This window comes from Enterococcus sp. AZ141, assembly GCF_051714385.1.
GTDB lineage: Bacteria > Bacillota > Bacilli > Lactobacillales > Enterococcaceae > Enterococcus_D > Enterococcus_D entomosocium.
The window spans coordinates 2,480,013-2,536,451 of the sequence record NZ_JBIORT010000001.1; the positions used below are offsets into that span (position 1 = coordinate 2,480,013).

At 43.8% G+C, this 56,439-nt stretch carries 57 protein-coding genes, 1 tRNA gene and 3 other annotated features (2 of these 61 running past the window's edge); of the genes, 37 read left to right on the forward strand and 21 right to left on the reverse strand.

The features are described from left to right. A protein-coding gene (locus tag IGI89_RS11385) for a MurR/RpiR family transcriptional regulator (protein WP_086373076.1) crosses the window boundary here: on the forward strand, positions 1 to 240 show its end. The gene continues 498 nt to the left of window position 1, outside the view; the window shows 240 of its 738 coding nt (coding positions 499–738); its start codon lies beyond the left edge, outside the window; it ends in the stop codon at positions 238 to 240. A gap of 23 nt (positions 241 to 263) precedes the next feature. On the opposite strand, the gene IGI89_RS11390 is transcribed toward IGI89_RS11385, so the two are convergent. Further along, positions 264 to 1,034: a MurR/RpiR family transcriptional regulator gene (locus tag IGI89_RS11390; protein WP_438735676.1), complete on the reverse strand. Its 771-nt coding sequence runs from the start codon at positions 1,032 to 1,034 to the stop codon at positions 264 to 266. 170 nt (positions 1,035 to 1,204) lie between these two features. Between IGI89_RS11390 and IGI89_RS11395 the strand changes: the two genes are divergently transcribed. From IGI89_RS11395 to tnpA, 10 genes are all read left to right on the forward strand, one after another. Beyond that, positions 1,205 to 2,596, forward strand: coding sequence for a glycoside hydrolase family 1 protein (locus tag IGI89_RS11395; protein ID WP_438735677.1), 1,392 nt, complete (start codon positions 1,205 to 1,207; stop codon positions 2,594 to 2,596). 12 nt (positions 2,597 to 2,608) lie between these two features. Beyond that, positions 2,609 to 3,913 carry a PTS sugar transporter subunit IIC gene (locus IGI89_RS11400; RefSeq protein ID WP_008378600.1) on the forward strand — a complete coding sequence of 435 codons (1,305 nt, stop codon included), beginning with the start codon at positions 2,609 to 2,611 and terminating at the stop codon, positions 3,911 to 3,913. A gap of 387 nt (positions 3,914 to 4,300) precedes the next feature. Next, complete coding sequence (locus IGI89_RS11405; RefSeq protein ID WP_005225702.1) at positions 4,301 to 5,599, forward strand: PTS sugar transporter subunit IIC; 1,299 nt, start codon at positions 4,301 to 4,303, stop codon at positions 5,597 to 5,599. Between the two features lie 28 nt (positions 5,600 to 5,627). Then, positions 5,628 to 5,879: a hypothetical protein gene (locus tag IGI89_RS11410; protein ID WP_087663962.1), complete on the forward strand. Its 252-nt coding sequence runs from the start codon at positions 5,628 to 5,630 to the stop codon at positions 5,877 to 5,879. 1 nt (position 5,880) lies between these two features. Further along, complete coding sequence (locus IGI89_RS11415) at positions 5,881 to 6,975, forward strand: DUF871 domain-containing protein (RefSeq protein WP_061054292.1); 1,095 nt, start codon at positions 5,881 to 5,883, stop codon at positions 6,973 to 6,975. A gap of 4 nt (positions 6,976 to 6,979) precedes the next feature. Continuing rightward, the gene (locus IGI89_RS11420; RefSeq protein ID WP_005235227.1) at positions 6,980 to 8,092 is read left to right on the forward strand and encodes an amidohydrolase/deacetylase family metallohydrolase; all 1,113 of its coding nucleotides are present in this window, start codon (positions 6,980 to 6,982) and stop codon (positions 8,090 to 8,092) included. After that, on the forward strand, positions 8,076 to 9,182 hold the full coding sequence (locus IGI89_RS11425; protein ID WP_438735678.1) for a DgaE family pyridoxal phosphate-dependent ammonia lyase: 1,107 nt from the start codon (positions 8,076 to 8,078) through the stop codon (positions 9,180 to 9,182). Before IGI89_RS11420 ends, IGI89_RS11425 begins: the two co-directional genes overlap by 17 nt. Further along, positions 9,179 to 9,928: a 2-dehydro-3-deoxy-phosphogluconate aldolase gene (gene dagF / locus IGI89_RS11430; protein ID WP_005235231.1), complete on the forward strand. Its 750-nt coding sequence runs from the start codon at positions 9,179 to 9,181 to the stop codon at positions 9,926 to 9,928. Before IGI89_RS11425 ends, dagF begins: the two co-directional genes overlap by 4 nt. Before the next feature lie 10 nt (positions 9,929 to 9,938). Then, the gene (locus IGI89_RS11435) at positions 9,939 to 10,943 is read left to right on the forward strand and encodes a sugar kinase (protein ID WP_005235232.1); all 1,005 of its coding nucleotides are present in this window, start codon (positions 9,939 to 9,941) and stop codon (positions 10,941 to 10,943) included. Positions 10,944 to 11,043: 100 nt separating this feature from the next. Further along, complete coding sequence (tnpA, locus tag IGI89_RS11440; protein ID WP_438735679.1) at positions 11,044 to 11,577, forward strand: IS200/IS605 family transposase; 534 nt, start codon at positions 11,044 to 11,046, stop codon at positions 11,575 to 11,577. A gap of 119 nt (positions 11,578 to 11,696) precedes the next feature. Here tnpA and IGI89_RS11445 read toward each other — a convergent pair whose 3' ends face one another. The 8 genes from IGI89_RS11445 to IGI89_RS11480 form a co-directional block, all read right to left on the reverse strand. Continuing rightward, entirely contained in the window at positions 11,697 to 12,275 is a 579-nt protein-coding gene (locus IGI89_RS11445) for a TMEM175 family protein (protein ID WP_034872253.1), read from the reverse strand. Between the two features lie 99 nt (positions 12,276 to 12,374). After that, positions 12,375 to 12,935: a TetR/AcrR family transcriptional regulator gene (locus tag IGI89_RS11450; protein WP_008378578.1), complete on the reverse strand. Its 561-nt coding sequence runs from the start codon at positions 12,933 to 12,935 to the stop codon at positions 12,375 to 12,377. A gap of 2 nt (positions 12,936 to 12,937) precedes the next feature. Next, positions 12,938 to 13,861 carry a phytoene/squalene synthase family protein gene (locus IGI89_RS11455; RefSeq protein ID WP_005235237.1) on the reverse strand — a complete coding sequence of 308 codons (924 nt, stop codon included), beginning with the start codon at positions 13,859 to 13,861 and terminating at the stop codon, positions 12,938 to 12,940. Next, a complete protein-coding gene (locus IGI89_RS11460) occupies positions 13,851 to 15,338 on the reverse strand; it encodes a phytoene desaturase family protein (RefSeq protein ID WP_438735680.1) in 1,488 nt (495 codons plus the stop codon). The genes IGI89_RS11455 and IGI89_RS11460 overlap by 11 nt, the downstream gene beginning before the upstream one ends. Continuing rightward, positions 15,335 to 16,051 carry an ABC transporter ATP-binding protein gene (locus IGI89_RS11465; protein ID WP_005235241.1) on the reverse strand — a complete coding sequence of 239 codons (717 nt, stop codon included), beginning with the start codon at positions 16,049 to 16,051 and terminating at the stop codon, positions 15,335 to 15,337. Before IGI89_RS11465 ends, IGI89_RS11460 begins: the two co-directional genes overlap by 4 nt. An 11-nt stretch (positions 16,052 to 16,062) precedes the next feature. Next, a complete protein-coding gene (locus IGI89_RS11470; protein WP_438735681.1) occupies positions 16,063 to 17,127 on the reverse strand; it encodes an ABC transporter permease in 1,065 nt (354 codons plus the stop codon). A 314-nt stretch (positions 17,128 to 17,441) separates the two neighbouring features. Beyond that, on the reverse strand, positions 17,442 to 18,101 hold the full coding sequence (locus tag IGI89_RS11475; RefSeq protein ID WP_194185273.1) for an HD domain-containing protein: 660 nt from the start codon (positions 18,099 to 18,101) through the stop codon (positions 17,442 to 17,444). Further along, the gene (locus IGI89_RS11480) at positions 18,091 to 19,014 is read right to left on the reverse strand and encodes a dihydrodipicolinate synthase family protein (protein ID WP_438735682.1); all 924 of its coding nucleotides are present in this window, start codon (positions 19,012 to 19,014) and stop codon (positions 18,091 to 18,093) included. Before IGI89_RS11480 ends, IGI89_RS11475 begins: the two co-directional genes overlap by 11 nt. A gap of 336 nt (positions 19,015 to 19,350) precedes the next feature. Here IGI89_RS11480 and IGI89_RS11485 point away from each other — a divergent pair, with 336 nt between their 5' ends. From IGI89_RS11485 to IGI89_RS11495, 3 genes are read left to right on the forward strand one after another with little or no spacing between them, the layout of a single operon-like run. Continuing rightward, on the forward strand, positions 19,351 to 21,183 hold the full coding sequence (locus IGI89_RS11485; protein WP_438735683.1) for a beta-glucoside-specific PTS transporter subunit IIABC: 1,833 nt from the start codon (positions 19,351 to 19,353) through the stop codon (positions 21,181 to 21,183). A gap of 46 nt (positions 21,184 to 21,229) precedes the next feature. Further along, positions 21,230 to 22,693: a glycoside hydrolase family 1 protein gene (locus tag IGI89_RS11490; RefSeq protein WP_005235257.1), complete on the forward strand. Its 1,464-nt coding sequence runs from the start codon at positions 21,230 to 21,232 to the stop codon at positions 22,691 to 22,693. A gap of 20 nt (positions 22,694 to 22,713) precedes the next feature. After that, positions 22,714 to 23,562 carry a PRD domain-containing protein gene (locus IGI89_RS11495; RefSeq protein ID WP_008378570.1) on the forward strand — a complete coding sequence of 283 codons (849 nt, stop codon included), beginning with the start codon at positions 22,714 to 22,716 and terminating at the stop codon, positions 23,560 to 23,562. 67 nt (positions 23,563 to 23,629) lie between these two features. Here the strand turns inward: IGI89_RS11495 and IGI89_RS11500 are convergent, their stop codons facing one another. Then, positions 23,630 to 24,031 (reverse strand): HIT family protein, encoded by a 402-nt coding sequence (locus IGI89_RS11500; RefSeq protein WP_254905026.1) that lies wholly within the window; start codon positions 24,029 to 24,031, stop codon positions 23,630 to 23,632. A gap of 173 nt (positions 24,032 to 24,204) precedes the next feature. Between IGI89_RS11500 and IGI89_RS11505 the strand changes: the two genes are divergently transcribed. The 4 genes from IGI89_RS11505 (at position 24,205) to IGI89_RS11520 (ending at position 27,078) form a co-directional block, all read left to right on the forward strand. Further along, entirely contained in the window at positions 24,205 to 25,185 is a 981-nt protein-coding gene (locus IGI89_RS11505; protein ID WP_005235260.1) for an aldo/keto reductase, read from the forward strand. Positions 25,186 to 25,260: 75 nt separating this feature from the next. Further along, positions 25,261 to 25,665, forward strand: coding sequence for a MerR family transcriptional regulator (locus IGI89_RS11510; protein WP_008378568.1), 405 nt, complete (start codon positions 25,261 to 25,263; stop codon positions 25,663 to 25,665). Positions 25,666 to 25,731: 66 nt separating this feature from the next. Then, complete coding sequence (locus IGI89_RS11515) at positions 25,732 to 26,292, forward strand: NAD(P)H-binding protein (protein WP_008378567.1); 561 nt, start codon at positions 25,732 to 25,734, stop codon at positions 26,290 to 26,292. A gap of 168 nt (positions 26,293 to 26,460) precedes the next feature. Further along, the gene (locus IGI89_RS11520; RefSeq protein ID WP_008378566.1) at positions 26,461 to 27,078 is read left to right on the forward strand and encodes a YitT family protein; all 618 of its coding nucleotides are present in this window, start codon (positions 26,461 to 26,463) and stop codon (positions 27,076 to 27,078) included. 52 nt (positions 27,079 to 27,130) lie between these two features. Here the strand turns inward: IGI89_RS11520 and IGI89_RS11525 are convergent, their stop codons facing one another. Genes IGI89_RS11525 through IGI89_RS11540 form a run of 4 tightly spaced genes read right to left on the reverse strand, consistent with a single transcriptional unit; the run spans position 27,131 to position 30,210 of the window. After that, complete coding sequence (locus IGI89_RS11525) at positions 27,131 to 27,895, reverse strand: ABC transporter permease (RefSeq protein ID WP_086332476.1); 765 nt, start codon at positions 27,893 to 27,895, stop codon at positions 27,131 to 27,133. Then, positions 27,892 to 28,803: an ABC transporter ATP-binding protein gene (locus tag IGI89_RS11530; RefSeq protein WP_008378547.1), complete on the reverse strand. Its 912-nt coding sequence runs from the start codon at positions 28,801 to 28,803 to the stop codon at positions 27,892 to 27,894. The genes IGI89_RS11525 and IGI89_RS11530 overlap by 4 nt, the downstream gene beginning before the upstream one ends. Further along, positions 28,800 to 29,027 carry a PLD nuclease N-terminal domain-containing protein gene (locus IGI89_RS11535; protein WP_005235274.1) on the reverse strand — a complete coding sequence of 76 codons (228 nt, stop codon included), beginning with the start codon at positions 29,025 to 29,027 and terminating at the stop codon, positions 28,800 to 28,802. The genes IGI89_RS11530 and IGI89_RS11535 overlap by 4 nt, the downstream gene beginning before the upstream one ends. After that, a complete protein-coding gene (locus tag IGI89_RS11540; protein ID WP_061054280.1) occupies positions 29,020 to 30,210 on the reverse strand; it encodes a helix-turn-helix domain-containing protein in 1,191 nt (396 codons plus the stop codon). Before IGI89_RS11540 ends, IGI89_RS11535 begins: the two co-directional genes overlap by 8 nt. A gap of 167 nt (positions 30,211 to 30,377) precedes the next feature. Between IGI89_RS11540 and IGI89_RS11545 the strand changes: the two genes are divergently transcribed. After that, entirely contained in the window at positions 30,378 to 31,544 is a 1,167-nt protein-coding gene (locus tag IGI89_RS11545) for a glycerate kinase family protein (RefSeq protein ID WP_082741588.1), read from the forward strand. 70 nt (positions 31,545 to 31,614) lie between these two features. Here IGI89_RS11545 and IGI89_RS11550 read toward each other — a convergent pair whose 3' ends face one another. Then, positions 31,615 to 31,953, reverse strand: coding sequence for a RidA family protein (locus IGI89_RS11550; RefSeq protein ID WP_016613408.1), 339 nt, complete (start codon positions 31,951 to 31,953; stop codon positions 31,615 to 31,617). A gap of 269 nt (positions 31,954 to 32,222) precedes the next feature. Here IGI89_RS11550 and IGI89_RS11555 point away from each other — a divergent pair, with 269 nt between their 5' ends. Next, positions 32,223 to 34,787, forward strand: coding sequence for an HAD-IC family P-type ATPase (locus IGI89_RS11555; RefSeq protein ID WP_438735684.1), 2,565 nt, complete (start codon positions 32,223 to 32,225; stop codon positions 34,785 to 34,787). 16 nt (positions 34,788 to 34,803) lie between these two features. Here the strand turns inward: IGI89_RS11555 and IGI89_RS11560 are convergent, their stop codons facing one another. Beyond that, a complete protein-coding gene (locus IGI89_RS11560; protein WP_087665207.1) occupies positions 34,804 to 36,255 on the reverse strand; it encodes a helix-turn-helix domain-containing protein in 1,452 nt (483 codons plus the stop codon). A gap of 812 nt (positions 36,256 to 37,067) precedes the next feature. Beyond that, positions 37,068 to 37,280: a binding site (T-box leader), on the forward strand. A 66-nt stretch (positions 37,281 to 37,346) separates the two neighbouring features. After that, positions 37,347 to 37,592: a binding site (T-box leader), on the forward strand. A 58-nt stretch (positions 37,593 to 37,650) separates the two neighbouring features. Here IGI89_RS11560 and trpE point away from each other — a divergent pair. The 7 genes from trpE to trpA are packed head-to-tail and all read left to right on the forward strand — an operon-like array spanning position 37,651 to position 44,060. Beyond that, entirely contained in the window at positions 37,651 to 39,057 is a 1,407-nt protein-coding gene (trpE, locus tag IGI89_RS11565) for an anthranilate synthase component I (protein ID WP_438735685.1), read from the forward strand. Then, on the forward strand, positions 39,038 to 39,634 hold the full coding sequence (locus IGI89_RS11570) for an aminodeoxychorismate/anthranilate synthase component II (RefSeq protein ID WP_087663971.1): 597 nt from the start codon (positions 39,038 to 39,040) through the stop codon (positions 39,632 to 39,634). Before trpE ends, IGI89_RS11570 begins: the two co-directional genes overlap by 20 nt. After that, on the forward strand, positions 39,634 to 40,668 hold the full coding sequence (gene trpD / locus IGI89_RS11575; RefSeq protein ID WP_194188724.1) for an anthranilate phosphoribosyltransferase: 1,035 nt from the start codon (positions 39,634 to 39,636) through the stop codon (positions 40,666 to 40,668). The genes IGI89_RS11570 and trpD overlap by 1 nt, the downstream gene beginning before the upstream one ends. Before the next feature lie 26 nt (positions 40,669 to 40,694). Beyond that, positions 40,695 to 41,453, forward strand: coding sequence for an indole-3-glycerol phosphate synthase TrpC (trpC, locus tag IGI89_RS11580; RefSeq protein ID WP_008378523.1), 759 nt, complete (start codon positions 40,695 to 40,697; stop codon positions 41,451 to 41,453). Beyond that, the gene (locus tag IGI89_RS11585) at positions 41,450 to 42,097 is read left to right on the forward strand and encodes a phosphoribosylanthranilate isomerase (protein ID WP_008378521.1); all 648 of its coding nucleotides are present in this window, start codon (positions 41,450 to 41,452) and stop codon (positions 42,095 to 42,097) included. The genes trpC and IGI89_RS11585 overlap by 4 nt, the downstream gene beginning before the upstream one ends. Beyond that, the gene (gene trpB, locus IGI89_RS11590) at positions 42,094 to 43,287 is read left to right on the forward strand and encodes a tryptophan synthase subunit beta (protein ID WP_438735686.1); all 1,194 of its coding nucleotides are present in this window, start codon (positions 42,094 to 42,096) and stop codon (positions 43,285 to 43,287) included. Before IGI89_RS11585 ends, trpB begins: the two co-directional genes overlap by 4 nt. After that, positions 43,284 to 44,060 carry a tryptophan synthase subunit alpha gene (gene trpA / locus IGI89_RS11595; protein ID WP_005235298.1) on the forward strand — a complete coding sequence of 259 codons (777 nt, stop codon included), beginning with the start codon at positions 43,284 to 43,286 and terminating at the stop codon, positions 44,058 to 44,060. Before trpB ends, trpA begins: the two co-directional genes overlap by 4 nt. A 153-nt stretch (positions 44,061 to 44,213) precedes the next feature. On the opposite strand, the gene IGI89_RS11600 is transcribed toward trpA, so the two are convergent. Then, on the reverse strand, positions 44,214 to 45,071 hold the full coding sequence (locus tag IGI89_RS11600) for a PhzF family phenazine biosynthesis protein (RefSeq protein ID WP_438735687.1): 858 nt from the start codon (positions 45,069 to 45,071) through the stop codon (positions 44,214 to 44,216). Between the two features lie 114 nt (positions 45,072 to 45,185). On the opposite strand from IGI89_RS11600, the gene IGI89_RS11605 reads away from it, so the two are divergent. Then, a complete protein-coding gene (locus IGI89_RS11605) occupies positions 45,186 to 45,722 on the forward strand; it encodes an AAA family ATPase (protein ID WP_016620458.1) in 537 nt (178 codons plus the stop codon). A 39-nt stretch (positions 45,723 to 45,761) separates the two neighbouring features. Here the strand turns inward: IGI89_RS11605 and IGI89_RS11610 are convergent, their stop codons facing one another. The 3 genes from IGI89_RS11610 to IGI89_RS11620 form a co-directional block, all read right to left on the reverse strand. Then, positions 45,762 to 46,184 carry an HIT family protein gene (locus IGI89_RS11610; RefSeq protein WP_005235304.1) on the reverse strand — a complete coding sequence of 141 codons (423 nt, stop codon included), beginning with the start codon at positions 46,182 to 46,184 and terminating at the stop codon, positions 45,762 to 45,764. 340 nt (positions 46,185 to 46,524) lie between these two features. Next, positions 46,525 to 46,598, reverse strand: a tRNA-Arg gene (locus IGI89_RS11615). A gap of 145 nt (positions 46,599 to 46,743) precedes the next feature. Further along, positions 46,744 to 47,442: an O-methyltransferase gene (locus IGI89_RS11620; protein WP_034872576.1), complete on the reverse strand. Its 699-nt coding sequence runs from the start codon at positions 47,440 to 47,442 to the stop codon at positions 46,744 to 46,746. A 576-nt stretch (positions 47,443 to 48,018) separates the two neighbouring features. Between IGI89_RS11620 and IGI89_RS11625 the strand changes: the two genes are divergently transcribed. From IGI89_RS11625 to leuD, 4 genes are read left to right on the forward strand one after another with little or no spacing between them, the layout of a single operon-like run. Then, positions 48,019 to 49,539 (forward strand): 2-isopropylmalate synthase, encoded by a 1,521-nt coding sequence (locus IGI89_RS11625; RefSeq protein ID WP_438735688.1) that lies wholly within the window; start codon positions 48,019 to 48,021, stop codon positions 49,537 to 49,539. Then, positions 49,536 to 50,600 carry a 3-isopropylmalate dehydrogenase gene (gene leuB / locus IGI89_RS11630; RefSeq protein WP_005235314.1) on the forward strand — a complete coding sequence of 355 codons (1,065 nt, stop codon included), beginning with the start codon at positions 49,536 to 49,538 and terminating at the stop codon, positions 50,598 to 50,600. Before IGI89_RS11625 ends, leuB begins: the two co-directional genes overlap by 4 nt. After that, a complete protein-coding gene (gene leuC, locus IGI89_RS11635; RefSeq protein ID WP_016612253.1) occupies positions 50,581 to 51,963 on the forward strand; it encodes a 3-isopropylmalate dehydratase large subunit in 1,383 nt (460 codons plus the stop codon). The genes leuB and leuC overlap by 20 nt, the downstream gene beginning before the upstream one ends. After that, positions 51,963 to 52,550: a 3-isopropylmalate dehydratase small subunit gene (gene leuD / locus IGI89_RS11640; RefSeq protein WP_016612252.1), complete on the forward strand. Its 588-nt coding sequence runs from the start codon at positions 51,963 to 51,965 to the stop codon at positions 52,548 to 52,550. The genes leuC and leuD overlap by 1 nt, the downstream gene beginning before the upstream one ends. Positions 52,551 to 52,567: 17 nt before the next feature. On the opposite strand, the gene IGI89_RS11645 is transcribed toward leuD, so the two are convergent. After that, positions 52,568 to 53,221 (reverse strand): uracil-DNA glycosylase, encoded by a 654-nt coding sequence (locus IGI89_RS11645; protein ID WP_438735689.1) that lies wholly within the window; start codon positions 53,219 to 53,221, stop codon positions 52,568 to 52,570. A gap of 169 nt (positions 53,222 to 53,390) precedes the next feature. Next, positions 53,391 to 53,461, forward strand: a sequence feature (ribosomal protein L21 leader region). 19 nt (positions 53,462 to 53,480) lie between these two features. On the opposite strand from IGI89_RS11645, the gene rplU reads away from it, so the two are divergent. From rplU to phnD, 5 genes are all read left to right on the forward strand, one after another. Beyond that, positions 53,481 to 53,789 (forward strand): 50S ribosomal protein L21, encoded by a 309-nt coding sequence (gene rplU, locus IGI89_RS11650; RefSeq protein WP_005225751.1) that lies wholly within the window; start codon positions 53,481 to 53,483, stop codon positions 53,787 to 53,789. Positions 53,790 to 53,815: 26 nt separating this feature from the next. Further along, positions 53,816 to 54,160: a ribosomal-processing cysteine protease Prp gene (locus IGI89_RS11655; protein WP_005225752.1), complete on the forward strand. Its 345-nt coding sequence runs from the start codon at positions 53,816 to 53,818 to the stop codon at positions 54,158 to 54,160. Between the two features lie 12 nt (positions 54,161 to 54,172). Then, positions 54,173 to 54,466, forward strand: coding sequence for a 50S ribosomal protein L27 (gene rpmA / locus IGI89_RS11660; protein WP_003126181.1), 294 nt, complete (start codon positions 54,173 to 54,175; stop codon positions 54,464 to 54,466). Between the two features lie 109 nt (positions 54,467 to 54,575). Further along, entirely contained in the window at positions 54,576 to 55,040 is a 465-nt protein-coding gene (locus tag IGI89_RS11665) for a GNAT family N-acetyltransferase (protein WP_005235322.1), read from the forward strand. A 464-nt stretch (positions 55,041 to 55,504) separates the two neighbouring features. After that, on the forward strand, positions 55,505 to 56,439 hold the 5' portion of the coding sequence (phnD, locus tag IGI89_RS11670; protein WP_005235326.1) for a phosphate/phosphite/phosphonate ABC transporter substrate-binding protein. The gene runs 1 nt beyond the window's last position; only the first 935 of its 936 coding nucleotides appear in the window; its start codon is at positions 55,505 to 55,507; its stop codon straddles the right edge of the window (only 2 of its three bases are visible, at positions 56,438 to 56,439).

The window sequence follows — 56,439 nt, forward strand, 5'->3', positions numbered from 1 at the left end:
TTTTCTAATAAAGGCGCCGATCCATTCCTTGAATCTTTGATCACTGAATGTAGCCTCGCTGGAATTTCAACCATTTCACTGACAAATCGTTCAACAACGTCAATTGCTAAACTATCTGAGCGAAATTTTGCTTATTATTATTCCGATAATCAAGAAGCTGATTCATTGTCCTCACAAATTCCAGCCATTTATTTGGTGGAACTTTTATTTGATTTAGTTACTGATTGTGAAGGCCGCTGAATAATTAAAACTACCTACGCCTATCAGAGAAGTTCTTCTGATAGGCGTATTCTTTTGGCAATTTTTTCAATTAAATAGATTGCTGGTAGCTGAGAAGTCAGTTCAATGGTTTTCTCTTTTTTTTGACTAGCTTTAAAAATGGTCTCTCTTTCAATGTAATAGGGCACCGTTAAGTCGGATAACTGGCTGATGGTTGAATCTTCCGTATTCGTGATGGCAATTATCTGACAATCTTTTTGATTTAACTTTTGTAAGTATCGAATCATTTCTTGTGTTTCCCCAGAAATCGACAAAACAATGATACCGGTTTTGCACAATATGTCTTCTGGAAACCAGTCGATAGGATAATTTGAGGGATCGTCAACTTTTAATGCCGTTTTTCCCAAGTCAGTAAAATAGAGTGCGCCATATTCCGCAATCGTTTCAGATAAGCCTGATCCAATAAATAGCACAAAGCTTTTGTTCTTAAGAATCTCTGTTGCTCGATCGATTCTTTCAGATAAAAAGGGTTGGTTTACTCGCTTTAAGAAATCAATTGTTTGGGACTCATCACTATCGGATATTTTGGATTTTACGAGAGAATCTAAGTAAAAGCGCAAATTGATCTTAAATTCGGTAAACGTATCACATTCAAATTTTTTGCAAAAGCGGCTAATACTAGCAGTACTGGTATGGGTCTCTTTGGCAAGTACTTTCATCTTCATTTTAGATACTGAAGCCAAGTTTTTTGATACAAATCGGTAAACCTCGTATTCTAGTGCAGTAAGTTCAGGATTGTAGTCAAGAAAAAGCATGATGCACCTCCGTAACAAAGTGTTTTTTTTGTGGAACAAATGACAAGGGTGAAAACGTTCTCTATTTCAGATTATAACATTATATTGATTTTACTTCATGCTATACTTTCGTTGTTCAACAATGTAAGCGGATGCTTCGCTTAGTAAAAAAGGAATTGTAGGAGGGCGACATGGAGTATAATTTTTCAAAGGATTTTTTCTGGGGTGCAGCAACGAGTGCGACACAATCAGAAGGAACGATAGCTGGAGACAAGAAAGGAGAAAACATTTGGGATTATGCGTCAAAAAACTATAACCATCGGTTTTTTGAAGGAGTTACAACAGAACATACATCAAGGTTTTATCAGGAAATGGAAGCGGATCTGGATCGAATGGCGGCACTTTCTTTTAATTCTTTTCGGACTTCGATCTCTTGGTCACGTCTTATTCCCGAAGGTACAGGGGAAGTCAATCCAGAAGCAGTTGACTTTTATACCAGAATGCTTGATGGATTAAATCAAAGAGGCATCAAACCGTTTATCAATCTTTATCACTTTGACATGCCAATGAAATTACAAGAAATCGGCGGATTTGAAAATCGTGAGGTCATCGAAGCGTATCGGGCGTATGCGAAAATTTGTTTTGATTTATTTCATGAGAAAGTTGCGTACTGGTTTACCTTTAATGAGCCGATGATTCCAGCAGAAGCCGGCTATTTGCATGACCGGCACTATCCTTATGTAGTTGATTTTAAACGAGCGGCACAAGTACTTCACCATATCATCCTTGCTCACTGTGAGGCAGTTAAGGTCTTTCGACAAGGAACTTATCAAGGAAAAATCGGTATCATCATGGATGTGATCCCAGTTTACCCAAGAAGCCAGCATCCTGCCGACTTAAAGGCAGCGGAAATGGCAGACCTCTTCTATACTCGCTCCCTTAATGAAGCGATATTAAAAGGTCGTTACCCTCAAGAGTTAAAGGCTATTTTAACGTGCTACGACCAAATGCCACGAGTGGAAGAACAGGATCTTGCCTTGATTGCTGAAACAACGATTGATCTGTTAGGGATCAATTATTACCGTCCACGGCGAGTGAAAGCCAAAGAATCATTGCCTAATCCCGAGGGAGTTTTTTCGCCAGAATGGTTTTACGATGATTACGAGATGCCCGGCAGAAGGATGAATACTTCAAGGGGGATTGAGATTTATCCTCATGGCTTGTATGATATCGCCAAAAAAATCCAGTTAGAATACGGGAATATTGATTGGTTTGTTTCAGAAAATGGCATCGGGATTCAGGGAGAAGAAACATTTATCGAAGGGGGGCAAGTACAAGACAACTATCGGATTGCTTTTTTAAAAGAGCATTTAATTGAGCTTCACCAAGCAATGACGGAGGGGAGTAACTGTCTGGGGTATCACATGTGGACATTTGTGGACTGTTGGAGTTGGCAAAATGCGTTCAAAAATCGCTATGGCTTTTATCGCTTAGATTTAGAAACAGGAGAAAAAACGGTGAAAAAGTCTGGTCTATGGTTTAAAGAAGTGATTCAAAGAAATGGTTTTTCAAACGAATTTTAGGAGGTTTTTATAATGAAAGTTTTAGACTCGGTTGCAATGAAGTTATTACCGATTGCCAATGCTATTGGACAGCAGCGGCACTTGCAGGCAATTCGAAATGGGTTGATTTCTATTTTGCCGCTCACGATCGTTGGCTCTTTTTTCACCATTATTTTAAATTTGCCGATTCCTGGTTATACCGAATGGGTCGCTCCTTATTTACCGGCACTTGACATTCCTTTTCGATTTACAGTGGGGCTAATGTCTCTCTATGCCTCATTTACGATCGGCTCCAACTTAGGTGCAAGTTACAAACTCGATCGGATAACAAGTGGGTTTTTATCCATGTTAGCGACGATTTTAATGGTCGTTCCAATCAATTTGGCGGAAGGCATCAGCACGACAGGAGATGCCGTACTTGCAGGAAGGTATTTACCCATCGCTTCACTTGGATCACAAGGACTATTCGGTGCGATCATTGCGGCGCTAGTTTCAGTAGAGATTTATCATTTTACGAAAGCAAAAAACTTGGAAATCAAGATGCCAGAAGGCGTACCTCCTGTGGTAGGCGAATCCTTTGCGGCACTCCTACCAACCTTGCTAGTTATCTTAGTCTTTTGGATTCCGCGACACTTTTTTGGTTTTGATTTAAATGGATTGTTGACGATCGCCATCTCTCCTTTAAAAGGGTTCTTAACGGGAAATAATTTGATTGGTGGGATCATCACACAATTTGTAATCTGTGTATTCTGGGTATTGGGTATTCATGGCCATGCCGTTTTAGGTCCCATCATTCGCCCGTTTTGGGATCAGGCAATTTTAGAAAATGCAGAATTGTTCCAAAATGGGATGTCTGCCTTTGATCTACCAAATCTTTTTACCGAGCAATTTTATCAATGGTATGCCCAAATGGGTGGAACAGGATCAACGCTTGCATTGGTTGTTTTGTTTATGTTCTCCCGTTCAAACTATTTAAAACAATTGGGGCGTCTTTCCATTTTACCGGGAATTTTTAATATTAATGAACCAATGATCTTTGGGACACCGATTGTAATGAATCCGCTATTGGCGATTCCCTTTATTCTAGTGCCAATTGCTAATACCATTATAGTTTATATCGTTACCGCTTTAAATTGGATGCCTAAGATGATGGTCAAACCACCATTTTCAATTCCCGCACCTCTTGGCGCATTGATTACCTCAAATTGGAATTGGGTTGCTTGTTTGATGGTCTTCGTCTGTTTCTTCGTTTCGTTAGCGATTTATTATCCATTCTTCAAAGCATTTGAGAAACTTCAAGTGGCGCAAGAGCTAGAAACAGTTAAAGAAGGTGAGTAGAATGGTTCTAGTAGTGAGTTGTTTGCTCTTGATTTTTCTGACCCATCTTCTTTTAGAAAAAAATAATGCTAGAATCACGCTGTCTTTTTGGAAACTATTACTTGTTTCCTTACTTTTCTTACTCAGTTTGTTTTTCCTGTTGATCCGCACTCCTTTGGCGCCAGTTTTCATTTTGTTACTTATCATCAATTGTACCGTCATCCAAAATCGATTTATGTATCAGTATCGACCGAAAGGACAACGATAGGACGCTTGATGGTTACTGTAAGAAATGTTATTGCGAAAAGATTATTCTATCTACTGTTTAAAAAACTATTTACGAACCTTGATCCTATGTGCTATTATCCTTGTATAAACATTATAATGTTATAAACTAAGGAGGCAATTATGAAAGGGTTTGTAGAATTTATTGAACAGAAATTGATGCCGATTGCAAATAAAGTGGGGATGCAACGGCACATGGTAGCGATTCGTAAGGGGATCATCGCTACTTTACCATTAACGATCGTTGGGTCGTTCTTCACGATCTTACTGAATTTTCCCATCGAATCAGTCGCTGCCGTGATCGAACCGTATCGGGAAGTTTTGGATATTCCCTTTCGTTATACAGTCGGGTTATTGGCATTGTATGCAACGTATGGGATTGCTTCATCGCTAGCCAAAAGCTACAAGCTGGATTCATTGACTGCGGGTATTTTAGCAACGATGTCCTTTCTTGTAACCGCTGCACCACCGTTGCGAGTCTTTGATTCTGTGGAAGGTATCATTGATGCGGGACGTTATATCAATGTGGCCAACCTAGGCTCCGGCTCTTTGTTTGGCGCGATCGTCACGGCAATCTTGTCCGTTGAAATCTATCGTTTCTTTATCGTAAAAAACATTACCATCAAAATGCCAGATGGCGTGCCACCAGAAGTGACGAATTCATTCATGGCGTTGATTCCTGGAGGAGCGATCCTGATTTTGTTCTGGGTGATCCGTCATATGTTAGGCTTTGACATCAATGGCTTTTTAAGTAACTTGTTGATGCCGTTAAAAGACGTGCTTGCTGGTAATAGCTTGTTTGGTGGTTTGCTGACTGTCTTCTTGATCTGTTTCTTCTGGGTACTGGGAATTCATGGACCAGCCATCATGGGTCCTGTCATTCGTCCCTTCTGGGATATTTCCATCGCTGAAAATATGGAAGCCTTCCAAGCATCTGGCAATGCGCATGAATTGCCTAATATTTTTACGGAACAATTTTTACAATGGTTCGTATGGATCGGTGGAGCCGGTACGACCTTAGCGTTGGTCGTTTTGTTCTTCTTCTCCAAATCAAAATACTTGAAACAATTGGGCCGTTTGTCCATCTTGCCAGGCCTATTCAATATCAATGAACCAGTGATTTTCGGTGCACCGATCGTAATGAACCCAATCTTAGGTATTCCTTTCTTGGTGGCACCGTTGATTACGACAACGATTTCTTACTTCGCTACCATTACCGGTGTTGTACCGATGATGGCTGCCAGACTTGGGTTTGCCATTCCAGCACCAATCGCCGCCTGGATGAGTACGGACTGGAGTATCGCAGCAGCGATTTTAGTGATCGTCAACTTCTTTATCACACTCGCAATCTATTACCCATTCTTTAAAGTCTTTGAGAAACAGCAGATTGCTCGAGAGCAAGAAGAAGAAACAGCCGCTTAAGCAAAACAAAAAAGAGTGAGGTGCAAACATGGGGATTTATGCCATTTGTTTATTTTTTGGTTGTCAAATTTGGTTAACAAAATCAGCACAAGGGAAAAAAATTCAAGAAGTGCCGTTTTGGCGGATGCTTTTGTTCGGGATTCTTGGCGTTGCTGCAGCGATCCTACTGAGCCGTCAGTTTCCGTGGGGACCATTTTTGACGATGACGGCGACGATTGTTTGCAGTTCGATTTTACTGACACGTTTTACTGCTTTTTATGAAGAAATGAGGATGAGATAAGTTGAAAAGAAAACTAGGAGTATCGGTGTATCCCGATCACAGTGATTTTGAAACAGATAAAGCCTATCTGCAATTAGCCCATGATTATGGCTTTAGCCGCATTTTTATGAGTATGTTGGAAGTGAGTGACGGCAAAGAAAACGTGCAGAAAAAATTTAAAGCGTTGATTGATTTTGCCAAAGGATTAGGCTATGAAACGATTTTAGACGTGGCACCAGCCATCTTTTCTGAACTAGGCATCTCCTATGATGATTTGACCTTTTTCCATGAACTAGGTGCCGATGGAATTCGTTTAGATTTAGGTTTTGACGGCAACAAAGAAGCGATGTTGACCTATAATCCCTTTGGTTTAGCTGTTGAATTGAATATGAGCAATGATGTGGCGTATTTAGACAATATTTTGACCTATCAAGCCAACATTCCTTACTTATACGGCTGCCACAATTTCTATCCGCAAGAAGGGACTGCCTTACCCTATGATTTCTTTGAAAAATGCAGTCGTCGTTTCAAGGAAAAAGGCATTCGAACCGCCGCATTTATCTCTTCTCAAACGGGAACGATCGGACCTTGGGATATCAATGATGGCTTACCGACCTTAGAAATGCACCGAAGAATGCCTGTAGAAACTGCCGCAAAGCATTTGTTTGCCACAGGCTTGATTGATGATGTCATTATCGGCAATGCTTATGCTTCGGAAGCAGAATTGGCGGCACTAGGAGCGATTGATCGCTACCAGACCGCATTTGCGATTGAATTTGTGCCTGAAATCAATGAAGTTGAACGCCAAATCGCCCTGGACGAGCAGCATTACCGTCGAGGCGACATCACCGATCGGATGATCCGTTCCACAGAAGTTCGTAAAAAGTATAAGAACCATGACAATCCTGCTCATGACCACGAAGGAGTCTTTCAACGAGGGGATGTTGTGATCGGCAATGATCGTTTTGGCAAGTACAAAAACGAGCTGCAAGTAGTGCTAGAGCCTCACTCAGACCCACGAAAAAATAAAATCGGTTCGATCGTCGAACAAGAGTTAGTTCTGCTGCCCTTTATCCATCCTTGGTCGAAATTCACTTTCACAGAGAGGAAGGTGTAACGAAATGTTTGATTTGATTATTCGTCAAGCCCGCACGATCGATGAAAAAGTATTTGATATTGGGATTCAAGACGGCAAAATCACTGCTCTGGCACCCATGTTGAAGGAGCAGGCGAAACAAGAGCTGACCTTAGCAGAAGGGGAGTTCTTGTCAGCTGGTTGGATCGATGACCATGTCCATTGTTTCGAGGAAATGACGCTCTATTATGATTATCCAGACGAGATCGGTGTCAAACAAGGCGTCACGACCGTTATCGATGCGGGGACGACTGGCGCCGAAAATATCCATCGGTTTTATGATTTAGCCAAAGAAGCCAAAACCAATGTCTTTGCTTTAGTCAATATTTCCAAATGGGGGATCGTAGAGCAGGATGAACTTGCGGATCTGTCAAAAGTCAAAAAAGAATTGGTCAAAGAAGCGTTGCAGAAGTTTCCTGACTTTATCGTCGGGATCAAAGCCCGAATGAGTAAAACGGTGATCGGCGAAAATGGCATCACGCCGTTGAAATTAGCCAAAGCGATCCAAGCTGAAAATCAACCGTTGCCTCTGATGGTCCATATTGGTTCAGCACCACCGAATTTAGCAGAGATTCTCGCTGAATTGGAAGCAGGTGATGTGGTGACCCATTGCTTTAACGGCAAAGCCAATGGGATTTTGGATCAGACGAACCAAACCATCAAGCCTTTCGTCTTTGCTGCCTATGAAAAAGGCTTGGTCTTCGATATTGGTCATGGGACAGACAGTTTCAATTTTGACGTGGCGGAGACGGCCTTTGCCAATCAGCTAAAGGCTTCTTCCATTAGTACGGATATCTACATCCGCAATCGTACCAATGGACCTGTTTTTGATTTAGCGACGACTATGGAAAAATTAGCGGTCGTAGGGTATGATTGGCGTGAGATCATCGAGAAGGTGACCAGTGCCCCTGCGAAGCAATTTCATTTACAGAACAAAGGCGAGATCGCATTGGGATATGATGCTGATTTTACGATTTTCCGCTTTGAAGAGGGCGAAAAGGAATTGACGGATTCTAACGGCAATCGCCGAATCACGACACAACAGATCGTGCCGCAAAAAGCGGTGATAGGAGGGGAACTTTTTGACACTGAATATTGAAGAACTAGGCTTGAAAGAAGTCATCAATGCTTCCGGCAAAATGACGATTCTAGGTGTCTCGAAAGTCAGCGAAAGCGTGCTTGCAGCCCAGCGCTATGGCGGGGAGCATTTCTTTGAAATGGCAGATCTAGCAGAAAAAACCGGTGCCTATTTAGCAAAATTGTTGAAAACGGAAGATGCGCAAATCGTTTCTTCCGCTTCGGCGGGAATCGCCCAATCAGTGGCGGCACTCATCGGTCAAGGAGACAGCTATCATTTGTACCACCCATACAGTGAGAAAATCAGCAAGCGGGAGATCATTTTGCCCAAAGGCCACAACGTAGATTATGGCACACCGGTGGAAGTGATGGTGGCGCAAGGCGGCGGAAAAGTCGTAGAAGCAGGCTATGCCAATATGTGCACACCCGAGCACATTGAACAGATGATTACGCCCGAAACGGCGGGGATCCTCTACATAAAGAGTCATCATACCGTTCAAAAAAGTATGCTGACGGTAGCAGAAACGGCCCAAGTTGCCAAGGCATACGATCTTCCATTGATCGTTGATGCGGCTGCTGAGGAAGATTTGTTTGCCTATACCCAAGCAGGTGCTGATTTAGTGATCTATTCAGGTGCGAAAGCACTGTCAGGACCAAGTGCTGGCTTAGTGATCGGCAAGCAGCCCTATGTCTCTTGGGTGCGCCTGCAATCCAAAGGTATTGGTCGAGCAATGAAAATCGGTAAAGACAATATTCTCGGATTTACCCAAGCCGTGACGGATTATCTAGCGGAGGGAACAGAATCTGGCGCTTCGATGCAAGAGCGCCTACAACCATTTATTGCGGCAATCAATGAAATCACTGGTTTCGAAGCAAAAATCGTTCAAGATAGCGCTGGCAGAGACATTTATCGAGCGAGTGTCAAAGTGAAAGAACCAAGTGCCAAAGCAGTGATCGACGCGCTAAAAGCGGGAGAACCAGCGATTTATACCCGTGAATACCAAGCCAATAACGGCATTATTGAATTTGATATCCGAGCAGTCAATGAACAAGAAATGGCAGTGATCACCGATCGCTTACAAGAAATTATGTTAGGAGCAACCCAAAAATGAAAACTTCACCCAATTATTTCGCTGACCGTGTCTGTCTGAATGTGTTAGCAAACTCTGTTGAAAATGCGAAAGCTTGTTATGAAGCAGCAGAGGGCAACATCGTCCTAGGTGTTTTATCAAAAAACTATGATAGTGATGAGGCGGCTATCGCTGACATGAAGAACTATCAAGCGGCAACAAATAATGCCCTTTCTGTAGGGCTTGGTGCTGGCGACCCCAACCAAAGTGAAATGGTCTCCCGAATTTCCGCTGTTCTACAGCCACAGCATGTCAACCAAGTATTCACGGGGGCAGGGACCTCACGAGCTTTGTTAGGACAATCTGAAACGATCGTCAATGCCCTTGTTTCACCAACCGGAAAAGTCGGCTATGTCAATATTGCTACTGGACCATTGAGTTCACAAACTCCAGCTGCAGAAGTCCCCGTCGAAACAGCGATCGCTTTATTAAAAGACATGGGGGCTAGTTCTATCAAGTATTTTCCAATGAAAGGGTTGGCTCATAAAGCAGAGTATCAAGCAGTAGCAGAGGCTTGTGCTGCGAATGATTTTTATTTGGAACCGACCGGCGGCATCGATTTAGAAAACTTTGAAGAAATCTTGCAGATCGCTGTTGATGCAGGAGTAAAAAAAATCATTCCACATATTTACAGCTCGATCATCGATGGCGAAACAGGGGACACACGCCCTGAAGATGTACAGACATTAGCAGAAATGACGAAAAAGGTGTTGGCAGCAGCCAAATAGGGAGGGATCAATGATGCGGATCGGTGCTTACGGTGAGGTAATGATGCGATTGACGCCACCAGAATATCGAACACTGGAACAGACCCACTCTTTGCGGATGGATTTTACAGGAACAGGGGTCAATCTGTTAGGCAATTTGGCGCATTTCGGCTTAACGACGTCGATGCTGACACAAGTGCCAGCCAACCGTTTAGGGGATACGGCGAAAGCCAGCTTGCGTTCCTATGGGATTCAAACAGCATTTGTTGGCAAAAAATACAGCCATATCGGCAGTTATTTCGCCGAGATCGGCTACGGCGCTCGTCCGACTTACGTGACTTATCAAAATCGCCATCATAGTTCCTTTGGCGTTTCAGGTCCAGAAGAATATGCCATCGATGGATTTCTAGAAACAGTCGATCTCATTCATATTTGCGGGATCTCTCTTAGTTTGACTGAGAAAACCTGGCAAACTGCATTGGCTTTGGCGAAACAGGCCCATGTAAAGCAGATTCGCGTCTGCTTTGATTTTAACTTCCGCCCAAGCTTGAATGAAGAATTAAATCGTGAGGTACTAAAACAACGGTATGAAACGATTCTACCTTATTGTGATCTAGTTTTCGGCTCTGTCCGTGACTTGGAGGAGCTGCTGGCATATCCCTTAGAGGAAACAGAAGGTGCCGAGCTTGCGTTGATCCAATCCTTTATTGACCAGTATCAACTAGAATGGTTCTGCGGGACACGCCGTCTAGCCGTGGAAGACAAGCAATTTATCAGTGGAAGAATCATTACGGCGCAGGATGCCTATGAAACGGCACCGCAGCTGCTGCAAGTATTGGATCGGATCGGGGCAGGGGATGCCTATGCCGCTGGTGTATTATTAGGCTATGCCGAAAAATGGTCGCTCCAACGCACTGCTGATTTTGCAATCACGAATGCTGTATTGGCTCATACGATGCTGGGAGATGTCCCATTAACCACCAAAGAACAAGTGGAACAAGTCTTACGGGCACCTGGGAAAGACTTGATTCGCTAGAAAAAACACTTGCGTCCTTCTCCTAAAAGCGATGGATGATTGCGCAAAAGCAGCCGATTGTTCTGCTTTTGCGCAGTTATCCATCAAGAGAAGGACGCAAGTGTTTTTATTAATGACTTTAGTCAGTTTCGTTCGCGTAGCGTACGAAACAAAAAAACCGCGCGTTTCTACGCGTGGACGAAATAGCTTTAGCGATAAAAGTTTAGCACATACCAGATGGAATTGTAAGTATCACATAGTCTTCACCCCGAAGTATCGACGAAAAGTGATTTATGGAAAGTTAAGAGTAAGTATTGGTCAGATATTAAGAAAATTGTGTGAGATGAAGGATGTTGAAATCATTGAAGCTCATGCCATGCCTGACCATATTCATATATTAGTAAGAATACCACCAAAGATTAGTATTTCTAGTTTTATGGGCTACTTAAAAGGACGAAGTGCAACCTTAATCCATGAAAAACATGCGAATTTGAAATATAAGTATGGGAATAAAAGCTTTTGGTCCAAAGGATACTACGTGAGTACGGTTGGGTTAAATCAAAAAACAATCGAAAAATATATTCGAGAACAAGAAGCAGATGATCGAATAAGAGATAGTATAAGTAAACAAGAGTATGTAGATCCATTTAAATAGTTAAAGAGAGATAGGGCTGTGAGCGGTTGGTGGTCATTTAAAAAGCCCCTTTTAAGGGGCTAGCGAGTGGTGAGCCCTTCTAGGGCTGTTAAAAAGCCACCCGTTTCACGGGTGGATATTTACTGTTTTAAAAAGGTTTCTACTTTTTTCTCAGGGATCACCCACAACAATAGCACGAGACTATCCAGCGTGATGATAAGTAGTGGATGGACCAGCCAGCCGAGGAGCAATGCCAGCACGTTGATAAACAACGTAAAGTAGAGTTTCTTGTATCCGCGAAACAGTTCTACGATGGCTTGATTGTCAGGGTTGGCACGCACCAAGGACTTTCCTACAAGGAAATAGCTGAAATCCGTCAATAAAATGACAGCTCCGTAAAGCAGTTGAGGGGCAAGAGCGACTGGATAACGACTGACCCATGACGTTACAAAAGGAAAGAGGGTTAGTGCCAGGATCAATAAATGATTCGCCCACAAGGTCCAACCGTCAATTTTAGATACTACTTGAAATAGATGATGGTGATTGTTCCAGTAGATCGCTAACATCACAAAGCTGATCAAATAAATAATAAATTGCTGTTCCACTCCTAAAAAAGAAGCAAAGGTATCGCCTTCGGGCTGGTGCAATTCCAGTACTAATAAGGTCATTACGATCGCAATGACCGCATCCGTAAAGGCTTCGATTCGATTTTTTGACATGTACATCCATCCTTTTAAGTTTCTGTTTACTGGATCAGTGTACGCGATTGTCAGAAATTCGTCGAATGATTATTCTCGGGACAAAAGCCAACGTTCCAGCTATTTCGCAATTGGCCCACTGCCTAGTGCACCGAATAAAAACAAATCGATCGCTTCTGGCATTTTGTCTTCTTTTCCCGGTGAGTCCAAGTGAGCCGCCATCAGCACTAACAACTGGCTGGTAACAAATTCTGGATCGACATCCGAACGAAGATTGGAATCACTGCGACGGAACAAGTCAAGAAACGGTTCTTTGTAATTTTTCCGCCAAAGCAAGTACAGTTTTTTTGAAGTGTCCTCAGAAACGGTATGCTGAATGTCGTGCATCATCATATAAAAATTGATGCGATGCCGACTTCTTAAAAAAAGAAACATGTTTAAGATTTTTTCAGAGATCGTCAAGGAAGTATCTTCAACAGTCTGATTTAGTTTTCCAGAAACCTCTTGTGCCAAAGAGACCATCACTTCATAATAGATGGCTTCTTTGCCTTTAAAGTGATAATAAAGATTGGGTTGGGTGATGCCGACGGCTTCTGCGATCTGTCTAGTAGAAGTTGCTTGATACCCCTGCTGCATAAACAGGTTCTCTGCCACTCGTAATATTTTTTCTCGCAAGTTCAAAGTCAGCCCTCCCAACGTTCCTGACGAAGCATTTTTTTCGCGGTAAACAAAAGTTGGATTTTCCGTTGTTTCGGTACCGCTGTTTTTTCAGCAAATACTTGATAGTTGTTTTTGCGGATCACAGTCAAGATTTCCCGATAGATCAAAGCAGCTGCTAATAGAGCTTCACGGCAATCTTCATCGATTTGCGGCATCATGACAAAAGATTCCTGATAAAGCGTCTCAGCAAGTTGCGCTTCGTGTTCCCACATCTCGATAAACTGCTGGTTTTGATTGCCAGCTGCTAATGCCTCTCGCGAAAGGTTGAATTGCGCCAAGACCGTTTGTGGCAAATAGATGCGGCCTATTCGCAGATCCTCGCCAATATCACGTAAAATATTGGTGCGTTGCATCGCTTCACCCAATTTTATGGCGGGCTCTTGAATCGCAGCGGCTGTTTGTGAGAGAATCGGCAAGAGCATCAGACCCACACTGCCGGCTACGTAGTAACTATAGTCGGAAAGCTCTTTTTCAGAGGTGGGCTGCTGGAAGTCAAGGTCTTGTTTTTGTCCCACCAATAGATCGAAAAAGGGCTGAAACTGTAGGTCAAACTGTTGGAAAGAAAGGGTCAATGCCCGCCAAATGGCTTCATCAGGATCTTCTTCCTTGATGGCTTGCGGCAAGTCGATCGCATCGCCGGTTAATAGTTCTTGTATTTCTTCCAAGCGTTTTTTCATGGCTTCGATCAACAATGGGTCTTGCTTTTCATCGACGGCATCATCGGCACGTCGGCAAAAGGCGTAGACGGCATAGACGGCGCGTGCTTTGTCTTTTGGCAATTGAGAAAAGGCGGTATGAAAGTTTTTCGAATGCTTTTTTATGATGGCCTCACAGTATAAAAAATCGTTGTCGTATTCATCAAAGACGCTTAATGATTTAACGGTCATCTTTTAACAACTCCTCCACAGCTAACTTGGCACTTTGCATCACGATTGGCACACCCGCTCCCGGATGCGTACTGCTGCCGCAGAAGTATAGGCCTTCTGCATAATCAAATTTATTATGGGGACGATAGTAATTGCTTTGCGCCAAGGTTGGTTTCAAGCCAAATGTCGCACCGTTGTAGGCATTGAACCGATCATTGAACGTATCTGGCGTATACATTTTTTCATACGCGATGTGTTCATCGATATCCGTAAAGATCGTTTTTTCTTTTAATAATCCAATGATCTGCTGGCGGTAGCTTTGGATCGTTTCATCCGTCCATTGATCAAATTTAGATAATTCAGGTACTGGGACTAAAACATAAAGACCTTCTTGACCATCAGGTGCTAAGGAAGCATCTTTCAGGGTTGGACGATACAAGTAGAAGGAAGGATCTTCTGGCAGCTTGCCAGCCTCGAAAAGATCGTCTACATTGCGTTTAAAATCATTAGCAAAATAAATGCTATGGAGTGCGCTATCTTCATATTTTTTGTCCAGTCCTAAATAAAGCAAGAAACAAGAACAAGAGTAATCCATCGAAGCGATTTTTTGATTGGTATATTTGCCGCGTTTTGATTCATCAGGAATCAAGCTTTCCATAGCATAAGGAAAATCAGCCGCACAAATCACAGCATCTGCGGTGATCGTTTCTCCATTGACACGAACGCCTTTGGTTTGCTTGTTTTCGATCAATAATTCATCGATTGGGGTATTGTAATGGATCGTTCCGCCTAATTCTTGGAACAAACGTGCCATACCAGTGGCTAATGTATACATGCCGCCTTTGATGAAATAGACCCCATACATCAACTCGATCATAGGGATGATGGTATAAAGGGACGGCCCTTGGTAAGGGGAGACACCGATATACAAGGTTTGAAACGCCAATGATTTTCGCAGGCGATCATCTTTGACAAATTTAGAAATGGAAGAGTAGGCGTCACTAAACGTTCGCAGCTTTAACCCTGCCCATAATGATTTGGGATTGTAAAAGTCTCGCCATGTCCGAAACGACTTGGTGATGAAGGACTCTTTGGCGATCACATAGCGTTTGTAAATATCTGCTAAAAAGGCAAAATAGCCTTGAGCATCTTCTTCCGAGATCGCTTCTAGCGTTTTGGTCAATTCTACTAAGTCGTTTGAGAAGGTCAGCGGTTCGTCTTGAGCAAAATACAGCTGCAGCATCGGATCGACTTTCTCCATAGGAATATAGTCATTCGGATCAACGCCAGCAAATTCAAACACTTCACGATAAATTTCAGGCATCATCACGATGGTGGGTCCCACATCAAAGGTAAAGCCGTTTTCCTTGATCTGATTCATTTTGCCCCCAGGTTGACCTTCTTTTTCGTAGAGGGTGACGTCATAGCCAAGTTTTTGTAAACGGACAGCAGCAGCTAATCCTGACACGCCCGCACCGACAACAATAATTTTTTTCATGCTTGCTCCTTCTGCGAATCACTTGATTCGGCTTCTTTTTTCGTGTGTTCTTTTTCTTCTAAAACGCCATCCTTCATGACGAGGACCCGGTCACAATAATCTGTTAAACGGGTATCATGGGTCACCATAATGGTGGCTTTTTGTTTTTCTTTGGTTTCTTTCGCTAAGATTTTGACGACTTCGACGGCTTTTTTTGAATCAAGACTCGCCGTTGGTTCATCTGCCAAAATGATGGTGGGATCATGATAGAGCGCTCGGGCAATAGCCACACGCTGCCTTTCACCACCAGATAGTTCATCGGGGTATTTGTTCTGCAGCTTTTCAATCCCTAGTTGTTCAAACAATTCAGTAGCTGATTGCTCTTGGGGTTCTTTGCTGACCTTATCCACCAATTGAAGTTGCTTTTTGACCGTCAAAAAAGGGACAAGGTTGGAAGCTTGTAAAATAAAGCCGATTTTTTTGAAACGAGTTTTTGCCCGTTGCTTTTCTTTTTGTTTACTGAAGGGTTCGTCATTGATAAACACTTCGCCTTCAGAGGGGGCTTGCAGACCACCGGCGATCGTTAGAAAGGTACTTTTCCCAGAGCCAGAAGGACCGATGATGGCGACAAATTCGCCTTTTTCTACCGAAAAGTTGGTTTCTTTCAAGGCTTCAATGGTCGCGTCCCCATCTTTAAATGATTTTTTGACTTGTTTGAATTCAATGGCACTCATGTTTTTTCCTCCTATCCGATTGCTTTCAATGGGTCGATTTTTACAATCGTTCGCACCGAGAAGAAAGCACCTAGCATCGCGATCAGAATCATCATGACACTGATACTAGCAAAGAATAATAGATTGATTTGGAATGGCACTGCCGCAGGTAACACGAGGGCGGTACCGATCGTTGCCAAACCACCGATCAAAACACCCGAGGTGGCCAATAAGAACGTTTGGGCGATCACCGAAAAAGCAATGTAGCGGCTAGAAATCCCTTGAGCTTTCATGACACCAAAAATTTCTGATTTTTGCATCGTTAGCACATAGATGAAAATTCCGATAACGATGGCAGCGATCACGATCAAGAACCCGATCATAAAGCCAAAGGTCAGCACTTGTGCGTTGTAACCAGGCAATTCATTAATAAATTTGCTGATATCCGTAGCGACCAAATCATCTGGCACTTCTTTGATTTTGCCACGAGTCACGATCGCGTTGATACGGGCATTTTCAGAATCATCTTCTTTTTCAAAACGAATTTCTTGATAGGCACCGATCGAGGTGTAGAGGACCGGAGCGACACTGAAGCGGGCGTTATCTGTAAAACCGACGATTTTCAATTTTTTGTCACTGCCTGCTAATTTGATGGTGTCACCAATGGAAACCCCGTATTCTTCCTCAATACTGCTGTCGGCGACCGCTTCATCATCTGACGCAAACATCTCGCCATCGGTAATATTGGGTGCTAAAAATTGATCTGGATCAATGCCGAAAAAGGTGACATCGACTTTTTCACCGTTGTCTTCTTTGGTCACAACTCCAGCGGTTTGCGCCAAAACTGCTTTTTCTGGTGCATCGACTTCATCATAAAGACTGCGAGGAAGCATCGACATGTTTAAATTATCATTTGCTTCTTCGGTCAACAAAATTTGATCTGCCTCCCATTTGTCGACCGCCATCCGATTATCTTGAGCCAACCCATAAGCTAACCCAGTTAAAAAAAAGACCAAATAGGCGATTAAAAACATGACCCCTGTGACTAGGGCGTAACGCAATTTGGAATGGCGTATTTCATTGATTGCCAAAAACATAACGATTCCTCCTAATATTTTATCACTTGATAAAATAAAAATACCATTTTTTTTATTTTCAGCAAACTATCTTGCTTACAAAGAGTAAATTCGGTGAAAAAAGGAAGGTTATTTAGAAGGGGCGTCTGTTGATTGAAGAAAACCACTTGCTGCCCTTTGATTTGAATAGGCGCGTAGGAGCAGCGAAGGGGCGGGGGATTTTAGTGGAGAAAGAACGTTTAGAATAACAGTAAAAGCCCTCTGATTCAGTGCAGACACAACTGCGGCGCTGAATCAGAGGGTTCCTATTTGAAGTCTGGTGCTGGATCAAAGTGTCAATCGTCAGTTTCTTTGCTTGTAGCGATAACTAACGGCACGATTTTTTCAAAGGAGTGACGGAAGCTTTCAGGTTGTGCTAATTTTTGATAGATGATCGCCAAACCGTCTTGGTTTTTGCGATAATCCAACCAAACCTTCAGCTCACTTTGAGGACCGTATTTCTTTGAAATGTACTGATACGCTTCATGATGCAATTGTTCTAAATCTGTCAGCTGCTTTTTCTCATAAGCAAAAAGCAAGGTACGCTTGAGGATTCGCTCAAAATTTAAGTCGCGATCGGCTTCGGAAATAATTTTGCCATAAAGCGAGCGAGGCTCATAGGGCAGCGAGGCGCGATGATCTTCTACAGCTTCGCCGATCATTGAAATGACTGGAGGAGAGAAAAAGCGTGGCAACACAGCATCTTGTTCAACGATCTTGCGGGAATTGCTTTCGTGGTTTTTGCGGCCATAGAGCAAGCCGATATCATGGTAGGCAGCTACCGTATAGACGATATTCAGGTCAACGGGCAATGTTTCAGCAATCTCAAAACTATTTTGGATCACTTGGTGGACGTGCGCTGGGGAGTGACTGCTATCCAATTGGTTGTATTGCGGGATGATGGAGCTTTCAATATAGTGCTTTAGTTGTGGATCAATCGGTGCATCAATCTTCACTTGTCTGGTTCTCCTGCCTTTCATGTGCTAGATGAGGGGGAATTGAGCCAGTGCCAAGCCGATCAATTGTTGCTAGACCTAGCGGCTGACGACAAAAGCCAAAGGGCTGTCCATCAATGGTGATTTGCTGCTTGAGCCACGGAAGGTAACTGATGGTATTGGTTGGATCGCCAGCAGCTGCTTGTTCCATTTTCTGCCATTCATTCGACGTAGAAATCGTTGCATCACCTTTCAATAAGCCCTGCCATATCACCTGGATCTCCTTGGGACAAAGGTTTCCTGCCATTGATGATAGCCCGTTAAACCCTAGTGCGACCTTTTCCGCCAAGTCCGCTTCACCACCAGCATAAAAACGAAAATCGGCAGCCGTCTTTGTTTTTAGTTGAGGCACTCGCTCCTTCCTGCCAGCTTCTTTTAAGCCGATCACCCGAGGGTCAGCGATCAAGGTCAAGAGGCTTTCTGCAGATAAATCAAAGCCCGTGCGGCGGGGATTGTTGTATAAAATAACTGGTTTTTCGCAAGTATGGATCAATCCCTGAGCATAGAGCACAGCTTCCTTTTGCGTCAGGCAAAGATAAGGGGGAAAGCCTAAAACCACACCATCGATTCGGGGATTTTTGTTGATTGCTTCTGCCAACGCGAGCGTTTCATGAAATACGATGCCAGCTAAACCGAAGAGGACTTCGAAATCGGCTGCCCAGCTGGTTTCTTGCGCTAAGGCATGTAGAAGCTGTTTTTTTTCTGTTAAGGTCAATGAGTGCTGTTCACCGGTGGAGCCGCACACCAAAACCGATTTGATCCCTTGCTTTTGCAGTTGCAAGATATGAGCGATCGTCCTTTTCGTGTCAAGTCTTTCTGCATGATCAAATGCTGTGGGGACGGCAACATGCAGTGAGTGATTCAATGAAGTCATCCGATTCATCCTTTCTTGTGATACGTTTAGCCAGCGATGTTCTTCTTGCTTCTGGTGCAAGCCAAGGAAGACGAAACAACTGATTATCCACTAAGTGTAGCAAACTTCTCGTTTCAGCAAAAGGCTTAGCAAAATATTTTTAAAACGGTGGTTGCGTTTTCAAATAAAGCATGGTATTATGCAAGTAATAAAACAGGCATGTGACTGGTAATGCAGGCAGGACCTATAAAAAACATGGAAGGGATCGTTGGATTCCGTTCAATGTTTTTGTAGGTGCTGCCTGCTTTTTTCTTTGTTTGGCCAACAAAGGAAAACTAATTAAAGGAGAAGAAAATTATGAATGTAAAAGAAACGGCAACTGCCATCGTTGAGTTGATTGGCGGAAAAAAAAATATCGCGCATTTGGAACATTGCTCCACACGCTTGCGCTTTACCTTAAAAGACAATAGCCTCGTACAAAAAGATGCCTTGGAAAAAGTCGATGGCGTGATTGGGGTGCGACAAAATGTCCAATGCCAAGTCATCATCGGCAATGATGTCGTCGAAGTGTATGATGAGGTTATGAACGTGTTAGGTCATGAGCTAACAGCGGATGGAGGAAGTGAAGGCAAACAAAAACAATCGTGGGGTGCGGTCCTGCTTGATTTTATTATCTCGATTTTTCAACCGTTGATTCCAGCAGTCGCTGGAGGGGGCGTCTTGAAATCCTTACTGTTACTTGCTTCTGTCACTGGATTGATGGACAATACCAGCCAAACGTATCAAATTTTGAATCTGATCGGTGGCGCACCATTGTATTTCTTACCGATTTTAGTGGCGATCACCACGGCAAATAAATTAAAGGTCAACCAATTGGTGGCGGTTTCCGCTGTCGGTGCCTTGATTTTGCCTGAACTAACAACACTATTGACAGATGGCGCAGCTTTCATGGGCTTCGGTTTACAAAATATCGCTTATGCGTCACAAGTATTTCCAGCAATTTTAACGGTTTTATTTTACGCTCAAATTGAAAAACTGTTTACCCGAATCTCACCAAAACCGATCCGTATCTTCTTTGTTCCAATGATGAGCTTAGTTATTACGGTTCCAGTTGCTTTATTGATTTTAGGCCCATTAGGCTTTGAAGTCGGAACGATTTTTTCAGCAGCGATCATTTGGCTGTATGCCCATTTAGGTTGGGTGGCAACAGGGATCTTAGCCGCTGTTTTACCATTGATGGTGGTTACCGGTATGCACAAAGCCATGATTCCCTATGCTGTTTCGTCCATGAGTGAGATGGGGGCAGAGCTGTTATACTTGCCTGCCTCATTGGCACATAACATCGCAGAAGCTGGTGCTTGTTTTGCGGTGAGTGTTCGGACCAAAGACCAAAAACTTCGTTCAACCGCTGTTTCTGCAGGCATCTCCGCCCTTTTTGGCATCACCGAGCCTGCTTTGTATGGGGTGACGATCCTGCATAAACGAGTGCTTTACGGCGTGATGGCTTCCAGCCTAGTTGGTGGTGCGGTGGCTGGTTTGTTTGCCATCAAGGCCTTCGCATTAGTTGGCCCTGGTCTAGCAAGTATCACTATGTTCGTGGATGAAGCCAACCCGATGAATCTTGTGTGGGCATTGGTCACGTTAGGGGTATCCTTTGCTGTTTCTTTTGTCCTTGTCCTTTTCTTATTCAAAGACAAAGTGGTAGAAAATAAGACGACGGTTGCCGATCCCAAAGCCGAAGTATTGAGCAAACCAGTAGATGGGCAAGTGGTAGCTTTATCTGAAGTCAACGATGAAGTCTTTTCAAGCGGCATGATCGGAGAAGGGTTCGGGATCATTCCGACGTCTGGCGAATTGATCGCACCTGAAGATGGCGAGATCACGATGTTGTTTGAAACCAACCATGCGATCGGGTTAAAAACCCGCAATGGCGCAGAATTGCTCTTTCATATCGGCTTGGATACCGTTCAACTAGAAGGCAAACACTTTACCCCTTACGTAAAAGCGGGGGATCAAGTGAAACAAGGGCAACCGCTGATCCAATTCGATCTAGATGCCATCAAAGCAGCTGGGTTTGATCCAATCGTGATCTGTGTGGTCACCAATCAAGAAAACTTTACGGTCAAAACGATCGAATCAACCGATGAGCAAAGCGACCAAGGTGTCCTATCGATCGCACCGCTCGTCTAAACCAATGAGCAATGCAACAAAAACAATGTAAAAGGGGATTGAAAAAATGACTGAAACAACTTTTCCAAAGGACTTCTTATGGGGTGGCGCTATCGCCGCAAATCAAGTAGAAGGAGGTTGGAATCTTGGCGGCAAAGGCTTGTCGGTGGCGGATGTGGCTACTTACAAACCGCATGTCGACGTGAAAAACTTTGCAGCACATATGAGTGTGACTGTTGAAGCCGTCAAAGAAGCAATGGCGGATTCAACGGATACCATCTATCCAAAACGCCGAGGGATCGACTTCTATCATCGCTATCCAGAAGATTTGGCTTTATTTGCGGAGATAGGTTTTAAAGTATTGCGTTTATCGATTGCATGGACCCGCTTGTTCCCAACTGGGGAAGAAACGACACCCAATCCAGAAGGGATCGCTTTTTACCGCAATGTCTTCCAAGAAATGCAGCGTTTGGGAATCAAACCGATCGTAACGTTGTCTCACTATGAAATGCCGCTAGCGCTGAGCTTGAAGTACAATGGCTGGGTGGAACGCAAAGTGATCGATGACTTTGTCCGCTTTGCAACCGTCTGTTTTGAAGAATTTGGGGAGTATGTGGAGTATTGGCTGACATTTAACGAAATCGACAGTATCCATCGTCATCCCTTTACAACAGCAGGTCTCATTCCTGAGCAATCAGAAGCTGGTAAGGAAGAGCAAGACGTATATCAAGCCCTCCATCACCAATTTGTGGCCAGCTCATTAGTGACAAAAATCGCCCATGAAATAAATCCCGACAACAAAGTCGGCTGTATGATCACGAAGTTGATGACGTATCCATTGACTTGTGACCCATTGGATGTTGAATTAACTTTAAAGAAAAACTTGGAAAATGATTTTTATGCGGACGTTCAAGTCAAAGGTGCTTATCCGCGAATGATTGAAAAAGATCTCGAAAAACGGGGCATCAAGATTGAAATGGCACCAGAAGACCGCCAAATCTTAAAAGATCACACCGTTGATTTTCTTTCTTTCAGTTATTATATGTCTATGGCTGAATCAGGCGACCCACATGCGGAACGGACACCGGGCAATACGGTTTTAGGGGTAAAAAATCCCAAGCTGCCGTCAACTGAATGGGGCTGGCAGATCGATCCTAAAGGCTTGAAAATCTCCTTGCTTTCATTGTATGATCGGTATCAAGTGCCATTGATGATCGTTGAAAATGGTATGGGTGCCGTGGATGTCCTTGAAGACGGTCAAGTGCATGATCCGTATCGGGTCGATTATTTCAAGGCACACTTCAAACAAATGAAGGAAGCCATCGATGAAGGAGTCGATTTGATTGGTTATACTTCATGGGCACCGATCGATCTGGTCAGTGCGGGGACGTCACAAGTGACGAAACGCTACGGCTTCATTTATGTGGATGCCGATGATGAAGGAAACGGCAGTTATGACCGTTTGAAAAAAGATTCCTTCGATTGGTACAAAGAAGTGATCGCTACCAATGGCGCAAGTTTGGCAGAATAAACAGTGAGGAGCGAGAGTGCATGATTTACATCAAGAAAGTCTTAAATTCAAGTGTCGTACTTGTTGATAAGGAAGGCCAGGAAATGATTGCACTTGGGAAGGGGATCGGCTATGGAAAGAAAGTCGGCGACAGCATAGCCGATACCCAGATCGATCAAGTTTTTCTGCCAATCGATGAAAAAAAATCGGGTCAGTTTGCCGATTTGGTGGATGAGATTCCGTTGCACTATTTTGAAATGACCAAAGAAATCGTTCAGCTGGCGCAAAAAATGCTGCCGTATCCGCTAAATTCAACGATTTACCTTACCTTATCGGATCACTTGCACTTTGCTGTGGAACGTCAGCAAAAAGGCTTGAGTGTGACGAATCGGCTCTATTGGGAAATCAAGAATTACTATACGGAGGAATTTCGAGCCGCCGAACAGGCACTACGCTTGTTGAAAGAGAAGTATCAAATTGATCTGCCGGAAGAAGAAGCCTCCAATATCGCGTTTCATTTGATCAATGCCCAGTCGAACACCGAGGAAAATCAAGATGGGTTGAAAAAAGCCAAATTGATCGGGTTGATCGTCAATATGGTACGCTACTCGATCCAGCAAGACGTCAACACCAATTCGATCCATTATAATCGCTTTATCACCCACGTGCGTTTCTTCGTTGACCGGTTCTTTTTGGATGGTCTGCTGCAAGAAGAAGACGAAGGACTATACCGTCAAATGTGGGCTCTTTATCCAAATGCTATGGAGATCGCGACAAAAGTCAAAGCCTATATCGATAAAGAATATCAAACGAAGATCCCTGTCAATGAAATCGTCTATCTAGGCGTTCATATCAATCGGTTGATGAACCATTCAGCGATCAATTCCTAAGCGTCCTCATTTTTAACAAACACAAACAAGCCGTTTCCCTTTGCTGGAAGAAACGGCTTGTTTGTATTTAGTAGGCTTGCTTGTCAGGAATCACGCCTCGAACGCCGCCTTTTGGTTCCTCCACGTCGCCTTGGTAGCGTGGGATCAAATGACAATGGCAATGAAAGACCGTCTGTCCGGCAGCCTCCCCGCAATTGAAACCGATGTTGAAGCCGTCTGGTCGATAGGTTTCCAACAAATAGGCTTTGCCTTCCTGCAACAAAGCCTGCAAGTCTTGTAATTCCTCTTGGGTGAGGGCAAAATAATCCCTTCGATGTTCTTTGGGGATCAATAGCAGGTGTCCAGGGGTGACGGGAAACTTATCAAAGATCGCATAAAAGCGTTCGTTTTCAATGATCGCATGTTTTGAGGCAGTACAAAAAATACAAGTCAAAATCTTCCGCTCCTTTTTCTCAGCTAGATAGCGTATCGATACTTATCTTTAGTGTACCAAAAGCTGATTCGAAATGAAACGTACGACAAAAAGCATGTTATTATGAGTCATTTGCGAGTAAAATGAAAAAAAGTTTGCTGATTCGCTTGACTTAGAGTGCACTTCAACCTGTATGCTTAGTGTAACTTAAAAAACAGGAGGACGAGCAAATGAACTATGTAAAATTTGGCAATACGGGACTTGATGTGTCACCATTATGTTTAGGGACAATGGGATTTGGCGATCCCAATAGTGGCTTTCATGAGTGGGTGTTAGAAGAAGCAGATAGTCGCGAAGTCATCAAAAAAGCCTTGGATCTAGGCATCAACTTTTTTGATACAGCAAATGTCTATTCTTATGGAGCGAGCGAAGAAATCGTCGGTCGAGCATTGAATGATTTTGCTCCGCGGGATGAGATCGTGGTTGCCACAAAACTGTATTCAAAAATGAAGCAACGGCCAAACAGTGGAGGGCTGTCTCGAAAAGCGATCTTTTATCAAGTCGAACAAAGCTTAAAACGCCTACAAATGGACTACATTGATTTGTATATCATCCATCGTTGGGATTACCACACGCCAATTGAAGAAACCATGAAGGCCTTACATGATTTGGTGGTTTCTGGAAAAGTGCGCTATATTGGTGCATCCGCGATGTACGCTTGGCAATTTGCCAAAGCACAAGCAGTTGCAGAGAAAAATGGCTGGACCAAATTTGTTTCGATGCAAAATCACTTAAACTTGCTTTATCGAGAAGAAGAGCGAGAAATGATGCCCTTGTGTGCCGATCAAAAAATTGCCGTGACGCCATATAGTCCTTTGGCTGCTGGACGTTTAACAAGAGATTGGGGTGCAGAGACCAAACGGTACTTAACGGATAAAACCGCCAATCAAAAGTACGACAAAACGATGGAACAAGACCGGGAGATCGTGGCACGAGTCGCAAAGATCGCTGACAATCACCAAAGCAAACGGTCGCAAATCGCCTTGGCTTGGTTATTGCAAAAAGAACAAGTGGTCGCACCAATTATTGGCGCAACAAAAGAAAGCCACTTATTGGATGCTTTACCTGCCCTTGACCTAAAGCTGACTGCCGAAGAGATTGCTTATTTGGAAGAGCCTTACTTGCCTCATGCAGTGGTAGGAGCGGAATAACGAGTAACAAAAGGGCTTCTGGCTCGTAGCATACAAAACGATCTAGGAAAAAATGCAAAACAAGGAAGTGAAGCCATGAATATCAAAAAAGTCAGTGAACTGAGCGGTGTCTCAGCTGATACCATCCGTTACTATGAAAAAATTGGGCTGATTCCGCCGGTCAAACGCAATAAAAACGGTGTTCGTGAATTTGATGATGACGACTTAAAATGGATCACCTTTACTAGGCAAATGCGTAATGCTGGACTATCGATTGATGGGTTGAGTCATTACCTGGCTTTATTTGAAGAAGGGCGAGGGACGGTTCCTGAGCGCAAGCAGCTCTTAGCAAAACAAATTGCGGTACTCAGGGAGAAAATCTCAGATATGACGGAAGCTGTTGAACGTTTAGAATACAAACTAGAACATTACGACGAGCATGTTCTGCCGACAGAAGAACGATTGCGTCAACGAAAAGCCAATTTGGTCACTAAGTCTTAATGACTGAATTCGCTACTATGGAAATTGAAACGTTCTGCTCAATGGAATCCAATAGAAAGGAAGCTTATGAAACGACTTGCGATTTTAGGTGCTGCTGGAACGATTGGGCAGCTGACACGCCAAACACTTTTAGAAAGAACCAATTTCTCCCTAGTACTCTATGCCCGCCAGGCAACGGAGCGTTTGCAACAGATTGATGCTGCGCGTGAGACGATCATTGATGGTGACTTTCTCGATTTAGGACGACTCGTTCGGGCATTGCAAGGTTGCCAGTCGGTTTTTTTGACGGATATCCATGATCCGCGGGCAACGCTGCGGGTGATCGAGGCGATGAAATTAGCAGAGGTCAGCCAATTGATCAGTGTCGCACCAGAAAGAAACCTTTGTCATCCAGAGGCATTAAAGCAATTGGTGTCCGCAACTGATCTTTCCCTTTCCCCGAAAAAGCATCAGCTGTTATTGCAGCAAAAAAATCGCTTGATGTCCTATCAATTGATTAAAGGATCAGAATTGTCGGTTTACTTTGTTCATTTGCCGTCAGAGAAGAAACGTATGGCGAATAGAAGAGCATGGCGGGAATCTGTTGTAGAAGAAATCCTTTCCGCTTGTGATTGCTGTGCAGCTTAACAGCAATCTTAAAGGAATGAAAAAATAGCAGAATACTTTCTTGAAGGTCAGAATCAATTTTTTCATGTTTTCATGAAAAAATTGGTTCTTTCTTTTACGATTTTTTTGATAGAATAGACAGAAGCTTTTATACATAAAAATATTTGCCAGATCGAAAGGAGAACGTTGATGGAAACACTTATCAAAAAAAATCTTGCTTTATTGCTTGGGGTGCTATGGATCTGCATCGCATTAAACTTCTTCCTTTTACCTCACAGCATTGCTTCTGCCGGCGTCGGGTCGATTGGCTACCTCATCGAAACTGGCTGGTCGATCAATCGCCATATCGTTGTCTGGGGTATAAATTTATTGATGCTGGCCCTTGCGTTTTTACTTTTGAAACGAGAGGTCTTTGTCAATACGGTTATCGGTAGTTTGGCATTTCCCGTTCTTCTAGCACTTTTACCAGAAATTATGCTGCTGCGCTTTTATTCCATCTCATTGATTTTAGGTAGTTTCTTCTTTAGCTTCGGCATCTTTTCGCTCTACAAAATTGGTGCGTCTAATGGCGGTGTGACGATTCCGCCACTAATTTTGGAAAAATACTATGGCATTCGCAGATCTAGTGGGGTTTTCTTGACCAATTTGATCATCATCTTATTGAACCTTCTGATCTTTTCTTGGCAAGAAGCACTTATTTCTGCCTTTTCAATCTACTTGATTGCCTTCTTCATGCGGCTCTTCATGAGAATCGAACAAAAAATGCAGGCCAAGAAATCTGTGAAAGTCCAAGGAACAGCAAAATAGAGTAACATTTCAGAAGCAAAACATCGGTGCAAAAAATCTGCACCGATGTTTTTTAATATTTTCTTTTTCTTAGAACAGCTATGGAACCAGTCAAACAAGCGATGATCAAAAAGCAAGTTAACAACAGTGCTGGCAGCAGTTCCCCTAGTTTGATTTGGTCGGTTAAGTAGTTAGGAAATTGGCTGGAAAGGGAATATGGATTCCAGTTTGTTACTTGACTCCATAGGTTGCCTAACATGCCCATCAGATAACAGACGCCAATAAACAACAAACCTTGATAGATACTTTTAGCAAAGCTGGAACCTAGCAGCAGGATGCTGATTGCTAGTAAACCGAAAAGCCAATAGCTGACCAAAGCGCTAGGGACTTGAGCAGCGCTGGAATCATCGAAATAAATCATCGTATAAAAAGCACTGACACTGGCACTTAGGAGGTAACTCAAAGACCAAAGAATCATTAAATAGCAAGCTTTTGCTATGACGATCGTGGTTTTTGGTAAGCCTCTGGTGATCAGCTGAATAAAGGTACCCTGATTTATTTCGGCTGAGAGCGTATCGGTAAAAAGAATCACGAATACTAGCAGGCCAATCGTGCCGATGTTGCTGTAAAACTGAAGCCACGCATCGATCGATGTCGGATCAGCAATTGTGATTTCAATCGATTCCGGCATCATACTGGCCATCAGATCTGGCATGATTTTGGCAGTAAAGGGAGAAAGCATACCAATCAGGGCAAACAGGATCAAGCAAATCAGTAGTTTTTTGCTGCGAAGACCGCCGAGAAACTCTTTCTTTAAGAAAACAAGAAACGCATTCATTTGATCACCTCCAAATAAATCGACTCTAACGATGGTTCGATTCTTTGAAAGGATTCTGGGACAATGTGTTGTTCGTTCAGCAATTGTAGCAGCTGTGAACCGATATTGGTTCCAGTTTGTTCATCGATCAGTAATTGATTGTTCTTTCTTTTCGCCGAAATACCGTGGATTGCTAACACTTTGGCAAATTTTAAATGGTCACCTTCGTCGGTAAAGACAATCCCAAAGACGGTTTTTCGATAACGGTTTTTCAAGGAATCCATCGTTTCGAACGCACGGATCTGACCTTTGTGCAAAATCGCAATATAATCTGACAGCTGTTCGACATCTGCGAGAATATGAGAGGAAAAAAGCACTGTCGTTTCTTCTTTGATTTTTTCCAATACATCAAGAAATGCTTTGCGTCCTAGAGGGTCTAGTGCGGATGTTGGTTCATCACAAATCAAGATGGCGGGGCGGTTGATCAGAGCTTGGGCTAACCCTAGACGTTGCTTCATGCCGCGAGAAAAGCCAGCGATTTTTTGTTTCGAAGCTTCCAGGCCTACCAACTCTAAGACTTCCATCACTCGCTGAGGCTGAAAAGATTCTTTATTTGGCTGAATTTTTCCGCAGAAAGTCAAATATTCTACAGCTGTCATAAAAGAGTAAAACTGCGGCACATCTGGCAAATAGCCGATCCAGCGATTGGTCTTGGTTGAGCCAAATTGTACTGGTTCGCCACAGACAGTGATTTCGCCTTCATCAATAGGGAGTAACCCTAAAATCGCTTTCATGGTGGTTGTTTTGCCGGCGCCGTTTTCCCCTACAAATCCCACGACACTCCCTTTGGGGACCGAAAAGGATAGGTCTTGTAGCACTTGTTTGTGCCCAAAACGTTTGGATAAGTGATTGATCTCGATCATCTTCATTGTTGATCCCCTTTTCCAAAAGCAAAATAAAGGATAGGACCGATCAGGCTAACAAAACAGGCGATGAAGAGCCAAAGAATACGAGAGCCAAACTTAAATTGTTCTTGTTTTAAAATATCTCGAACTGCCAAAACGATCAAGATCAATTGCAAAAGAATCAGAGGGATCAGTATGGGCAAATAATCAGATATATTTTCTGGTACGTTTAGTGAAAAACTATTCATGTGAGTCACTCCTTTGCGAATTAGATACTTGTTCAGCCAGATTGCTCAAGCGCTGAAACAACTCTTTAAATGGGGGTTTTTCTTGATACGGTTCAAACAAGGGTGTCAGCTGTGCTATTGCAAGAAATTGTTTTTTGACACTACCTGAGTTACGCGGGATCTGACTCCCTAATTCTAATTCACTGATCCACTCATCGATGCTGTTGAAATAATCATCTCCTTTCAAAACGATTTCCTCTGGAGTAGCTTCTAATGTTTTGACATACAGCGTTAATGCTTGTAACAATAAGCTTTCTTTTCCTAAAGCAGCAAACGAAACCATCCCAGCGGCTAGAAAATTCAGTAAAGAGAGGGGATGCAATTCGGCCAGTTGGAAGCTCTCGCTGAGTGCCAGTCCACGTGCATAGGTTTTTTCCAGTTGCTCCTCGTCTTGTGTGAGCATTGCTAAATAATTCGTTAGCAAACTCATAAAAATAATTAAGTACTGGTAAATCGCACTTTGCGTAACGATCTCAGCTTGTTGCAACTGATTTTTTTGCTGAAATGCTGCGGCAATCAACGGTTCGCTAGGTAAAAAAGAGAGAGTTTTCGTGCCAAGGATCGCCAAGACTTCTTCTGGCTTGTTTCTCATCAGAAGACAATAAGCATCGATCTGTTTCGCTTGTTGTGCCAGCTCACTGTCTCCTTGGTCCATGATCCGTTGGTACAGGGTTTCTGCTTCCTTCAAATAGGTATTTTTCTTTGCTTCCATCAAAGCGTCTTCGTAAGTTTGCCCTTTCGGGACGCCTTCTACGGGGACATCCGGCAACAGATCCCAATGATTCAAGTAAAAGGACCCCATTTGTAATAAGAATGGATAACAAGAGTAATACCGTTTGGTAAAACTTTGAGCAAGAGCGAGAACTTCCGTTGGTGTTTTTGTTTGGAAGGCGTCTTTTAATAATTGGTAGATTCGCTGGATCTCTTTAGGTGATAGCTGCGAATCTAAAATCAATAATTCATCGACGCTGCAATCAAAATACGCCGCTAATAAGGGCAGTGAAGTGATATCTGGATACGTCTGTCCCGTTTCCCATTTTGAAACGGATGCTTTTGACACGTTCATAAATGCTGCTAATTCTTGCTGCGTAACGCCTCTGTGTTTTCTTCTCCGGGCGATTTCCTCGCCAATTGGTAAGTCCATAGTACACCTCCGATAGGTTTGTTTGATATACTTCTATCATAAGAGGAGAGGGGATAACTTACAATGGATTACTAGTTAACTTTTGGTTGATTTGATTAACCGTAGGTTGATTATTAACGTAGGTGCCCCCATCTCTGGCAAAGAGATGATCTAGAAGGAGAGGCAGAATGATGAAAATTGTAGCAGCGATTGATTCCTTCAAAGGAAGCGCCACTTCCGCAGAATTAAATCAAGCGGTCTTAAGCGGGTTTTCAGACCAGTGGGAAAAATGTAGTATTCCCATCGCTGATGGGGGAGAAGGCTCAATGGCAGCAGTCTTTGCTGCGTTTGGAGGCAATTACGAAACGGTTCCAGTGACCGACCCATTAGGTGGTAAGTTGCAAGCCCGTCTGTTGGTCACAAAAATCAATGAAGAAAAAATCGCTTTGATTGAATCTGCGGAAGTGATCGGATTGCAACTCGTGGAACCTAGTGACGAGACCACCCGCAATAGCTCTTCTTTTGGTTTAGGCCAAATGGTCTTAGCAGCTTGCAGACAAGGAGTGAAAAAGATTTACCTGACCCTTGGCGGTAGCGGCACTTCTGATGGGGGCGTAGGCTTTTTACTTGCGTTAGGAGCAACCATTCAAAGAAACGAGCGAATGGAAAACAATCCTTTGCTGCAGGCAGAATCTCTGGAGCTCAGCCAGTTGAACCCTCTGCTTGCACAAATTGACCTGTTTGCTTTAGCCGATGTAACAAATCCTTATTCAGGTGAACAAGGATTTGCGTCAGTTTTTGGTTCACAGAAAGGGGCAACCAAAGAAACGATCCAGCAGTTGGATCAACAAGCAAAGCGTTTGGCTGAACACATCAAGCGGACCACGGGGATCGATTTGGAAGTCCCTGGTTCTGGTGCAGCTGGGGGCCTTGGTGGTGCGGTTTATTTGGCAGGTGGTCAGTTGGTTCCGGGATTTTCGACGATTGCTTCCTTGATTGGATTTGAGGAAAAAATCAAAGGAGCAGACTTATTGATCACCGGTGAAGGTCGTATCGATGGCCAAACAGCTAGGGGGAAAGTACCCTATGGTGTCGCTTTGCTCGCTCAAAAACGCCAACTCCCAATTGTTGCAATCTGTGGCTCCCGAACCGAACGTCTCGGCGAACTGTCGCAATTGCTTCCAACAGTCTTCAGTATCCAACAAGGACCAGTTTCCTTGGCAGAAGCGATGGAAAAAAAGCGAACCTTGATTAATGCTCAACAGACTGCTCAAGCCATCGCCGGCTTTGTGGAGCAGTGGCAAAAAAAGACCGGATCAGTTCCTTCAGAAGGCACTGATTTTCCAACCAAATAAGAAGCAAACACCAAAAAACTTCGTAGGGAAGGCAATCGCCAGTACGAAGTTTTTTGGTGTTGCGCCTTTTTTAAGCCAAGGTGGCTTGTGCTTCAATCTCCACTTTAAATTCAGGGGCAACCAAGCCGGCAACGATGACGAGACTCATGGCCGGTTTGTTTTCTGCCAAAATGGTTGTGAATGCCGTACGGACAGCAGCTAAGTAAGCAGCATCCGTTAAAAAGACGGTCATTTTGACCACTGATGACCAAGACAGTTGATTGGCTGATAAATGCTCTTCGATTTTCTTCAAAACGATGGCTGTTTGCTCTTGCGGGTCCTCAGGTGTGGCTCCGTCTTGTGACGGCGTTTGACCAGAAATGAAAAGAAAAGGTCCTTGCGCGATTTTTGTATCGGTATAGATTGCCATTAATTTGGCTCCTTTCTTCTATCTTACCTTTGGATGATGGGGACAGATAGCAATTGATTGGGTGTGTCTTAGTTTACTTGATTACACCTGCAAAAACAATCAACAAACGTTTTCTGTTGGTTTTGTGAAACCACGGGACGAAGCCGCCCTTCCCCTTTAATAAAAACACTCATTTTTTTCAGGCTCCACTGAAATTATCGCCAGAATTTTATGGTTTTAATGTCTTATACTATGTTCAGATCAAATAAATAAACAAGGAGGAAAAAAATATGAATTGGTACAAAAACACAACAGAAGAACTATTACATACGTTGCAAACAACACGGCAGGGCCTTTCCTCCGAAGAACGCAACCAGCGTTTAGCAAAGCAAGGTGAAAATAAAATTACTGAGGCTGCGCAGATCCCTACATGGAAGAAAGTCGGCAAGCATTTTACAGACTTACTGATGTTGGTCTTAATCGTCGCAGCCGTTTTAAAAGGGGTTTCGGGTGATTATATCGAAAGCGGCATTATTATGGCGGTCGTCGTCATCAATGGATTAGTCGGCTACTGGCAAGAGCGTAAAGCCCAAGAGTCACTGGATGGGTTGAAGCAATTCATGGGGCAAGAAGCAACAATTTATGTTCATGGCCGCAAGAAGAAAATTGCTGTTTCTTCCTTAGTAAACGGAGATTTAGTCGTTTTAGGACCAGGAGATGTCGTACCAGCAGATATGCGCTTGATCGAAACCCATGATCTTGTGATTGAAGAGTCTATCTTAACCGGCGAATCTGAGCCAGTTCAAAAAATGACTGAACCCATTACTCAAGAAAGTACGATTGGTGACCAGCGGAACATGGCGTTTTCTGGTACCCATGTAGAAAGCGGAACTGCCAGCGGGATCGTCGTTGAAACAGGAGACGATACACAAATCGGCCAGATCAATCAAGCAATTCAGTCTGTGAAAGCGCAAGAAACCCCGTTGATCAAAAAAATGAAGCAATTGAATCACCAAATCTTTAAAGGCATTATCGGATTAGTGATTTTCTTGATCTTCTTTACTACCTTCCGCTACGGCTTTGATCTTGATCTCTTGTTCTCATCAGGTATCGCATTAGTTGTAGCAATGATTCCTGAGGGCTTGCCAGCCGTGCTGACCATGATTTTATCGATGGGTGTCAAGGAAATGTCTGAGGAGCAAGCAATCATCAAAACGATGCCATCAGTGGAGACACTAGGTGCCATGACGGTGATTTGTTCAGACAAAACAGGAACCTTGACCAAAAATGAAATGACGGTCGTCGATGTCTTAGTTGAGTCAAACGTGGATAAAGCAACGGTGCTTGATATCATGGCAAATTGTCAAGATTTGAAGCAAGACGAAGGACAAAAGGCGGCTGAACTCGTTGGAAACCCAACCGAAAAAGCCTTGTTACAATACGCAGAATTAGCGCAGCAACCATTGCGTAAAACAGTCGATAAAATTCCTTTTAGTTCCTCTTACAAGTACATGGCAACACGCCATCAAAATCAAGAAGAGCCGAATGACTCGGTAGTGTTTGTCAAGGGTGCGCCCGAAGTGTTGCTTGAGAAAAGCCAACTGACTTCAGATCAAAAGCAATGGTGGTTAGATGAAAGTGCAAAATTAGCAGCGAAAGGGCAGCGACTGATCGGCTTTGCGCATCTGACGCTGTCGGCACAGGAGTCCTTGTCCCACGAAGCACTCATCAATTTAACCTTTGTTGGGATCGCTGGCATCATTGATCCTCCGAAAGACAGTGCCATCAAAGCGGTAAAAGAGTGCTTGCAAGCGGGCATCCAAGTCAAAATGATCACAGGAGATCATGGCAAGACCGCTCAAGCTATCGGCAAGCAAATTGGATTGAAGCACACGAATCACGTGTTGGAAGGGCTGGAAATCAATCTGCTGTCTGAGGAGGAGTTGCAGCAAGCAGTCCAAAAGACAGATATCTTTGCTCGAACGACCCCAGAGCATAAATTACGGATCGTTAGTGCTTTGCAGGCGAATGAAGAGATTGTCGGAATGACCGGCGATGGTGTAAACGATGCACCAGCGCTGAAAAAAGCCGACATTGGGATCGCTATGGGGATCAAAGGCAGTGAAGTAACCAAGCAAGCAGCCGATATGGTTTTGGCAGACGATAATTTTCATACGATCGCCAATGCCGTCCGAGTGGGTCGACGGATCTACGATAATTTGAAGAAAACCATCAACTTCTTCTTACCAACGGCTGTTGCACAAGGATTGATCGTTATTGCGGCACTCTTGTTGAACCGACCACTGCCACTGACACCTGTACAAATTTTATGGGTAAATATGGTGACAACCATCACGCTTTCTTACGCACTCGGTTTTGAGAAGGCAAGTGCGGATGTCATGAATCGACCACCACGGCCAATCAAAGAAGGTATCTTATCTTGGTACAGTCTGTTCCGCATCTTCTATGTCTCGCTGTTAATCATGATTCCTTCCTACGTCTTAGCGATTCAGTTTGAAGGAACGGTCCTTCAACAAAGCATGCTACTGCAAAGTATCGTCTTTGCTCAAGCAGTCTACTTACTGAACTGTCGTGAGCTGGTAAAGCCGGCGTTGAATCGCCAACTCTTTGCCAATAAAGCACTCTTAGTCTCCCTGGCACTACTGATTGTATTGCAGGCAGCGATTTTCCTAACACCTATCGGACACCAGCTTTTAGGGATTGGTTCTTTGACGCTGATGCAGCAGTTGAGTATTGCAGCCAACGGGGCACTTCTTTTCACAGTCGTCGAAGGTGAGAAATTTATTACAAACAAGCTGCAAGGACGTCAAAAAGCTGCCCCAGTGAAACAATAAAGGCAGCTTGATGATTCTAGTGATAACTTAAATAATAGGTTTGAATGAGCTCAGTCACTTGATTGAGCTCATTTTTGGTCGGTACCATCGATAAATAAAAGACTGGGACAGGGGCATCATCTAATGGGAAGTTTGACAAAACAAAATCAACGTCGGTTGCCGATAGCCCTTCTAGTTGACCTGGTTCGATCGCCGATAGTAGAATACGTGCTCCGAGAAAGTCATTCAATTCTTGCATAAGGTAAGCTTTCCATGCTGGCTCCCCTTGAAAGATAAAGTATCCCTTTGCCCGGATAGGGTTGATTTGTAAAATAGCCTGTTGGATCAACAAGGTGGTGGTTGACCATAAAGGAAAACTCGTTTCCCTTTGACTGTTTGTCTGTTCTTCTAAAAAGTCATGGATCGTTGCTTCTATCGGTAGCGAATAGGGCTGATTCAAGCGCTGGATCTCGTGAAATTCTAACCCAAACCATTCTGAGAGTTTGGCAGACTCTTGCGTTTTGATCAAGAGCAGCAACAGATTCTCAATCAGCTGCGTCCCGCTAGCGAGAGGTAGCTGCAACGAGCGGGCTAATTGTTCGACAAAATGGGTCGTTTTATCGTGAATGGTTTGATACGTTTCAAGAGTCGCTTGAATCGTTTGGGACCAATCGTTATTGTAGTTCCAGCTTTCTAAAAAACAGTAGAAGCTAAAGAAGTGTTCGCTGCATTCTAAATATACGCCTTCTTTTTGGTAGAGATAACTTAATGGCTGTTGGAAAAGACCGTAGAGGGGATCATCCCCATTAAATTCGAAGGAATCCATGCGGCAATTGGCCTTGATACGGATTGTATTGATAAAAAACCAGCAAGTACCGAAGATTTGTTCTACGTCGATTTGGAGTTTATCTTTGCCCAGACGCTGTAAAAAATGTTGATAGTGGGACTCATGAATTGTATATTCCTCAAAAAAGTAATTGTTATGGGTATAAGGCAGTAAAAGTCGATGGAAAAAGACCCGAATATTGATCTCACTTCCTTCAAAGCGGATCACGCGATTTGTGATGCGAATCCGTATGGAAAAATCCGTCAAACTTTTATTTAATTTTGTAATATGCCGCCGCAAAGTTTCATAGGAAGTTCCCGCTTGGCCAAGAATTTCTTGCGTGCTAAGTTCGCTGGAAAAAAGCAATGCTTTCATTAAAGAAACACCGATCGATTGAGGGAAAAACGTTTCCCATAGCTGACTCATCAACAATGGCCCATCATGGGTCAAAGCAAAGCCATTACTGGCGGCTTCAATCTGCCAACCTTCGGGTAATTGTTGACGAATATAGGTTATATCAGAAAAAACCGTTCGTTCCGTCGTATCGATCAATTTTGCTAGTTGCTTGGCAGTGATCATTTTGTGATTCGCCAGTTGTTCCAAGAGAAGGATCTGACGTAATAAATCCTTCTCGGTAATGATTTTTTTCATCATCCCATCCATGACAAAAACTTCCTTTCTGAGTCTTTCGTGTTCTTTTTGATTTTATACGAAAAAGGCAAGTTTTGCTATTTCCAATTCACCGAATGATGTTTTTCTATTAAAAAAGATGGAATGGGTATCCTTCTGAGTAACTGTCTAAAGGAATGAGGTTTTTTATGTGTTTTAACGGTTAGAGGTCTATCATATGTTCGTATTTCTTCATTCGCAAATACAAAGAATAACTTTCTTTCGATAATTTTATTTTTGAGGAAAAAAGACTCTTTTTGCGAGAGGCGTAGAGTTTTCGATGGAGAGCAGAGTCGATGATCCATTCAATTTCTGCTTGTTCTTCCTCTGATAAATCGGCATTTTTCTCATTGGATTGAATGAGAGAGTAAGTAAATTCTAAGCAGCTCATTTTATAAATAAAGGTGGAGAAATATAATTTGTCTATGTGCATTTAATCACCCTTTCTTATATCCGGTTCAATCATATAGAATAATATTTTGAATAACAATTCTGTTTTTTCATGATGTCATGAAAATTTTGGGTAAATGTCTATTTTTTGGTAAAAGATAGCGAATATTTCGTAGCTTGATCTTCACGAAAGGGTTATAAAAAAACAAATATTATTTAAATGGATCAGCAACTATAATTAAGTAATCTGAAAGAAGTGAAGGGCATTTTTGGCCTAAAGAATGTGTCGTCATTTTGGTTAAGACAAACCGTTGCAGGATGTTTTCTTGTTTTGTCAAAAGGAGTCAAAAAAATAAAATTCGCTTTTTCCTGTTGACAGATCAACAAAAGCCGCGTAATATAGCTACCAATAACTCATTAAGACTAGACAAAAGAGAAGTATGAGGACGTTCGTCTTGCAGAGAGCTGATGGTGGTGCAAATCAGCAGATTGACGCTTCAGAAATGGACTTTTGTGTCGAAAGGCTGAAATCAGTAGGCTTTTTCCGGGAACTCCCGTTACAGAGAACGATCGTTGATAGACGATCTAGAGAACCAATTGAGGTGGCACCGTGAGTAATCGCCCTCAGGCAGACAAGTTTGTTTGCCTGAGGGCTTTTTTGTTTTTCTTGCCCTTCAACCAATTAAAAAATAAACGTAAAATCAAACTAAGAGAAGTACTTGAGTCTTTTTTGGTTACAGAAAGTCGGCGGTGATGAGAGTCCGGCACCAAGAAATCAAGGAAATGGCCTTAGCCGATCATTTTTTGAACCCTTTTTTGGCAGTAGGAAAATGCGGGAACTCCCGTTATAGAGGAAGACCGTTGTTAGACGGTTGATAGAGAAGAAGTTGTTTATTTGGGCAACTTCAATTGAGGTGGTACCGCGATCATTCGCCCTCAAGCAGACGTTTTTATGGCGTTTGCTTGAGGGCTTTTTGTTTACAAAGAAAGGAGCAGCTTATGTATCGAATGGAACGAATCAACAGCGATTGTTTGACACCTGTCTCAGTTTTTTTACGGATTCAAGGGGCGCATAAATGTTTATTGGAAAGTATTCCCAGAGAAGAAGATACCGGACGCTATTCGATCCTTACCTTTGATCCCGTTCAGAAACTGACCTTTAAGGATGGTGTTTTTCAAGTGGAGGATCTTTTGAAAAAAACGGTCAACAAGTACCCGTGTCAGGATCCTTTAAAAGAAATGGAAGGGTATGTAGTCAAAAAGGAAATTAGCGCTTTACCGAATCTACCGCTGCAAAGTGGGGCTATCGGGTATGCGGGCTATGATATCGCCGCTTGCTATGAAGACATCGGACAACTGCCCGCAGATGAATTGCAAGTGCCTGATATGGCCTTTTGGCTTTTCGAAACTTTTCTCGTTTTTGACCATCAGACGGAAACTTTAACGATCATTCTTGAAAATTGCTATAGCCAAAGAGGAACCGTCGAGATGGAGCAGGTAATGCAAGCAGTGAAGCAGCAGTTAAGGACACCAGTCGCCGCTGAGACCCGTGTATTGTCAAATGAAAAACTGCATTTTACCAGCAATGTCACACAGCAAGCCTATGAAGCGATCGTTCAAGAGGCGAAAGCCCGAATTACGGCGGGAGACATGTTCCAAGTCGTTCCTTCGCAACGTCTGAAAGCGTCATTTAAACAAGAGCCCTTTGACTATTACCGCAAACTACGAGTGACAAATCCTTCCGCGTATCTCTATTATCTTGATTTCGATCACGGATTTAAAGTGATTGGTAGCTCACCTGAAAGCCTGATTTGCGTTCAAGGCGACGAAATCACCACGAATCCGATCGCTGGTACCCGCAAACGAGGTGCAACCAAAGCAGAAGACGAAGCTTTGGCAAATGAACTATTGGCAGATGAAAAAGAACGTGCAGAGCATCAGATGCTGATCGATCTTGGGCGCAATGATTTAGGGCGGATCGCTGAACATGGTACGGTTCATGTTCCTTTATACATGGTGATCGAGAAATACCGCTATGTCATGCACATCGTTTCGGTAGTGGCTGCCAAGCGCAGAGCAGGTGTGACGGCAATGGATGCCTTGAAAGCAACCCTGCCAGCAGGCACGGTCAGCGGGGCACCAAAGATTCGTGCCATGACTCGCATCTATCAGTGGGAAGCTGTTCGAAGAGGGGTCTATGCTGGTGCAGTTGGTTATTTTTCACGAAATGATCAAGCGGATTTTGCCATCGGGATTCGGACATTGGTATTGAAAGACGAGATCGCTTATGTCCAAGCAGGGGCGGGGATCGTTTATGATTCTGATCCCTCATCTGAATACCAAGAGACATTACACAAAGCCAAAGCACTATTGGAGGTGTCAGCCAATGATTTTACTCGTCGATAATTATGATTCCTTTACGTATAACTTAGTCCAGCAATGTCCAGCGGATACGATCGTCTTGCGAAATGACGATCCAGAGCTTTTTATTGTTGCTAAAGAAGCAGATGCCATCATTTTTTCCCCGGGACCAGGCCGTCCCGAAGAGGCAGGATTCATGATTTCTTTGATCAAAACATACCATGATAGCAAGCCGCTTTTAGGCATCTGCTTAGGTCATCAAGCCATTGGTGAAGCGTTTGGTGCCAAAGTGGTCCAAGCACCAGCTATTATGCACGGCAAGCAATCGACCCTTACGTATCAGAAAAAAGGCGTATTCGAAACCTACCTAGGAGACATGACTGTCATGCGCTATCACTCGCTTGTCATTGAGCCAGCGACACTTTCAGCGGAATTTGAGGTGTTGGCTGAAACAGAAGGGATCATCATGGCGATTCAGCATCGCGAAAAACCAATCGTAGGACTCCAATTCCATCCAGAATCAATGGGAACAAACGAGGGGGCATTTTTCATAGAACAGTTTCTTAAACTCGTCTCGGATAATACAGAAAAAACACAAGATGAAAAAAGGAGGAATCTTTAATGCAAGCACTAAAAAAGCAGCCGCCGCAACAAATCACTCAGCAATTATTTAATGGCCGTCATTTAAGTTATCAGGAGATGCGTCACTTTGCTCAAGGAATTTTAAGCGGGGTGTTTTCAGAAAGTCAATTGGGCGCAGCATTAGTTGCGATGAAGATCAACGGCATCACAGCTGCCGAATTGACTGCTTTAGCAGAAATTATGTTAGAGCATGCCGTGACCATTCCTTATGAAGGAGGAGACACCATGGACAATTGCGGCACTGGTGGCGACCACGCCAATAGTTTTAATGTCTCCACTACGGCTGCCTTCGTTTTAGCAGCTGGGGGAATCACGATGGCAAAACACGGCAATCGCAGTATCTCTAGTCGTTCAGGCAGTGCCGATGTCTTAGCATGCTTGGGGGTGGCAATTCAAGCATCACCAGAAAAAATCGCCGATCTATTAGCGACAGTCGGCATCGCTTTTCTCTTCGCCCCGTCGTTGCATCCGGGCATGAAAGCAGTGATGAAAATACGGCAAGAATTAGCGACACCAACGATTTTTAATCTATTAGGCCCTTTGATCAATCCTGTTCCGTTGACTACGCAACTGATCGGTACTTACGCTGGCGAGAGCTTGGTAGACACCGCTCAGGCGTTAGGCAGTCTTGGTCGGCAACGAGCAATGGTGATCCATGGATGTAATGGGATGGATGAAGCCAATTTGGCAGGTGAAACGGCGATCAGTTTTTATCACGAAGGAAAGGTGAGGAATTTTTCTTTGGATCCGCAAGCGTATGGCTTTACGCCAGCACCGATCGAGGCGATCGTCGGCGGAGATGCGGCTCAAAACGCCGCGATCTTAACAGCAGTTTTGAAAAATCACCCTTCCGTTTATCTAGAGACAGTGGTCTTAAATGCAGGGTTAGGCTTTTATACCAACGGCAAAGCCGCCACCCTAGCGGAAGGCTTTGCGATGGCACGAGCGTGTATCGCTTCGGGCGCGGCCTACGACAAACTGCAGATGCTGATTCGTCAGTCAAATAGCCATTAACTACGAGAGCTGTAAGGAGGAGAATCATGGATTTTTTAGAAACGATCATCCAGAAAAAAGTTGAAGAAGTTGCCGCGATGCCACAAGAAATCGAAAAGGTCGTAGCGAAACGTCCATCATTTTATCAGCAAGTCAAGGACCGACCACAAAAAATGCACCTCATTGCTGAAATCAAGCGTGCTTCACCCTCAAAAGGAGACATCAACCAAGGAATCGACCCAGTCACACAAGCGCAAGCTTATGAAGCCGCGGGTGTCAGCGGGATTTCCGTTTTGACCGACCAGCAGTTTTTTAAAGGCTCGCTGGCAGATCTTGAAGCAGTCAGTAATGCCGTTTCGGTGCCTATACTATGCAAAGACTTTATTATCGACAGAAAACAATTGATTCGCGCCAAGAATGCGGGTGCCAGTATTGTTTTATTGATCGTGGCCGCTTTAAAACCAGAACGCTTAGCCATACTTCATCAAGAGGCAATAGCACTAGGGTTGGAAGTACTCGTTGAGACTCATAATGCGGCTGAATTTCAACAAGCCCAAGCCTTAGGGGCCAAAATCATCGGCGTCAACAATCGTGACCTAAAAACCTTTGACGTTTCCTTGGATGTCAGTGTTGCTTTAGCACCTCAGCCGTCAGAGGCGGTTTACATCAGTGAATCTGGTATTCGAACTGCCTCCGATGTGCTGCAGCTTGCACCGTTTTATCATGGAGTCCTCGTTGGAGAAACGTTGATGAGAAGCAATCGAATTGCTGAAACAGCTGCAGATTTGCAGGTGAGCCGCCGATGACCAAAGTGAAAATTTGTGGACTCACCGAACGGCTGCATGTCGAAACTGCCATCAGTGCAGGAGCAGATTACCTTGGCTTTGTTTTTGCCGAAAGCCGTCGGAGAATCGATCCGACACAAGTCCGCAAGATAACGGAGCAAGTACCCCAAAATGTAGGGAAAGTTGGGGTTTTCGTTTCTCCAAGTTTTGAAGAAGTGCAAGCGGCAATTCAAGCCGCCCAGCTGACAGCGATTCAGCTCCATGGAAAGGTTCTGCCATCTTTGCAAACAGCCATCCAGACAGGCATTTTTGCGCATCAAAAGATCGCAGTGATCCAAGCCTTTGATGGAGAAGCAGAGACTTTAGAACAAGATTTCCTAAGCTGCGATGCAGATTTTGGGTTATTGGACGCTCCAGTAAGAGATCACCCTTATGCTGGCGGCAACGGCCAATCCTTTGATTGGCAAAAAGCGGCGAGAAAACCGTTACCGTTGTCTGAGCGATTTTTTATTGCTGGCGGTTTGCACGCGGAAAATGTAGAAGAGGCGATCCAACTTTTTAGGCCTTATGCTGTCGATGTTTCTTCAGGCGTTGAAACCCAGGGGAAGAAAGACAGTCGGAAAATCGAACAATTTATTTACTTAGTAAAGGAGAAGATAAAATGACCCAATACCCCACAGAAGCAGGTTTTTATGGTTCTTTTGGCGGGCAGTTTGTGCCAGAGACATTGATGTATGCAGTCAAGCAATTGGAAACTGTCTATCGTGAAGCACAAGCGGACGCAAGTTTTCAAGCAGAATTACAGGAATATTTGCAAGAGTATGTAGGAAGAGAGACCCCCCTTTATCATGCACAGCGCTTGTCACAACACTTAGGCGGTGCCAAAATTTATCTGAAGCGAGAAGATTTGAATCATACGGGCGCCCATAAAATCAATAATGCGCTAGGGCAAGTGTTATTAGCAAAGCGGATGGGGAAAAAGAAAGTGGTAGCGGAGACAGGTGCTGGACAGCATGGCGTCGCCACAGCGACTGCGGCCGCGTTGTTCGGTATGGAATGCACGATTTTTATGGGTGCGGTAGATGTTCAGCGGCAAGCACTAAACGTCTTTCGAATGGAATTGTTGGGAGCAAAAGTGGTTTCAGTCACTTCAGGCAATCAGACATTGAAAGATGCTGTCAATGAAGCGCTGCGTTACTGGGTCGCAACCGTCGAGGACACCCATTACGTGATGGGTTCCGTACTCGGTCCGCATCCTTTTCCAGAGATCGTTCGAGATTTTCAAAGTGTGATTGGCAGTGAGACACGACGGCAACTATTAGAAAAAGAAGGACGACTACCGACGACAGTCGTTGCTTGTGTTGGCGGCGGCAGCAATGCGATGGGAATGTTTTACCCTTTTATCGATGATCAGACCGTTCGTTTGATTGGCGTTGAAGCAGCTGGGAAAGGTGTGGATACTACTGAGCATGCGGCGACCTTGACGAAAGGCAGTATCGGTATTTTACATGGTACCAAAATGCATCTGCTGCAAGACGATGATGGGCAAGTGATCGAACCTTATTCGATTTCAGCTGGTTTGGATTATCCAGGGGTCGGTCCCGAGCATTCTTACTTGAAGGAGATTGAGCGAGCGGAGTATTTCGCTGTCACTGATGAAGAAGCCGTTGACGCCTTTTATCTCTTGTCTCAAATCGAAGGCATTATTCCTGCTTTGGAAAGTGCTCATGCCGTTGCCTATGCCCTAAAGCTAGCCCCAATCATGACACTCGAAGAACGCTTAGTGATCTGCTTGTCTGGGCGAGGGGACAAAGATGTTCAACAAATCAAAGACCGGAAAGGAGCAGCGAAATGACCAGCAAAACATTGACGATGAAACTAAAGGAGCGCCAAAAACAAGGCAAGCCACTATTTGTTCCTTATATTATGGCGGGTGCCAACGGACTGGAACGCCTGCCAGCAGAAATCGAACTGTTGACGACACATGGCGCAGCGGCCATTGAAATCGGCGTGCCCTTTTCAGACCCAGTCGCAGATGGAGCGGTCATCCAAGCAGCTGGAATGCAGGCATTAGCCAATGGGACCACTTTAAAAAAGATCATTGCTTTGCTGCAAACAATCCATTCCGAGGTTCCACTGGTATTGATGGGGTATGCCAATTCATTCTTTCATTATGGGATTGAACAGTTAGCAAATGAGTTAAAAGCGACAAATGTGAAAGGGTTGATTATTCCAGATTTACCTTTTGAACATCGATCACTAGTAACGCCTACTTTTGATGCGGCGGATCTCGCGCTGATCACACTGGTCTCTTTGACCAGTCCTCCAGACAGAATTCAGACGCTGATCGAAGACGCAGAAGGATTCGTTTATGCTGTGACAGTGAACGGTGTCACTGGAGAAGATCGCCAATACAACGAACAGCTGGATCAGCATTTGCAAGCCATTTCGGAAAAAAGTCCGATTCCAGTATTAGCTGGTTTCGGGGTCTCGACCCATGCAGATGTGCAGCGCTTTGCCAGTGTGTGTGAAGGGGTAGTGATCGGTTCAAAAATCGTAGCAGCGCTACAAAACGAGCCACTGCCTAAAGTCAGTGAGCTGTTAGCAGAACTTGTTGGTAAGCCATAGAAAACAATGTGAAGGAAAGAACCCGAATTGGGTTCTTTTTTTATGAGAAAACTAGTATTCGAGGTACTGATGGGCTGCTATGGAAAAAAGAACGTGATGTGTGAAGAGGAAAAGAAAAAAGGCTGATTGAAGATCAGCCCCAAATTGTCGTGATTATGCCAGTGTATTCGTGTCGATGGTTACTGTCTCGCAAAAATGCCCTCTGCCCCCAACGTAAACATGTTGGATTTCCTTTCGCGAAGTCGTAACGAGTTTGACAAAGATTTCAGAAGGTTCACCTAAATTGCTGCCTTGTTCAAAGCGATACACTTCTTTTTCGAGGGCACACTTTTGATACAAGAAGCAAGCCAAGGCGGCATTGGAAGTGCCTGTGGCAGATTCTTCATTGATGTCAAACAATGGAGCAAAGTTACGACAAACGATTCGTTCTTTTTCCATTGCATATAAGTGCATGCCAACTACTTGTTGAAGCGCACTTACTTTTTTTATTTCCTCAAAATTAGGTGCAACTTGCTGCAACTGGGCCGTTGTTTTGATTGGAATAAGGATATCCTTTAATCCAGTAGAAACGATTTGAATAGGAATTTGATCATTGATAGCATTGGTATCAAAACAGTCAGTTAATTGTTCTAGTGAAAGTACATCTGAAAACAGTGGTTTGTTCTGTTCCATGAAAATGACACCGTCTTTGATGGTGATCGACAAACGTCCGGCGTTGGTGTCGATGCGATACTGTTGCTTGGAAAGTTTGTTTAGATACGATAATAGTGCAAAGGAGGCAATTGTTGCATGTCCGCATAAGTCAACTTCTTCTTTTGGCGTAAAATAGTCAAATCGGAAATCGGCCTGCGGGGATTTCGATAAAAAAGCTGTTTCTGAAAAGCCTAACTCTTTTGCGACGGCTAACTTTTGTTGTGGCGTAAGAGGCTGTTCCAACAAGACGACTCCAGCCTTGTTGCCACCCGTTTGATTTTTACTAAACCCACTTGCGATATGTACCGTTATCTCCATAGGACACCTGCTTTCTTTGTTCTTGTTAAGCATAGCATAATTTTTGCAGGAGGAGGATATGAAAACGGATTGGGTAAGCGTGTTATACTGAAGGTACGACAGAGGAGGGACTTTATGAAGAGAGGGAAAGTAGTTGTAGTGAGTGGCGTTACAGCGTCGGGCAAAACGACATTGGTTCGTGAATTGAGTAGATTGGCAGATGGAATAGTGATCTCCTTTGATGATTATAGTATCGATGCATTGCCCTCAGCACCATCTTTTGATTATTTTTTACAAGATCCCCGCGCAGCGATCAATCAATATGACATCAGTCTGCTACTGAAAGATTTGAAGAGAGCGATGAGCATTCAACCAATCATTTTTGTGGACTTTCCCTTCGGATATGAGCACCAAGATTTGCGTCAGTTGATCGATACGGTGATTTATTTGAAAACACCACTAGATATTGCTTTTGCTCGTCAGATTAAACGGGATTATACGAACGAATCAAAAGAAGCGATTTTGACTTGGGCAGATACTTATCTTTCCTATGCAAGAGAGCTATTTGTTTTACACGAACAGATCATTGCTGAAACAGCCGACTATGTACTGGATGGTGCTCTACCAGCTGATCAGCTAGCAGAACAAGTCAAGTATTATCAAGTATTTTAAGAAGCGCTTTTAAGCAAGATTTAGTCTACTGAGTTTTGTTTAATCTCCCTTACTATCTGTTTCAGAGGTCAAAAATGCCGCTGCTTCCTCTAAAGAGAGCGCTGCTCCATTGAATGTGGGCCACGCATTGATACCGTCACATTTTTTTCTCGGAATCAAATGAAGATGAAAGTGAGGGACTGATTGACCCGCTGCTTGATTTGCTGCGCTTAGCAAATTAATCCCATCAAATCCTAAGCGAGTGACACAATGATCTGCTATTTTTTGAACCGTTTGAATGAGGTGAGCAAGAAGAACGGGGTCGCAATCTAAAATACTGGTGTAATGTTTTTTAGGAATAACCAGCATATGATAATCCACGTCTTTGGCATGATCAAGGAAGGCGCAAACACTGTCATCTTCATGGATTACATGGCTTTTTATTTTTCCAGAGACGATGCGGCAAAAAGGACATTCTTCCATCAAAATTCCTCCTATGGAATAAATTTTGTTAGTTGTGTTCGAGAAGTATAATATCTAAAAATGTGAAGCTACGGGATTATGGGAAACCATAAACGATCTTTGTAATTAAGCCGCTCTTTGAGAGGATAATATCATATTTATTTAGCAGTTAAAACTATATGTGATAATTAATGATGTTTTAGATAATTAGTTAATAGGTTGTTTGCAAAAGAAAAGCACCGTGCTGCTGATTTGTGGTAAAAGTGACGTTTGAAAAAAGTGGTTTTTAAAAATTTATCAAAAAAAATCGTTAGGAATCAAGATTCCTAACGATCTGCTAGTGCAATGCACGATAATATAACGTTCCAGGAGGGATTCGAACCCCCGACCGTTCGCTTAGAAGGCGAATGCTCTATCCGGCTGAGCTACTGGAACAAATAATTTTCAGCGAATGCTCACTTCGCCTAAGCTGTTGAAATCAATCAGCAACAAATAACATTATAGAAAAAGGGCGCAGCAATGTCAATCGCTTTTCGCCCTTTTCTTATTTTTTCTTTGAAAAAAGGAAGCGCAGCTGCCCTCAACCTTTCTCAGGTTCCTCAAGAATTACGCTATCTGCTTCTTTCGTAATGAGAATCACACCATCTCCTAAAGGGACAAGCGTGGAGGTCAGCTGAGGATGGTTCATCACGGTATCCAAGAAAAGATTCAATTTGCGATGGATCGCTCGCTGGTTACGAGGGATTTCTTCGATGGGGTGTAGAATCGTTCCAGCTTGAAATACGTCATCCACCATCAGCACACCGCCTTTGCGTAATAGACGCAGACATTCTGGTAAAAATTCAATGTATTTTGATTTGGCGCTGTCCATGAAGATAAAATCATAAGGGCCACTCAATGTAGGTAGGACGTCTGCCGCTTGTCCTTCTAATAGCGTGATTTTTTCTTCATTTCCTAAGCGAGCGTAGGTTTCTTTGGCTTTGCGGATCATGACGTCAAAGCGATCGATCGTTGTGACATGACCATCTTTCACACATTGCGCCATCAAGCTTGAAGAAAAACCGATCGCTGTGCCGATCTCAAGGATTTCTTTTGGCTGGAGCTGTCCTAATAAAAACTGCAAAAAGACCACTGTTTCATGTGGGATGATTGGCACTTCTTTTTCATGAGCGGCTTGCTCGATTTCACCAAGTTCGCCGGGTAATTGCTTTTGTTTTTCACGCATAAACGCCACTAGTTCTGGTTTGACTACTGGACGATGCATCATTTCGTTGCGCATCTTCATCCTCCTAATTTATCGCTGCCCCTTATTATACGAATAACTCACCTTAAGTTCAATCTTTTCGAGTCTTTGGAACAACAAAAAAACCAGTCATAAGACTGGCAGGATAAAGGGGTGAAAAATATTTTTGGGATATTTCTATCATAACGGTGTTATGTGGAGGTTTGGTTAAAATCCTGTGAAGATCTCGTCAGGTTCTGCTTAAATTTTCATCAAGGAAGAAAAGCAACCCATCAACAGGGCAAAAACGAACTTTTTATCGAAATATTCAGAAAATTCAGGGAAAAGTGTTGACAGAGGAACCTGCTGTTTGGTATCTTCATAACAAGATAAAAAAAGTGATAGGTGACGACGATGGATAAACGATTGAAACAAACAGCTGCATTTTTATTATTATTATCGTAAGGACTCTTTTTCTATGACCCGCCTTTTTTAAGGCATCATTTGAAGAGTCCTATTCGCATTGCATGAAGGAAACCCTTTATGGAGTGCTTTTTTTATACCATTTTTTCAATTGTGTTTGAATGAGGTCGCGCCAAGCGTGCTCCTACCACTGCTAAGGAGGAAATAGTGATGAGAAAAATCCAGTTTTTTGATACGACATTGCGAGACGGTGAACAGACCCCGGGAGTCAACTTTAATACGAAAGAGAAGGTTCAACTGGCGCTGCAATTAGAAAAATGGGGCATTGATACGATCGAAGCAGGTTTTCCGATTGCATCAGAAGGAGATTTTCAAGCAGTCAAAGCGATTGCTGGGGCGGTGACGAAAATGACCGTTGCAGGACTTGCCCGTTGTCAGAAAAAAGACATTGATCGTGCCTATGAAGCTCTTTATCAAGCCGTCGATCCACAGATCCATGTCTTTCTAGCAACGAGTAAGGTGCATCGCCAGTACAAGCTGAATATGACGAAAGCAGAAGTACTCGCTTCCATCAAAGAACATGTGGCTTATGCGCGTGAACGCTTTGAAAAAGTTCAATTCTCGCCAGAAGATGCCACCCGCACCGATAAAGCCTTCTTGCTTGAGGCGGTTCAAACAGCGATTGATGCCGGCGCGACGATCATCAATGTGCCCGATACAGTAGGGTTTACCAATCCTACGGAATATGGAGCGCTTTTTGCCTATTTGATCGCCAATATCAAAAGCGAGCAGCAGATCACTTTTTCTTCCCATTGTCATGATGACTTGGGAATGGCGACAGCCAATGCGCTGGCGGCTATTGAAAATGGTGCTGATCGGGTGGAAGGAACGATCAACGGGATCGGCGAACGAGCTGGCAATACTGCATTAGAAGAAGTGGCCTTGGCGTTGCATATTCGCAATGATTTCTATCAGGCTACCTCCAACACCAAATTAAACGAAACAAAACGAACCAGCGATCTGGTGGCACGTTTGTCAGGAATCACGGTACCGAAAAACAAAGCGATCGTCGGAGGCAATGCTTATGCCCATGAATCAGGGATTCATCAAGATGGCGTCTTGAAAAATCCTGAGACCTACGAAATTATTACCCCACAGTTGGTGGGGGTAGAAACCAACTCGTTGCCTTTAGGCAAACTTTCTGGCCGCCATGCGTTTGTCGATAAAATGCAGCAACTGGGCTACCAGTTTGACCAAGAAGAAACCAACGAATTGTTTAAACGCTTCAAAGAATTGGCAGATAAAAAGAAGCAAGTGACCGAACAAGATTTGCTGGCTTTGGTGGCCGATCAAGGCCGCAGCCAAGAAGGCGGCTGCGAGTTGGACGCCGTTCAGCTACAATACGTGTCCAATGGCCATCAAGGAGCAGTGGTTTCTATCATCAAAGACGAGGAAAAACAAGTGGCATCAGCCATCGGTGCCGGCAGTATCCAAGCTATCTACAACTCGATCGATCAGATTTTCCAGCAGCAGCCGAAGTTGTTGAATTATGAGATCACTGCCTTGACCAGTGGGGAAGATGCGCAAGCGGAAGTGCACGTGGTCATTGAATGCCAGGAAACCAATGAAAAAATCAGCGGGATCGGCTTAGACTTTGATGTCTTGCAGGCGTCAGCCAAAGCATATGTACAGGCTAGCGCAGCTCTAAAGAATCGAGGTGTCCTTGTTTGAAAAAGATCGTGGTTTTAGCAGGAGATGGCATCGGACCAGAAATTATGGACAGTGCCCTTGCGGTATTGAAAGCGGCTTGTCCTGACCATCTCCAGCACTTTCATTTTGACCAGCGGCCATTTGGTGGAGCGGCGCTGGCACTTACTGGAGAGCCATTGCCGCAAGAAACACTACAAGCTTGCCAGCAGGCGGATGCGGTCCTTTTAGGAGCCATTGGTGATCCAGCTTGGGAAAACGCACCGACAACACCCGAGAAAGGACTTTTGAATCTGCGTCAAGCGTTAGGTCTATACGCCAATATTCGACCCATCAAAGTAGTTGATGCGGTGATTGCTTTGTCTCCCATCAAAGAAACGATCCTTCGAGGGACAGATTTTGTCATCGTTCGTGAGTTGACTGGCGGTATCTATTTTGGCGAAAAAGCAGAAAAACCTGAAGAAGCCTACGACATTAATCATTATCACCAAGCAGAGATTCGACGGATTTTGCGTAAAGCCTTTGAGATCGCCCGTACGCGGAAGAAGCGGGTTCTCTCTGTCGATAAAGCAAATGTGTTGGCGACTAGCCGGCTTTGGCGCCGATTAGCGGAAGAAACGGCACAGGAATTCCCGGATTGTCAGTTGACTCATCAATATGTTGATTCCGCCGCTATGAAAATCATCCAAAATCCCAAAGACTTTGATGTAATCGTGACCGAAAATCTCTTTGGCGACATTTTAAGTGATGAAGCCTCGGTTTTGCCGGGGTCATTAGGGGTGCTACCAAGCGCAAGCCATGGCGCAGAAGGGGTTTCTTTATATGAACCGATCCATGGCTCGGCACCGGATATTGCTAGGCAAAATTGTGCCAATCCGGTTTCCATGATTTTGTCTGTCGTGATGATGCTAAGAGAGTCCTTTCAAGAGGAACAGCTGGCAGATACCATCGAAAGTGCGTGTTATGAGGTAATGAATGCGGGGATCTTGACGCGTGATTTAGGTGGGACGGCAACGACAACTGCCTTTACAGAAGCGGTTATTGCACAGTTAGGAGTGAGCAATTATGGGGAAAACGCTGTTTGATAAACTATGGGATCGGCATGTGATCACAGGAGAAGAAGGGCAGGCGCAGCTGCTTTATGTCGATCTGCATATGATCCATGAAGTGACGACGCCGCAAGCCTTCGAAGGCTTGCGGCAAGCGGGACGGACAGTTCGCTGTCCCGAAAAAACCTTCGCAACAATGGATCATAATGTGCCTACCAAAGATATTTTTACCATCACCGATCTGGTTGCAAAAAAGCAAATGGATACGTTACGTAAAAACTGTCATGATTTTGGGATCGAATTGTGTGACAATGGCTCTGCCAACCAAGGAATTGTCCATATGGTTGGCCCAGAAGTAGGCTTGACCCAACCAGGAAAAACGATCGTTTGCGGTGATTCCCATACTGCCACCCATGGTGCTTTCGGCGCGATCGCATTTGGGATCGGTACGAGTGAAGTGGAGCATGTCTTTGCGACACAGACGATTTGGCAGACAAAACCGAAACGCATGGGAGTTGAGATCACCGGTCAGCTGCAGCCGGGGGTGTACGCCAAAGATATTATTTTGGCATTGATCGCGACGCATGGCACAGATTTTGGTGGTGGCTATGCCGTAGAATTCTTTGGCGAAACGATCCGCAACCTGACGATGGAAGAGCGCATGACCATTTGCAATATGTCGATCGAAGGTGGGGCGAAAATGGGCTTGATCGCACCTGATGAAACGACCTTTGCTTATGTGAAGGATCGACGCTTTGCGCCACAAGCGTTTGCCAGTGCGGTGACGGATTGGGAAACCCTGTATACCGATGAAGGTGCCAACTATGATGCCCTGATCACCTTAGACGCAGCAACCTTAGAACCTTACATCACTTGGGGCACCAATCCAGAAATGGGAGTACCGGTCAGCGAAACGTTTCCTGAAGTGCGAGATCACAATGATCAGCAAGCCTATGAATATATGGCACTGCACCCCGGACAGACGGCTGCCGATATCCCCATCGAATACATCTTTATCGGATCGTGTACCAATGGTCGTTTGTCTGATCTGCAAGAAGCAGCGGCGATTTTGAAAGGTCAGACCATCAAAGAAGGGGTCACTGGCATTATCGTTCCTGGTTCACGCCCTGTTCGTAAAGCAGCGGAAGCGATCGGTTTAGACAAAGTCTTTATTGAGGCTGGTTTTGAATGGCGGGAGCCTGGCTGTTCCATGTGCCTAGGAATGAATCCTGATAAAGTACCAGAAGGCGTCCACTGTGCCTCCACGTCAAACCGCAATTTTGTTGGACGGCAAGGGAAAAACGCTCGGACGCACCTGTGTAGTCCAGCAATGGCGGCAGCAGCTGCGATCCATGGGCGTTTTGTCGATGTACGAGAAGTGGTTGGAGGTGTTGGTTAATGGAAGCTTTTACGCAATTTGAAGGTACGACGCTGCCTTTGATGAATGACAATATCGATACCGATCAAATCCTACCGAAAAATTATTTGAAGCGCGTTGAAAAAACGGGGTTTGGCGAATTTTTATTTGACGATTGGCGCTATTTGCCGCAACGCAAGCCTAATCCAGCATTTATCTTGAATGATCCAGCATATCAGACCGCTCAAGTCCTCGTCACTGGTGATAATTTTGGTTCTGGCTCTTCTCGAGAGCATGCGGCATGGGCGCTGTTGGATTACGGCTTTAAAGCCGTGATTGCTGGCAGCTTCGGTGATATTTTCTATATGAATGCCACCAAAAACGGGCTGCTACCCATCGAGCTGCCTTTGACTGTTCGCCAAAGGATCGCCTCGCTGCCTGCTTCTGAAAAAATCAGCATCGACTTGCCGAGGCAATGTGTGATCGTTGCCGGGGAGGAGCATTTCTTTGCAATCGATGCTACCTGGAAACACAAATTGATCCACGGTCTCGATGAGATCAGTATCACCTTGCAGGAAGAGGCGAAAATCACCGCCTATGAGCAGACGATTCCAGCGTATTGGCAGTAGGGCTAGGGGACTGGTCGTTATTCGTCGGCTGGTATTTGTGAAAGATTGTTTCTTAACCCTCGCCAATCAGCTTCGATTTGCGGAGTCAACGTCCGATTATAAAAGATCGCAGCGGGATGATACATCGGCACGATCAGATATTCTTTTTCCGACCATTGATAGCCATCCTTTGTCGGATTGCTTTCTTGAATTTTGGAACGGATCACTTCGCCATGGTGGTCTTTGATATAATAGGCGTTGCCTAATAATCGCTGTAGTCCGATATTGCCAACAGTTGCAATGACGGGCGGATCCACGATGGACAACTCGTAGTCAAGCAGTGGTGCGTGTAGCAAGACTTCCTTTTTGGTAGGTGTCCGATTGGGATGGACGATCTCATGGGCACCGCTGCGCTTGTTGATTCGTTCTTTGACGGAATATGGACGGCTGCGGACAGCGCTGGTGATGTAGACATCCTCACGGGTCAAACCGGCTAAAGCCAACGATTTCATCAATTCTTTTCCTGCTTGTCCGCTAAAAGGAATAAAATTCTCGATTTCGGTTCGACCAGGGGCTTCACCAACGATCATCAATTTGGGCTGCAGCGGTCCTTGACCTGGAACAAATCCTTCCAACGGATAACTGCGGGATGCCTGTTGAACGGCAGTGGCTAATTCTTTGGGGTATTGCATGAAAACTCCTCCCATTCTGTTTCGCTTGTGCTCTTTCTTCTATAGTAATAGAAAATAAAAAATGCACAAAAGGAAATGACTAGTAGCAAAAGAATTCTGTCTTTTCCTTAATTAGTGATTGACTTTAGGAAAACATTTTGATAAAGTTAATCTGTTGTAATTGTGGACTCCACAGCTACAACCGCACAGAACAAGTAGTAAGTACGAAAGTCACTTGGGATGGCGAGTCTAAGTATATTATAAGGAGGTGCTGTAGAGCATGTACGCAATTATCAAAACTGGTGGGAAACAAGTAAAAGTTGAAGTGGGTCAAGCAATCTACGTTGAAAAATTAGACGTTGAAGCTGGACAAAAGGTTACTTTTGATGAAGTTATCTTAGTAGGTGGCGAATCAACAAAAGTGGGTGCCCCAATCGTTGCAGGAGCAACTGTTGAAGGAACTGTTGAAAAACACGGCAAACAAAAGAAAGTCGTAACTTTCAAATACAAACCTAAAAAACATTCACACCGTAAACAAGGTCACCGTCAACCTTACACAAAAGTTGTTATTGACGCGATCAACGCTTAATTCTTACGAAAAGCAGGGTAACGAATATGATCAAAGGGACATTCAAACGAAATGACTCTGGTCGGATTGTTTCTTTTGAACTAGCTGGACACGCACAAGCAGGAGAATACGGCAAAGACATCGTCTGTGCTGCAGCATCCGCTTTAGCGATCAGTGCAGTCAATGGGATCGATGCTTTGGCTGGCGTTGCGCCAAAAGTTGAAGCAGATAACGAAAATGGTGGGTACTTATTAGTCACACTGCCTTCTCGTTTGACCCAAGAGCAGTCGAATATCGCACAAATTCTTTTAGAAAATTTGTTGATCGGCTTGCAATCAGTTCAAGAAGAGTACAACGATTATATCCAAATCAAAACTACTAAAGAAAACTAGGAGGTGCATCTCATGTTGATGAAAATGAATTTGCAATTCTTCGCTCACAAAAAAGGTGGGGGTTCTACTTCTAACGGACGTGACTCTCAATCAAAACGTTTAGGTGCGAAACGTGCTGACGGTCAAACCGTTTCAGGCGGATCAATCCTTTATCGCCAACGCGGTACTAAAATTTACCCAGGGGTAAACGTAGGTATCGGTGGAGATGATACATTGTTTGCAAAAGTTGACGGCGTTGTTCGTTTCGAACGTAAAGGCCGCGACAAAAAACAAGTATCTGTTTATCCAGTAGCGCAAGAAGCATAAGAAAATGACATCCAGATTACGTAAAAGTAACCTGGGTGTTTTTTTATACACCAATGAAACCGTTTTAACGAAATAGTTATTTATAATGGCTTAGATAAGGAGTGAAGCAATGATTCAATTAAAAGAAATCACGAAGGAAAACTATCGTGCGTGCATGAATTTGAAGACAACGAAGGAGCAAGAAGATTTTGTTGCGCCCAATTGGTACTCAATGTTAGAGGCGATCTATGAGGAACCACGTCAGGCATTTGCCCTCTACAATGGTGAGGATATGGTCGGCTTTCTCTTATTTAGTTTTTACGAAGCGGATGAGGATTATCCAAAAGCTTCGTGGTGGATCGAGCGGTTTATGATCGCAGAAAAATTCCAAAATCAAGGGTTAGGCAGTCAGGCGTTTCTTGCTGGGTTAGATTGGTTCAAAACCCATATCCAAGCGCAAGAATTAAGGATCTCCGCTGTAGATGGCAACGAGATCGCAACAAAGCTTTACGAACGAAACGGCTTTGTCTTGACAGGTGAAATGATTGATAACGAGCATGTACTCTTGTTGCAGCTGCCAACGGATCAAGGGTAAATGACTCTTTCTACAGTAAAAAATGAGGTCAAAGGCAGAGGTTCTTAAGGGGATTCTCTGCTTTTTTTATTGGTGTTTTTCCGGTCCAAAAAGTGTGCCGTCATTTTCTGGCTAGATTTTTCAAGAAATTTTGTGCACTATAGGGTAAGAATTACGAGTATATCCATGCTTTGTTGTTCACAAAGTTCCTTTTGCGATTAACGAAATCTTTACACGTTGACAACACAAACCTTATATTCATTTGATACTCTGAGGAAGTAGAACAAATGGAAAGAAACTTTCGAAAAACGTTGATTATTGAGAATGTGCTCACGAATGATTTTGGTAAAAACACGAACATTATCAAAAAAGAAAACGTTCGTAATTCGAAAAAGATTGTTTTTGGTTCGTTGATTTTTTATAATCAAAAAGGAAAGTTCGTAATTCCGTGAGTTCGATTTTTTTAATGAAAAGGAGAAAAAGTGATGAAAGTTTGGAAGAAAACGGCAATGTTTGGTTTAGGTTTGGTGGCAGCAGTTACGCTGGCGGCATGTGGCTCAGGTGGAGCAAGTACTGACTCGGCGGCTGAAGAAGCAGGATATGTACCAGAAAAGTTGACCGTTCAATTTGTTCCATCACAAGCAGCAGAAACATTAGAAGCAAAAGCAAAACCACTTGAGCAATTATTAAGTGATGAATTGGGGATTCCAGTCACTGTGAGTGTTTCCACTGACTACAATACAATCGTCGAAGCAATGGCTTCGAAACAAGTAGATGTCGGCTTTTTACCGCCGAATGCCTATGTTTTAGCAAATGAACAAAGCAATGTTAAGGTGCTATTACAAGCACAGCGTTATGGCATCAAGCAGCCTGGTGGGGAATCAACGGATGAATTGGTTGATAGCTATCGTTCAATGATCGTCGTAAAAAGCGGCAGCGATATCAAAGAGTTGGAAGATTTAAAAGGCAAAACGATTGCCACTCAAGATGTTACTTCTTCTGCCGGTTATGTTTGGCCAGTAGCAGAAATGAAAAAAGCAGGCATCGATATCAATACGGATGTGACGACTGTTCAAGTCAAAGGCCATGACCAAGCGGTCTTATCTGTCTTGAATGGCGACGTTGACGCAGCGTTCGTTTTTGAAGATGCCCGCAACACGGTCAAAAATGATTACCCAGAAATCATGGATGAGGTAGAACCAATGTACTTTACCGAACCGATCCCGAACGATACGATCAGTGTCCGCAGCGACATGAGTGAAGAGTGGGACAAAAAAATCCAAGATGCCTTTATCGCGATCGGTAAAGATGAAGAAGGAAAACAAATCATCTCTGATATTTACTCTCATGAAGGATACGTTGTTTCACAAGACAGCAATTTCGACATCGTAAGAGAGTATGCGGAACAAGTCGGACAATA

Excerpts from the sequence above, each read along its gene's own strand:
- IGI89_RS11405 (WP_005225702.1), top strand. The coding sequence starts at position 4,301 with ATGAAAGGGTTTGTAGAATTTATTGAACAGAAATTGATGCCGATTGCA.
- IGI89_RS11390 (WP_438735676.1), bottom strand. The coding sequence starts at position 1,034 with ATGCTTTTTCTTGACTACAATCCTGAACTTACTGCACTAGAATACGAG.
- IGI89_RS11395 (WP_438735677.1), top strand. The coding sequence starts at position 1,205 with ATGGAGTATAATTTTTCAAAGGATTTTTTCTGGGGTGCAGCAACGAGT.
- IGI89_RS11460 (WP_438735680.1), bottom strand. The coding sequence starts at position 15,338 with ATGAAAAAAATTATTGTTGTCGGTGCGGGCGTGTCAGGATTAGCTGCT.
- IGI89_RS11570 (WP_087663971.1), top strand. The coding sequence starts at position 39,038 with ATGATTTTACTCGTCGATAATTATGATTCCTTTACGTATAACTTAGTC.
- IGI89_RS11435 (WP_005235232.1), top strand. The coding sequence starts at position 9,939 with ATGATGCGGATCGGTGCTTACGGTGAGGTAATGATGCGATTGACGCCA.
- leuD (WP_016612252.1), top strand. The coding sequence starts at position 51,963 with ATGGAAGCTTTTACGCAATTTGAAGGTACGACGCTGCCTTTGATGAAT.
- IGI89_RS11470 (WP_438735681.1), bottom strand. The coding sequence starts at position 17,127 with ATGTTTTTGGCAATCAATGAAATACGCCATTCCAAATTGCGTTACGCC.
- IGI89_RS11445 (WP_034872253.1), bottom strand. The coding sequence starts at position 12,275 with ATGTCAAAAAATCGAATCGAAGCCTTTACGGATGCGGTCATTGCGATC.
- IGI89_RS11540 (WP_061054280.1), bottom strand. The coding sequence starts at position 30,210 with ATGGACTTACCAATTGGCGAGGAAATCGCCCGGAGAAGAAAACACAGA.
- trpA (WP_005235298.1), top strand. The coding sequence starts at position 43,284 with ATGACCAGCAAAACATTGACGATGAAACTAAAGGAGCGCCAAAAACAA.
- trpC (WP_008378523.1), top strand. The coding sequence starts at position 40,695 with ATGGATTTTTTAGAAACGATCATCCAGAAAAAAGTTGAAGAAGTTGCC.
- rplU (WP_005225751.1), top strand. The coding sequence starts at position 53,481 with ATGTACGCAATTATCAAAACTGGTGGGAAACAAGTAAAAGTTGAAGTG.
- trpD (WP_194188724.1), top strand. The coding sequence starts at position 39,634 with ATGCAAGCACTAAAAAAGCAGCCGCCGCAACAAATCACTCAGCAATTA.
- IGI89_RS11605 (WP_016620458.1), top strand. The coding sequence starts at position 45,186 with ATGAAGAGAGGGAAAGTAGTTGTAGTGAGTGGCGTTACAGCGTCGGGC.
- trpE (WP_438735685.1), top strand. The coding sequence starts at position 37,651 with ATGTATCGAATGGAACGAATCAACAGCGATTGTTTGACACCTGTCTCA.
- IGI89_RS11555 (WP_438735684.1), top strand. The coding sequence starts at position 32,223 with ATGAATTGGTACAAAAACACAACAGAAGAACTATTACATACGTTGCAA.
- trpB (WP_438735686.1), top strand. The coding sequence starts at position 42,094 with ATGACCCAATACCCCACAGAAGCAGGTTTTTATGGTTCTTTTGGCGGG.
- IGI89_RS11625 (WP_438735688.1), top strand. The coding sequence starts at position 48,019 with ATGAGAAAAATCCAGTTTTTTGATACGACATTGCGAGACGGTGAACAG.
- IGI89_RS11515 (WP_008378567.1), top strand. The coding sequence starts at position 25,732 with ATGAAACGACTTGCGATTTTAGGTGCTGCTGGAACGATTGGGCAGCTG.
- IGI89_RS11550 (WP_016613408.1), bottom strand. The coding sequence starts at position 31,953 with ATGGCAATCTATACCGATACAAAAATCGCGCAAGGACCTTTTCTTTTC.
- IGI89_RS11510 (WP_008378568.1), top strand. The coding sequence starts at position 25,261 with ATGAATATCAAAAAAGTCAGTGAACTGAGCGGTGTCTCAGCTGATACC.
- IGI89_RS11665 (WP_005235322.1), top strand. The coding sequence starts at position 54,576 with ATGATTCAATTAAAAGAAATCACGAAGGAAAACTATCGTGCGTGCATG.
- IGI89_RS11465 (WP_005235241.1), bottom strand. The coding sequence starts at position 16,051 with ATGAGTGCCATTGAATTCAAACAAGTCAAAAAATCATTTAAAGATGGG.
- IGI89_RS11410 (WP_087663962.1), top strand. The coding sequence starts at position 5,628 with ATGGGGATTTATGCCATTTGTTTATTTTTTGGTTGTCAAATTTGGTTA.
- IGI89_RS11655 (WP_005225752.1), top strand. The coding sequence starts at position 53,816 with ATGATCAAAGGGACATTCAAACGAAATGACTCTGGTCGGATTGTTTCT.
- IGI89_RS11560 (WP_087665207.1), bottom strand. The coding sequence starts at position 36,255 with ATGGATGGGATGATGAAAAAAATCATTACCGAGAAGGATTTATTACGT.
- IGI89_RS11530 (WP_008378547.1), bottom strand. The coding sequence starts at position 28,803 with ATGAAGATGATCGAGATCAATCACTTATCCAAACGTTTTGGGCACAAA.
- IGI89_RS11545 (WP_082741588.1), top strand. The coding sequence starts at position 30,378 with ATGATGAAAATTGTAGCAGCGATTGATTCCTTCAAAGGAAGCGCCACT.
- IGI89_RS11520 (WP_008378566.1), top strand. The coding sequence starts at position 26,461 with ATGGAAACACTTATCAAAAAAAATCTTGCTTTATTGCTTGGGGTGCTA.
- IGI89_RS11420 (WP_005235227.1), top strand. The coding sequence starts at position 6,980 with ATGTTTGATTTGATTATTCGTCAAGCCCGCACGATCGATGAAAAAGTA.
- IGI89_RS11620 (WP_034872576.1), bottom strand. The coding sequence starts at position 47,442 with ATGCGCAACGAAATGATGCATCGTCCAGTAGTCAAACCAGAACTAGTG.
- leuC (WP_016612253.1), top strand. The coding sequence starts at position 50,581 with ATGGGGAAAACGCTGTTTGATAAACTATGGGATCGGCATGTGATCACA.
- IGI89_RS11505 (WP_005235260.1), top strand. The coding sequence starts at position 24,205 with ATGAACTATGTAAAATTTGGCAATACGGGACTTGATGTGTCACCATTA.
- IGI89_RS11610 (WP_005235304.1), bottom strand. The coding sequence starts at position 46,184 with ATGGAAGAATGTCCTTTTTGCCGCATCGTCTCTGGAAAAATAAAAAGC.
- IGI89_RS11525 (WP_086332476.1), bottom strand. The coding sequence starts at position 27,895 with ATGAATGCGTTTCTTGTTTTCTTAAAGAAAGAGTTTCTCGGCGGTCTT.
- IGI89_RS11535 (WP_005235274.1), bottom strand. The coding sequence starts at position 29,027 with ATGAATAGTTTTTCACTAAACGTACCAGAAAATATATCTGATTATTTG.
- IGI89_RS11585 (WP_008378521.1), top strand. The coding sequence starts at position 41,450 with ATGACCAAAGTGAAAATTTGTGGACTCACCGAACGGCTGCATGTCGAA.
- IGI89_RS11400 (WP_008378600.1), top strand. The coding sequence starts at position 2,609 with ATGAAAGTTTTAGACTCGGTTGCAATGAAGTTATTACCGATTGCCAAT.
- IGI89_RS11645 (WP_438735689.1), bottom strand. The coding sequence starts at position 53,221 with ATGCAATACCCCAAAGAATTAGCCACTGCCGTTCAACAGGCATCCCGC.
- IGI89_RS11600 (WP_438735687.1), bottom strand. The coding sequence starts at position 45,071 with ATGGAGATAACGGTACATATCGCAAGTGGGTTTAGTAAAAATCAAACG.
- IGI89_RS11495 (WP_008378570.1), top strand. The coding sequence starts at position 22,714 with ATGATTTACATCAAGAAAGTCTTAAATTCAAGTGTCGTACTTGTTGAT.
- IGI89_RS11455 (WP_005235237.1), bottom strand. The coding sequence starts at position 13,861 with ATGACCGTTAAATCATTAAGCGTCTTTGATGAATACGACAACGATTTT.
- rpmA (WP_003126181.1), top strand. The coding sequence starts at position 54,173 with ATGTTGATGAAAATGAATTTGCAATTCTTCGCTCACAAAAAAGGTGGG.
- IGI89_RS11480 (WP_438735682.1), bottom strand. The coding sequence starts at position 19,014 with ATGACTTCATTGAATCACTCACTGCATGTTGCCGTCCCCACAGCATTT.
- IGI89_RS11490 (WP_005235257.1), top strand. The coding sequence starts at position 21,230 with ATGACTGAAACAACTTTTCCAAAGGACTTCTTATGGGGTGGCGCTATC.
- dagF (WP_005235231.1), top strand. The coding sequence starts at position 9,179 with ATGAAAACTTCACCCAATTATTTCGCTGACCGTGTCTGTCTGAATGTG.
- IGI89_RS11485 (WP_438735683.1), top strand. The coding sequence starts at position 19,351 with ATGAATGTAAAAGAAACGGCAACTGCCATCGTTGAGTTGATTGGCGGA.